General features: G+C 69.6%; 57 protein-coding genes (2 of these 57 cut by a window edge). 24 read left to right on the top strand and 33 right to left on the bottom strand.

The window, feature by feature from the left end:
• Positions 1–488 carry the 5' portion of an EamA family transporter gene (locus BDK63_RS11150; RefSeq protein WP_183331903.1) on the bottom strand. Its footprint begins 445 nt before the window's first position, so only the first 488 of its 933 coding nucleotides appear in the window; its start codon is at positions 486–488; its stop codon lies beyond the left edge, outside the window.
• A 134-nt stretch (positions 489–622) separates the two neighbouring features.
• Here BDK63_RS11150 and BDK63_RS11145 point away from each other — a divergent pair, with 134 nt between their 5' ends.
• Together BDK63_RS11145 and pta are read left to right on the top strand one after the other, a co-directional pair.
• Positions 623–1,807, top strand: a complete 1,185-nt coding sequence (locus tag BDK63_RS11145; RefSeq protein WP_183331901.1) for an acetate/propionate family kinase — start codon at positions 623–625, stop codon at positions 1,805–1,807.
• Positions 1,804–3,978, top strand: a complete 2,175-nt coding sequence (pta, locus tag BDK63_RS11140; RefSeq protein WP_183331899.1) for a phosphate acetyltransferase — start codon at positions 1,804–1,806, stop codon at positions 3,976–3,978. The genes BDK63_RS11145 and pta overlap by 4 nt, the downstream gene beginning before the upstream one ends.
• A 9-nt stretch (positions 3,979–3,987) precedes the next feature.
• On the opposite strand, the gene BDK63_RS11135 is transcribed toward pta, so the two are convergent.
• The 4 genes from BDK63_RS11135 to BDK63_RS11120 form a co-directional block, all read right to left on the bottom strand.
• On the bottom strand, positions 3,988–4,818 hold the full coding sequence (locus BDK63_RS11135) for an ABC transporter permease (RefSeq protein WP_183331897.1): 831 nt from the start codon (positions 4,816–4,818) through the stop codon (positions 3,988–3,990).
• A gap of 18 nt (positions 4,819–4,836) precedes the next feature.
• Positions 4,837–6,093: an ABC transporter permease gene (locus BDK63_RS11130; RefSeq protein ID WP_183331895.1), complete on the bottom strand. Its 1,257-nt coding sequence runs from the start codon at positions 6,091–6,093 to the stop codon at positions 4,837–4,839.
• 88 nt (positions 6,094–6,181) lie between these two features.
• Entirely contained in the window at positions 6,182–7,249 is a 1,068-nt protein-coding gene (locus BDK63_RS11125; protein ID WP_183331893.1) for an ABC transporter substrate-binding protein, read from the bottom strand.
• A gap of 55 nt (positions 7,250–7,304) precedes the next feature.
• A complete protein-coding gene (locus BDK63_RS11120; RefSeq protein WP_183331891.1) occupies positions 7,305–8,420 on the bottom strand; it encodes an ABC transporter ATP-binding protein in 1,116 nt (371 codons plus the stop codon).
• Positions 8,421–8,684: 264 nt separating this feature from the next.
• Here BDK63_RS11120 and BDK63_RS11115 point away from each other — a divergent pair, with 264 nt between their 5' ends.
• Positions 8,685–9,839 (top strand): aminotransferase class V-fold PLP-dependent enzyme, encoded by a 1,155-nt coding sequence (locus BDK63_RS11115; RefSeq protein ID WP_183331889.1) that lies wholly within the window; start codon positions 8,685–8,687, stop codon positions 9,837–9,839.
• Positions 9,840–9,970: 131 nt separating this feature from the next.
• Here the strand turns inward: BDK63_RS11115 and BDK63_RS11110 are convergent, their stop codons facing one another.
• Positions 9,971–10,654 (bottom strand): CBS domain-containing protein, encoded by a 684-nt coding sequence (locus tag BDK63_RS11110; protein WP_183331887.1) that lies wholly within the window; start codon positions 10,652–10,654, stop codon positions 9,971–9,973.
• Positions 10,655–10,807: 153 nt separating this feature from the next.
• Positions 10,808–11,590, bottom strand: coding sequence for a DeoR/GlpR family DNA-binding transcription regulator (locus tag BDK63_RS11105; protein WP_183331885.1), 783 nt, complete (start codon positions 11,588–11,590; stop codon positions 10,808–10,810).
• Between the two features lie 124 nt (positions 11,591–11,714).
• Between BDK63_RS11105 and BDK63_RS11100 the strand changes: the two genes are divergently transcribed.
• From BDK63_RS11100 to cdd, 6 genes are all read left to right on the top strand, one after another.
• Positions 11,715–12,986 (top strand): NupC/NupG family nucleoside CNT transporter, encoded by a 1,272-nt coding sequence (locus BDK63_RS11100; protein WP_183331883.1) that lies wholly within the window; start codon positions 11,715–11,717, stop codon positions 12,984–12,986.
• 85 nt (positions 12,987–13,071) lie between these two features.
• Positions 13,072–13,848 carry a deoxyribose-phosphate aldolase gene (gene deoC, locus BDK63_RS11095; RefSeq protein WP_183331881.1) on the top strand — a complete coding sequence of 259 codons (777 nt, stop codon included), beginning with the start codon at positions 13,072–13,074 and terminating at the stop codon, positions 13,846–13,848.
• Positions 13,848–15,203 carry a thymidine phosphorylase gene (gene deoA, locus BDK63_RS11090; protein WP_183331879.1) on the top strand — a complete coding sequence of 452 codons (1,356 nt, stop codon included), beginning with the start codon at positions 13,848–13,850 and terminating at the stop codon, positions 15,201–15,203. The genes deoC and deoA overlap by 1 nt, the downstream gene beginning before the upstream one ends.
• Entirely contained in the window at positions 15,200–16,441 is a 1,242-nt protein-coding gene (locus BDK63_RS11085) for a phosphopentomutase (protein WP_183331877.1), read from the top strand. Before deoA ends, BDK63_RS11085 begins: the two co-directional genes overlap by 4 nt.
• Complete coding sequence (gene deoD, locus BDK63_RS11080) at positions 16,441–17,175, top strand: purine-nucleoside phosphorylase (protein ID WP_183331875.1); 735 nt, start codon at positions 16,441–16,443, stop codon at positions 17,173–17,175. The genes BDK63_RS11085 and deoD overlap by 1 nt, the downstream gene beginning before the upstream one ends.
• A complete protein-coding gene (gene cdd / locus BDK63_RS11075; RefSeq protein ID WP_183331873.1) occupies positions 17,172–17,609 on the top strand; it encodes a cytidine deaminase in 438 nt (145 codons plus the stop codon). The genes deoD and cdd overlap by 4 nt, the downstream gene beginning before the upstream one ends.
• A gap of 15 nt (positions 17,610–17,624) precedes the next feature.
• Here the strand turns inward: cdd and BDK63_RS11070 are convergent, their stop codons facing one another.
• Positions 17,625–19,166: a hypothetical protein gene (locus BDK63_RS11070; RefSeq protein WP_183331871.1), complete on the bottom strand. Its 1,542-nt coding sequence runs from the start codon at positions 19,164–19,166 to the stop codon at positions 17,625–17,627.
• Entirely contained in the window at positions 19,163–21,508 is a 2,346-nt protein-coding gene (locus tag BDK63_RS11065) for a mechanosensitive ion channel family protein (RefSeq protein WP_246386050.1), read from the bottom strand. Before BDK63_RS11065 ends, BDK63_RS11070 begins: the two co-directional genes overlap by 4 nt.
• Positions 21,509–21,620: 112 nt before the next feature.
• Between BDK63_RS11065 and BDK63_RS11060 the strand changes: the two genes are divergently transcribed.
• Positions 21,621–22,628 (top strand): amidoligase family protein, encoded by a 1,008-nt coding sequence (locus BDK63_RS11060; RefSeq protein ID WP_183331869.1) that lies wholly within the window; start codon positions 21,621–21,623, stop codon positions 22,626–22,628.
• Entirely contained in the window at positions 22,625–23,326 is a 702-nt protein-coding gene (locus tag BDK63_RS11055) for a gamma-glutamyl-gamma-aminobutyrate hydrolase family protein (RefSeq protein WP_183331867.1), read from the top strand. Before BDK63_RS11060 ends, BDK63_RS11055 begins: the two co-directional genes overlap by 4 nt.
• A gap of 77 nt (positions 23,327–23,403) precedes the next feature.
• Here BDK63_RS11055 and BDK63_RS11050 read toward each other — a convergent pair whose 3' ends face one another.
• The 3 genes from BDK63_RS11050 to BDK63_RS11040 form a co-directional block, all read right to left on the bottom strand.
• A complete protein-coding gene (locus BDK63_RS11050; protein ID WP_183331865.1) occupies positions 23,404–23,838 on the bottom strand; it encodes an OsmC family protein in 435 nt (144 codons plus the stop codon).
• 127 nt (positions 23,839–23,965) lie between these two features.
• On the bottom strand, positions 23,966–24,481 hold the full coding sequence (gene tpx / locus BDK63_RS11045; RefSeq protein WP_183331863.1) for a thiol peroxidase: 516 nt from the start codon (positions 24,479–24,481) through the stop codon (positions 23,966–23,968).
• A 72-nt stretch (positions 24,482–24,553) separates the two neighbouring features.
• On the bottom strand, positions 24,554–25,123 hold the full coding sequence (locus BDK63_RS11040) for a DUF1415 domain-containing protein (protein ID WP_183331861.1): 570 nt from the start codon (positions 25,121–25,123) through the stop codon (positions 24,554–24,556).
• A gap of 92 nt (positions 25,124–25,215) precedes the next feature.
• Between BDK63_RS11040 and BDK63_RS11035 the strand changes: the two genes are divergently transcribed.
• Positions 25,216–26,121 carry an aldo/keto reductase gene (locus BDK63_RS11035; protein WP_183331859.1) on the top strand — a complete coding sequence of 302 codons (906 nt, stop codon included), beginning with the start codon at positions 25,216–25,218 and terminating at the stop codon, positions 26,119–26,121.
• Here the strand turns inward: BDK63_RS11035 and nfi are convergent.
• Complete coding sequence (gene nfi / locus BDK63_RS11030) at positions 26,118–26,804, bottom strand: deoxyribonuclease V (RefSeq protein WP_183331857.1); 687 nt, start codon at positions 26,802–26,804, stop codon at positions 26,118–26,120. The genes BDK63_RS11035 and nfi overlap by 4 nt on opposite strands.
• A 22-nt stretch (positions 26,805–26,826) precedes the next feature.
• The gene (gene blaOXA / locus BDK63_RS11025) at positions 26,827–27,633 is read right to left on the bottom strand and encodes a class D beta-lactamase (protein WP_425485957.1); all 807 of its coding nucleotides are present in this window, start codon (positions 27,631–27,633) and stop codon (positions 26,827–26,829) included.
• Positions 27,634–27,750: 117 nt separating this feature from the next.
• Here blaOXA and BDK63_RS11020 point away from each other — a divergent pair, with 117 nt between their 5' ends.
• From BDK63_RS11020 to BDK63_RS11010, 3 genes are all read left to right on the top strand, one after another.
• Entirely contained in the window at positions 27,751–28,656 is a 906-nt protein-coding gene (locus BDK63_RS11020; RefSeq protein WP_183331855.1) for a LysR family transcriptional regulator, read from the top strand.
• A gap of 113 nt (positions 28,657–28,769) precedes the next feature.
• Positions 28,770–30,104 (top strand): exonuclease SbcCD subunit D C-terminal domain-containing protein, encoded by a 1,335-nt coding sequence (locus BDK63_RS11015; protein WP_183331853.1) that lies wholly within the window; start codon positions 28,770–28,772, stop codon positions 30,102–30,104.
• Positions 30,101–33,427 (top strand): AAA family ATPase, encoded by a 3,327-nt coding sequence (locus BDK63_RS11010; RefSeq protein WP_183331851.1) that lies wholly within the window; start codon positions 30,101–30,103, stop codon positions 33,425–33,427. The genes BDK63_RS11015 and BDK63_RS11010 overlap by 4 nt, the downstream gene beginning before the upstream one ends.
• Here the strand turns inward: BDK63_RS11010 and BDK63_RS11005 are convergent.
• The 6 genes from BDK63_RS11005 to BDK63_RS10980 all read right to left on the bottom strand — a co-directional run bounded on the left by BDK63_RS11005 (position 33,417) and on the right by BDK63_RS10980 (position 37,030).
• Entirely contained in the window at positions 33,417–33,764 is a 348-nt protein-coding gene (locus tag BDK63_RS11005; RefSeq protein WP_183331849.1) for a HepT-like ribonuclease domain-containing protein, read from the bottom strand. The two genes, BDK63_RS11010 and BDK63_RS11005, sit on opposite strands and share 11 nt — an antisense overlap.
• Positions 33,757–34,029: a nucleotidyltransferase family protein gene (locus BDK63_RS11000; RefSeq protein WP_183331847.1), complete on the bottom strand. Its 273-nt coding sequence runs from the start codon at positions 34,027–34,029 to the stop codon at positions 33,757–33,759. Before BDK63_RS11000 ends, BDK63_RS11005 begins: the two co-directional genes overlap by 8 nt.
• Before the next feature lie 100 nt (positions 34,030–34,129).
• A complete protein-coding gene (locus BDK63_RS10995; protein WP_183331845.1) occupies positions 34,130–34,480 on the bottom strand; it encodes a DUF3147 family protein in 351 nt (116 codons plus the stop codon).
• 36 nt (positions 34,481–34,516) lie between these two features.
• On the bottom strand, positions 34,517–35,461 hold the full coding sequence (locus tag BDK63_RS10990; RefSeq protein ID WP_183331843.1) for a pirin family protein: 945 nt from the start codon (positions 35,459–35,461) through the stop codon (positions 34,517–34,519).
• Positions 35,462–35,556: 95 nt separating this feature from the next.
• Positions 35,557–36,504, bottom strand: a complete 948-nt coding sequence (locus BDK63_RS10985; RefSeq protein ID WP_183331841.1) for a glutathione S-transferase family protein — start codon at positions 36,502–36,504, stop codon at positions 35,557–35,559.
• 82 nt (positions 36,505–36,586) lie between these two features.
• The gene (locus BDK63_RS10980) at positions 36,587–37,030 is read right to left on the bottom strand and encodes a DoxX family protein (RefSeq protein WP_183331839.1); all 444 of its coding nucleotides are present in this window, start codon (positions 37,028–37,030) and stop codon (positions 36,587–36,589) included.
• A 163-nt stretch (positions 37,031–37,193) separates the two neighbouring features.
• Between BDK63_RS10980 and BDK63_RS10975 the strand changes: the two genes are divergently transcribed.
• Positions 37,194–38,111, top strand: a complete 918-nt coding sequence (locus tag BDK63_RS10975) for a LysR family transcriptional regulator (RefSeq protein WP_183331837.1) — start codon at positions 37,194–37,196, stop codon at positions 38,109–38,111.
• A 25-nt stretch (positions 38,112–38,136) separates the two neighbouring features.
• On the opposite strand, the gene BDK63_RS10970 is transcribed toward BDK63_RS10975, so the two are convergent.
• On the bottom strand, positions 38,137–38,967 hold the full coding sequence (locus tag BDK63_RS10970) for a DODA-type extradiol aromatic ring-opening family dioxygenase (protein WP_183331835.1): 831 nt from the start codon (positions 38,965–38,967) through the stop codon (positions 38,137–38,139).
• 116 nt (positions 38,968–39,083) lie between these two features.
• Between BDK63_RS10970 and BDK63_RS10965 the strand changes: the two genes are divergently transcribed.
• Positions 39,084–39,227 carry a hypothetical protein gene (locus BDK63_RS10965; protein ID WP_246386048.1) on the top strand — a complete coding sequence of 48 codons (144 nt, stop codon included), beginning with the start codon at positions 39,084–39,086 and terminating at the stop codon, positions 39,225–39,227.
• Positions 39,228–39,243: 16 nt separating this feature from the next.
• On the opposite strand, the gene BDK63_RS10960 is transcribed toward BDK63_RS10965, so the two are convergent.
• The 4 genes from BDK63_RS10960 to BDK63_RS10945 all read right to left on the bottom strand — a co-directional run bounded on the left by BDK63_RS10960 (position 39,244) and on the right by BDK63_RS10945 (position 42,628).
• Positions 39,244–39,507, bottom strand: a complete 264-nt coding sequence (locus tag BDK63_RS10960; RefSeq protein ID WP_183331833.1) for a Txe/YoeB family addiction module toxin — start codon at positions 39,505–39,507, stop codon at positions 39,244–39,246.
• Positions 39,504–39,746, bottom strand: a complete 243-nt coding sequence (locus BDK63_RS10955; protein ID WP_183331831.1) for a type II toxin-antitoxin system Phd/YefM family antitoxin — start codon at positions 39,744–39,746, stop codon at positions 39,504–39,506. The genes BDK63_RS10960 and BDK63_RS10955 overlap by 4 nt, the downstream gene beginning before the upstream one ends.
• 301 nt (positions 39,747–40,047) lie before the next feature.
• Complete coding sequence (locus BDK63_RS10950; protein ID WP_183331829.1) at positions 40,048–41,091, bottom strand: nucleoside monophosphate kinase; 1,044 nt, start codon at positions 41,089–41,091, stop codon at positions 40,048–40,050.
• 100 nt (positions 41,092–41,191) lie between these two features.
• The gene (locus BDK63_RS10945; protein ID WP_183331827.1) at positions 41,192–42,628 is read right to left on the bottom strand and encodes a CHAD domain-containing protein; all 1,437 of its coding nucleotides are present in this window, start codon (positions 42,626–42,628) and stop codon (positions 41,192–41,194) included.
• Positions 42,629–42,759: 131 nt separating this feature from the next.
• On the opposite strand from BDK63_RS10945, the gene BDK63_RS10940 reads away from it, so the two are divergent.
• Positions 42,760–43,041, top strand: coding sequence for a DUF503 domain-containing protein (locus tag BDK63_RS10940; RefSeq protein ID WP_183331825.1), 282 nt, complete (start codon positions 42,760–42,762; stop codon positions 43,039–43,041).
• A gap of 35 nt (positions 43,042–43,076) precedes the next feature.
• The gene (locus BDK63_RS10935) at positions 43,077–44,360 is read left to right on the top strand and encodes a diguanylate cyclase (protein WP_183331823.1); all 1,284 of its coding nucleotides are present in this window, start codon (positions 43,077–43,079) and stop codon (positions 44,358–44,360) included.
• On the opposite strand, the gene BDK63_RS10930 is transcribed toward BDK63_RS10935, so the two are convergent.
• Positions 44,357–44,833 (bottom strand): hypothetical protein, encoded by a 477-nt coding sequence (locus BDK63_RS10930; protein WP_183331820.1) that lies wholly within the window; start codon positions 44,831–44,833, stop codon positions 44,357–44,359. The two genes, BDK63_RS10935 and BDK63_RS10930, sit on opposite strands and share 4 nt — an antisense overlap.
• 280 nt (positions 44,834–45,113) lie before the next feature.
• Entirely contained in the window at positions 45,114–46,247 is a 1,134-nt protein-coding gene (locus tag BDK63_RS10925; protein WP_183331818.1) for an alkene reductase, read from the bottom strand.
• Positions 46,248–46,606: 359 nt separating this feature from the next.
• Between BDK63_RS10925 and BDK63_RS10920 the strand changes: the two genes are divergently transcribed.
• The 3 genes from BDK63_RS10920 (at position 46,607) to BDK63_RS10910 (ending at position 47,819) form a co-directional block, all read left to right on the top strand.
• Positions 46,607–47,185: an antibiotic biosynthesis monooxygenase gene (locus BDK63_RS10920; RefSeq protein WP_183331817.1), complete on the top strand. Its 579-nt coding sequence runs from the start codon at positions 46,607–46,609 to the stop codon at positions 47,183–47,185.
• A gap of 71 nt (positions 47,186–47,256) precedes the next feature.
• Entirely contained in the window at positions 47,257–47,502 is a 246-nt protein-coding gene (locus BDK63_RS10915) for a type II toxin-antitoxin system CcdA family antitoxin (protein WP_183331815.1), read from the top strand.
• On the top strand, positions 47,502–47,819 hold the full coding sequence (locus BDK63_RS10910) for a CcdB family protein (RefSeq protein WP_183331813.1): 318 nt from the start codon (positions 47,502–47,504) through the stop codon (positions 47,817–47,819). The genes BDK63_RS10915 and BDK63_RS10910 overlap by 1 nt, the downstream gene beginning before the upstream one ends.
• A gap of 29 nt (positions 47,820–47,848) precedes the next feature.
• Here BDK63_RS10910 and BDK63_RS10905 read toward each other — a convergent pair whose 3' ends face one another.
• The 5 genes from BDK63_RS10905 to BDK63_RS10885 form a co-directional block, all read right to left on the bottom strand.
• On the bottom strand, positions 47,849–48,313 hold the full coding sequence (locus tag BDK63_RS10905; RefSeq protein WP_183331811.1) for a hypothetical protein: 465 nt from the start codon (positions 48,311–48,313) through the stop codon (positions 47,849–47,851).
• Positions 48,310–49,206, bottom strand: coding sequence for a PhzF family phenazine biosynthesis protein (locus BDK63_RS10900; RefSeq protein ID WP_183331809.1), 897 nt, complete (start codon positions 49,204–49,206; stop codon positions 48,310–48,312). The genes BDK63_RS10905 and BDK63_RS10900 overlap by 4 nt, the downstream gene beginning before the upstream one ends.
• Positions 49,199–49,375, bottom strand: coding sequence for a hypothetical protein (locus BDK63_RS10895; RefSeq protein WP_183331934.1), 177 nt, complete (start codon positions 49,373–49,375; stop codon positions 49,199–49,201). Before BDK63_RS10895 ends, BDK63_RS10900 begins: the two co-directional genes overlap by 8 nt.
• 114 nt (positions 49,376–49,489) lie before the next feature.
• A complete protein-coding gene (locus BDK63_RS10890; RefSeq protein ID WP_183331807.1) occupies positions 49,490–50,500 on the bottom strand; it encodes a virulence RhuM family protein/type II toxin-antitoxin system death-on-curing family toxin in 1,011 nt (336 codons plus the stop codon).
• Positions 50,501–50,707: 207 nt separating this feature from the next.
• Entirely contained in the window at positions 50,708–51,826 is a 1,119-nt protein-coding gene (locus tag BDK63_RS10885; RefSeq protein ID WP_183331804.1) for an alkene reductase, read from the bottom strand.
• Between the two features lie 199 nt (positions 51,827–52,025).
• Between BDK63_RS10885 and argE the strand changes: the two genes are divergently transcribed.
• Both argE and BDK63_RS10875 read left to right on the top strand, forming a co-directional pair.
• Positions 52,026–53,177, top strand: coding sequence for an acetylornithine deacetylase (gene argE / locus BDK63_RS10880; RefSeq protein WP_183331802.1), 1,152 nt, complete (start codon positions 52,026–52,028; stop codon positions 53,175–53,177).
• 33 nt (positions 53,178–53,210) lie between these two features.
• The gene (locus BDK63_RS10875; protein ID WP_183331800.1) at positions 53,211–53,936 is read left to right on the top strand and encodes a glutamine amidotransferase; all 726 of its coding nucleotides are present in this window, start codon (positions 53,211–53,213) and stop codon (positions 53,934–53,936) included.
• A gap of 177 nt (positions 53,937–54,113) precedes the next feature.
• Here the strand turns inward: BDK63_RS10875 and BDK63_RS10870 are convergent, their stop codons facing one another.
• On the bottom strand, positions 54,114–54,116 hold the 3' portion of the coding sequence (locus tag BDK63_RS10870) for a DEAD/DEAH box helicase (RefSeq protein WP_183331798.1). It continues 1,707 nt past the right edge of the window; only the last 3 of its 1,710 coding nucleotides appear in the window; its start codon lies off the right edge, out of view; it ends in the stop codon at positions 54,114–54,116.

Here is a 54,116-nt window from a genome sequence, read left to right as displayed (position 1 = left end):
ATGGCATCGGGGCCGGCCAGCCAGGCGGGCACGTCCAGCACCACCACCAGGCCGACCAGGATCACCCCCATGATCAGCGCCGCGCGAAGCGTCGGCCTGGGTCCGCCCAGGGCCCAGGTGAGCAGCGCCAGCTGGATCGGCAGGGTGTTCATCAGCAGCAGCGCCACCACCACCGGGATCCGCGCCACCGCCGAATAGAGGCAGAGGCTCTGCACCGCCACCAGCAGGCCCACCGCGAGCTGCCAGGGCCGCGTGCGCGGCGGCAGCGCCAGCCGCTTGCGCTGCACCGCCACCAGCACGGCCAGGATCGCCAGCGCCACGCCGGAGCGCACCAGGATCGCCAGCAGCAGCCCGGTGCCCTCGTCGAAGGCGACCCGGGCCGCCACGTGGTTGGCGGCGAACAGCGTCGCCAGGCCGCCCATCAGCAGCAGGGCCAGGGGGCGGGGATAGGGCATCGGGGCCGCCGAGGCGGCGCGAGGGGTCGACATGTCACAGCGTCCGTGCAGGATGGGAGGTCGCCGGGGAAGACGGCGCCCGACCATGATCGGCATCAAGGCCGGGAGACGCCACTCGCCCCGCCCCATGGTAGACTAAAGTCCAATCTCTCGACCGAGGAGTGTCGATGAACGACCCGGTGCTGGTGATCAACTGTGGTTCCTCCTCCATCAAGTATGCGCTGGTGTCGGCGGACCCCGACCAGCCCCGGCTGGCCGGCCTGGTCGAGCGCCTGGGCAGCAGCGACGCCCGCCTGGCGGGCATCGACAGCCGCGGCGAGCGCTTCCAGCGGACGCTGGCCGGCGCCGGCCACGTCCAGGCCCTGGAGGCGATCCTCGACAGCCTCGAGGGCCATCGCCCCGTCGCCGTGGGGCACCGGGTCGTCCACGGCGGCGAGCGCTTCACCCGGGCCGCACGGATCGACGATGAGGTGGTGGCGGCCATCGAGGCCACCGCCGCCCTCGCCCCGCTGCACAACCCGGCCAACCTGGAGGGCGTGGCGGCGACCCGCCAGCTGTTCCCCGAGCTGCCCCAGGTGGCCGTCTTCGACACCGCCTTCCACCAGAGCCTGCCGCCGCGCGCCTATCGCTACGCCCTGCCCGAGGCGCTCTACCGCGACCACGGCATCCGCCGCTACGGCTTCCACGGCACCAGCCACGCCTGCGTGAGCGCCCGGGCCGACACCCTCGCGGGCCGCCGCGGCGGCTGGCTGACCGCCCACCTGGGCAACGGCTGCTCCACCGCGGCGGTGTGGGAGGGCAGGAGCCTCGACACCAGCATGGGCCTGACCCCGCTGGAGGGGCTGGTCATGGGCACCCGCAGCGGCGACGTGGACCCCGGGCTGCACGCCCACCTGGTGCGGCAGCTCGACTGGAGCCTCGAAGAGATCGACCGCGTGCTCAACCGGGAGAGCGGCCTGCTGGGCCTCTCCGGGCTGACCAACGACATGCGCGAGCTGGAGGCCGCCGCCGACGAGGGCCATGCCGGCGCCCGGCTGGCCATCGAGGTGTTCTGCTACCGCATCGCCAAGTCCCTGGCCGCCCTCTCCTGCGCCTTGCCCCGGCTCGACGGCATCGTCTTCACCGGCGGCATCGGCGAGAACTCGCCGCGGGTGCGCGAGCGGGTGGTGGGCCACCTCCCCCACTTCGGCCTGGGCCTCGACGGCCCCGTCAATGCCGAGACCGTGCGCGGCCGCGAGGGCCGCATCGACACCCGGACCCCGGACTGTCCCGCCCTGTGGGTGATCCCCACCGACGAGGAGGGCCGCATCGCCGACGAGACCCGCCAGCTGCTGGGAGAGACCGCCCGATGACACCCCGCGAACCCCGCCACGAACCCCAGGTGCTGCTGCTGGTCCCCACCGGTGAGGGCGCCGGCCTCACCTCCGCCTGCCTGGGCCTGATCCAGGCGCTGGACACCATCGGCCTCAAGGCCGGCTTCCTCAAGCCGCTGCGCCAGGACGAGCTCAATGGCCCGGGGCCGGACCGCTCCTGTGCCCTGGTCAGCAGCACCCTCGGGCTGCACCCCCCCGCGCCGATCCCCCAGGCTGAGATGGAGCGCCTGCTGCGCGAGGACCGCCTGGACGTGCTGATGGAGCAGGTGGTCGAGCTCCAGGACCGCGCCCTGTCCACCGCCGGCGACGGCACGCCGGAACTGCTGGTGATGGAGGGACTGGTGCCGACGCGCCACGCCAGCTACGCCACCCAGGTCAACGCCCAGCTGGCCCACGCCCTCAATGCCCGCATCATCCTGGTGGGCAGCGGCGACCTGGCCGAGCCCCGGGCGCTGGCCGAGCAGCTCGACATGCACGCCCGCGCCTTCGGCGGCATCGGCTCGGCCCGCACCCTGGGCTGCATCCTGATGCGCCTGCACAACCTGCCCGGAGGCGGCGATGACAGCGGCCTCGCCGCGGGCACGGCGGTCCCGACGCTGGACGAGCCGCTGCTCGCCGAACTGCGTCGCCACTCGCCGGCGCTGGCCACCGACCGCTTCCACGTCATCGGCATGGTGCCCTATGCCCCGGCACTCTCCGCCCCCAGGGTGCTGGACGTGGCCCGCGCCCTGGGCGCCACCGTGCTCAACGAGGGCGAGCCCGAGCGCCGGGTGCTCTCCACCAGCCTCTGCGCGCGCAGCGCGTCCAATGCCCTGCACATCTTCAAGCCCGGCAGCCTGGTGGTGGCCTCCGGGGATCGCGACGACGTGGTGCTGGCCTCGGCGCTGGCCACCATGAACGGCGTGCCGCTGGCCGGGGTGCTGCTGACCAACGGCTTCCTGCCCGGCGAGAACATGATCGAGATGTGCCGGCCGGCGCTGAAGACCGGGCTGCCGGTGATCAGCGTGGAGACCGACAGCTTCACCACCGCCCAGAATCTCGGCCAGATGGGCAACGACATCCCCATGGACGACCTGGAGCGCGCCGAGCGCGTGGCCAACTTCGTCGCCGCCCATATCGACCTGCAGTGGCTCAAGGACCACCTGAGCCGCGGCTATACCCGGCGCCTGTCGCCCTCGGCCTTCCGCCACCAGCTGGTCAAGCTGGCCCAGCAGGCCGACCGGCGGATCATCCTGCCGGAGGGCGCCGAGCCGCGCACCGTGGAGGCCGCCGCCATCTGCCAGCGCCGCGGCCTGGCCCGCTGCGTGCTGCTCGGCAAGCGCGAGGAGATCGAGGAGGTCGCCCGGCAACGCGGCATCGCGCTGCCGGAGGGGCTCGAGATCATCGACCCGGACCGCATCCGCGAGCGCTACGTGGCGCCCATGGTGGAGCGGCGCACCGGCAAGGTGAACGCGCTGACCGCCGAGGCGCAGCTCCACGACAACGTGGTGCTCGGCACCATGATGCTGCAGCTCGACGAGGTGGACGGCCTGGTCTCCGGCGCCGTCCACACCACCGCCAACACCGTGCGCCCGGCCTTCCAGCTGATCAAGACCGCGCCGGGCTACCGCCAGGTGTCGTCGATCTTCTTCATGCTGCTGCCGGAGCAGGTGGTGGTCTACGGCGACTGCGCGGTGAACCCCGACCCGGACGCCGAGGCCCTGGCGGAGATCGCGATCCAGAGCGCCCGCTCCGCCCAGGCCTTCGGCATCGAGCCGCGGGTGGCGATGATCAGCTACTCCACCGGCGAGTCCGGCAGTGGCGCCGACGTGGAGAAGGTGCGCCAGGCCACCCGCCTGGCCCGGGAGCAGGCCCCGGACCTCTTGATCGACGGCCCGCTGCAGTACGACGCCGCCGCCATCGAGAGCGTGGGGCGCCAGAAGGCCCCGGACTCCCCGGTGGCCGGGCGCGCCACGGTGTTCGTCTTCCCCGACCTCAACACCGGCAACACCACCTACAAGGCGGTGCAGCGCAGCGCCCGGGTGGTCAGCGTCGGCCCCATGCTGCAGGGCCTCAACAAGCCGGTGAACGACCTCTCCCGCGGGGCACTCGTGGACGACATCGTCTACACCATCGCCCTGACCGCCATCCAGGCCGCCCAGCGCGACTGAGCGGGGGGCTTACTCCACGCTGCCCTTGAGCCGTTCGCTGCGCCGGCGAAGCAGCTCCATGGTCACCAGCAGCAGGGTCGATAGCAGGATCAGGATGGTGGCCATGGCGGCGATGGCCGGGCTGATGTTCTCGCGGATGCCGGAGAACATCTGGATCGGCAGGGTGCGCTCGGTGGGGCTGGCGATGAACAGCGCCACCACCACCTCGTCGAAGGAGGTGGCGAAGGCGAAGAGCCCACCGGAGACCACCCCCGGCACGATCTGCGGCAGCACCACGGTGAAGAAGACCCGCAGCGGGCTCGCCCCCAGGCTGGCCCCGGCGCGCACCTGGTTGAAGTCGAAGCCCTGCAGGGTGGCGTTCACGGTGATCACCACGAAGGGCACGCCGAGCACCGTGTGGGCCAGCACCAGGCCGGTGTAGGAGTTGAGCAGTCCCACCTGGGCGAAGAAGAAGTACATGCCCACGGCGACGATCACCAGCGGCACCACCATGGGCGAGATCAGCAGCGCCAGGAGCATCCCCTTGCCGGGGAAATCGGCGCGGTTGAGCCCCACCGCGGCCAGGGTGCCGAGGACCATCGCCAGCAGCGTCGCCAGCGGCGCGACGATCAGGCTGTTCTTGAGCGCCGCCAGCCAGGGGCCGGAGGTATCGAAGATCGCCGCATACCAGCGCAGCGAGACGCCCGGCAGCGGGTAGGTCAGGAAGGAGCCGCTGCTGAACGAGAGCGGGATGATCACCAGCACCGGGGTGATCAGGAACAGCAGCACCAGGCCGCACAGCAGCCGGAACGTCCAGAACCAGAGCCGCTCCACCGGCGAGGCGTAGGGGGGCAGTGCCATGTCGTTCTCCTCCCGGGCTCAGCGCCGGATCAGCTGCCTGCGATTCACCAGGCGGTGGTAGACCAGGTAGAGCAGCAGGGTGACCACCAGCAGGATGCTGCCCAGCGCCGCGGCCATGCCCCAGTTGTTGGTGGTGTTGGTGTAGTAGGCCACGTAGTAGCTGACCATCTGGTCGGCGGGGCCGCCCACCAGCGCCGGGGTGATGTAGTAGCCCAGCGCCATGATGAACACCAGGATGGTCCCCGCCGCCACCCCGGAGACCGTCTGGGGCACATAGACCTGCCAGAAGGCCGCGAAGGGATGGGCGCCGAGCGACACCGCGGCACGCTGGTAGCTGGGCGAGATGCCCTTCATCACGCTGTAGAGCGGCAGCACCATGAAGGGCAGCAGGATATGCACCATGGCGAAGAACACCCCGATGCGGTTGAACACCAGCTGCAGCGGCGACTCGATCAGCCCCAGCGCCATCAGCGACTGGTTGGCCAGGCCGTTGGACTGCAGCAGGATGATCCAGGCCGCGGTGCGCACCAGCAGCGAGGTCCAGAACGGCAGCAGCACCAGGATCATCAGCAGGTTGCTGGTCTTCGCCGGCAGCGTGGCCAGCAGGTAGGCCAGCGGGAAGCCCAGCGCCAGGCAGATCAGGGTCACCCCGCCGGCGATCACCATGGTGCGCTGGAAGACCGCCTGGTAGAGGCGATCCCCGGCGTCGACGCGCTGGATCTCGCCATCCGCGCCGCGCTCCAGGTCCAGGGAGGCGAGCATGTAGCGGTCGGTGGTGGGCGGGGCGGTGCGCTGGATGCCGAGCCAGGTGGCGGTCTCGCCCCAGGCCGCATCGATCTCCGTCAGCGCCGTCGTCCAGTCATCGATGCTCTCCCCCGCCGCCGGCAGCCCCCGCAGGGTACGCATCAGCAGCCCGCGATAGCCGGTGTCCTCGTAGTTGAGGCGCCGGCCGATGCGCCCGAGCCCGCCGCCGCGGCGGGAGTCACGCAGCTCCGCGGCGAAGGCCGCCATGGCGGCCTCGTCGGGCAGGCCGGTGCCGTCCCACTGCTGCAGGGCCGCCGCGGTCTGCGGCATCACCGAGGCCAGCTCGCTGTTGTCGACGCTGCGCCACAGCATGCTGCCGATGGGCACCACGAAGACGATCACCAGGAACAGCGCCAGGGGGGCCACCAGGGCCACCGCCCGGAGCTTGCGCATCCGCTCGGCCCGCCTGAGCTGGGCCCGCAGGTTGCCGGCCGGCCGGGCCGGCGGTGTCGACGCGGCGGATCGGGTCATGGGCGCCTCCCGGACGGATCAGTGCCGGCCGCGCCAGGCGCGGCCGCAGGAAGAGGGGGCAGCGGCTCGCGCCGCTGCCGGGGGTGGATCAGCGCGCCGCCCAGGCGTTGAAGCGCTGCTCGAGCTCCTCGCCGAAGTCGACCCAGAAGCCGGTGTCGATGGCCAGTGCGCCCTCGAGGTTCTCCTCGTGGGTGGGCATGCGCCGCGCCTGCTCCTCGTCCAGCTGGGCGATGGCGTCCGGGTGCACCGGGCCGTAGGGGATCTCGCTGGAGTAGACCGCCTGGGTCTCCGGCTGGCTGGCGAAGGCGATGAAGTCGTAGGCCTCGTCGACGTGGTCGCTGCCGGCGACGATCGCCCAGTAGTCCAGGTCGTAGATGCTCTCGTTCCAGACGATCGCCAGGTTGTTGCCCTCCTCCTGGGCGGCGGCGATGCGGCCGTTGTAGGAGGAGGTCATCACCACATCGCCGGCCACCAGCCACTGGGGCGGCTGGGCGCCGGCCTCCCACCACTGGATGTGCTCCTTGATCTCGTCGAGCTTGGCGAAGGCCCGCTCGACCCCCTCGTCGGTGGCCAGCACCGCGTAGACCTCGTCGGCGGGCACGCCGTCGGCCATCAGCGCGAATTCCAGGGTGTACTTGGCGCCGCGGCGCAGCCCGCGGGTGCCGGGGAACTGCTCGACGTCCCAGAAGTCGGCCCAGGAGGTGGGCGAGGCCTCCAGGGCGTCGGCGTCAAAGGCCAGCACCGTGGACCACACGAAGGTGCCCACGCCGCACTCCTCCACGGCCGAGTCGATCAGGGTGTCGGCGAGCCCCAGGCGTTCCCAGTCGATGGGCTCGAACAGCCCCTCGAAGCAGCCGCGCGCCAGCTCGGGGGACTCCATCTCCACCAGGTCCCAGCTGACGTTGCCGGTCTCGACCATGGCACGGATGCGCGACAGCTCGCCGTTGTAGTCCCCGGGCGTCAGGTCGACGCCGGTCTGCTCGGCGAAGGGGCCGTAGTAGGCCTTCTGCATGGCGTCCCCCGAGGCGCCGCCGAAGGAGATGACGGTCAGCGCCTGGGCGCCGGTCGACAGCGCCAGGCCGGCGGCGAGCAGGCCGCCGACGGCGACACCGCGGGCCAGCCGGCGGGGCGTGAGGGGGGAAGGCTGATGGGTCATGGGACTCTCCCGATGGTGATTGTGGTTGTGGTTCTCGTGGTGCCCGGACGGGCGGTCATTGCGGGCCGGGCATGTCCAGGGCGCGCACATCCTCGTCGCGCCAGCCGACCTCGACGAGGTCGCCCGCCTGCATGCTGCTCTGGAACTCGGCGACCGGCACCCGCGCCACGAACTGGTCGTTGCCGGCCAGCGCCAGGCGGATGCGCAGGTGGTCCCCCAGGTAGATGAACTCGCACACCCGGGCCTGCAGGCGGTTGGCCAGGTCGCGGCTCGCCCCGTCGAGCTTGATGCGCTCCGGGCGGATCGACAGCTGGGTGGCGTCGCCGCTGGCCAGCCCCGGCCCCACCAGCGCCCCGGTGACGTGGTCGTCGCCGAAGCGCACCCGGCACTGCTCGCCCGCCACCGACTCGATGCGCCCCGGCAGGGTGTTGTTCTCGCCGATGAACTGGGCCACGAAGGTGTTGGCGGGGTGCTCGTAGAGGGCCTGGGGGGTATCGATCTGCTGGATGACCCCGTCGTTGAACACCGCCACCCGGTCCGACATGGTCAGCGCCTCGCTCTGGTCGTGGGTGACGAACACCACGGTGAGGCCGAGCTGCTCGTGGAGCTGCTTGATCTCCAGCTGCATGTGCTCGCGCAGCTGCTTGTCCAGGGCGCCGAGGGGCTCGTCCATCAGGATCAGCCGGGGCTCGAACACCAGGGCACGGGCCAGCGCCACCCGCTGCTGCTGGCCGCCGGAGAGCTGGGCGGGTCGCCGCCCGGCAAACTCGCCGAGCTTGATCATGTCGAGGATGCCGGCGACCTTGCGGTCGGCCTCGGCGGCGGGCAGGCGTCGGGTCCTCAGCGGATAGCGGATGTTCTCTTCCACCGTCATGTGGGGGAAGAGGGCGTAGTTCTGGAAGACCATGCCGAAGTTGCGCTTGTGGGGGGGCACGGTATTGAGGCGCTGGTCGCCGAGGTAGATGTCGCCGCCGGTGGGGTTCTCGAACCCGGCGAGCATCATCAGGCAGGTCGTCTTGCCGGAGCCGGAGGGGCCCAGCAGGGTCACGAACTCCCCCTCGTGGATGGCCAGGTTGAGGTCCTTGACCACCAGGGTCTCGCCGTCATAGGTCTTCTGGACGGCATCGAAGCGGATCAGCGGGGCCTGGGTGCGGCTGTTGTTGTCGGGCATCGGGGCTCCCGGCCAAAATTAAGACGTTTGCAGAAAATGTCCAAATTTCAAGCTAGGCGCGATGCTGCGCAGCGTCAAGTCGCTCCACCACGCTGCATAAACGGTGCCACCGACGCACCGGCCGCGGGGATGATCCAGGTCAAGGCCGACGACCGGCGACGGCCCGCCGCGGCTGGCCCGAACCCCCGAATCGGAATATGCTCTGGGGAGGAACGCCCCTTCGCCTGCGCCCTCCCGGGGCGCGGCCACATCACGGAGACTGAAATGCCCGGCTTGCTACCCGATGTCGATCCCGATGGGCTGCTCGAGTACTCGGTGGTCTACACCGACCGCGCCCTGAACCACATGTCGGCTCGCTTCCAGGAAGTGATGCGTGACCTCTCCGCCGGCCTCAAGCGGGTCTACCATGCGCACAGCGCGGTGATCGTGCCGGGCAGCGGCACCTTCGGCATGGAGGCGGTGGCCCGGCAGTTCGCCAAGGAGCGTCGCTGCCTGGTGATCCGCAACGGCTGGTTCAGCTACCGCTGGAGCCAGATCCTCGAGATGGGCAGGATCTCCTCCGACATCAACGTGCTCAAGGCGCGCCGCCTCGACGAGAACCATCCCACCTCGCCCTTCAGGCCGGCGCATCTCGAGGAGGTGATCGAGTCGATCCGCGACCAGCAGCCCGACATCGTCTTCATGCCCCACGTGGAGACCTCCGCCGGGATCATGCTGCCCGACGACTACATCCGCCAGGTGGCCGATGCCATCCACGAGGAGGGCGGACTGCTGGTACTCGACTGCATCGCCTCCGGCTCCATCTGGGTCGACATGCAGGACCTCGGCGTGGACGTGCTGGTCAGCGCGCCCCAGAAGGGCTGGAGCGCCTCCCCCTGCTGCGGCATGGTGATGCTGTCGCGGCTGGCCCGGGAGACCATCGATGAGACCACCAGCTCCAGCTTCTCCTGCGACCTGAAGAAGTGGCTGCAGATCATGGAAGCCTACGAGGGCGGCGGCCACGCCTATCATGCCACCCTGCCCACCGATGGCCTGGTGCGGCTGCGCGACGTGATGGCCGAGATCGAGGCCTATGGCCTGGAGCGGGTCCGTGAGGAGCAGCAGGCGCTGGGCGACGGGGTACGCGAGCTGCTGGCCGAGTACGGCTACCGGAGCGTGGCCGCGCCGGGCTTCGAGGCCCCGGGGGTGGTGGTCTGCTACACCGACGACCCTGAGTTGGTCGGCAAGTTCGCCGAGGCGGGCGTGCAGGTCGCCGGCGGCGTGCCGCTGATGTGCGACGAGGGCGAGGGCTTCCAGACCTTCCGCATCGGCCTGTTCGGCCTGGAGAAGCTGCATGACCGCGAGCGCAGCCTGGCCAACCTGAAGGCGGCGCTGGACCAGGTGGCCGCGGCCCGGCCGGTGCCGGCAGGCGAGGCCTGACCCCCGCTGACCGCCTTGCCCTGGCGGCGAGGCGGTGGCGTCACGGCACCCAGCGACGCAGCGACGCAGCGGGACATAACGCAACGGGGCGGCCCATCGGCCGCCCCGTTGCGTGGGTGTCGATGAACGGATCAGATGCTGCCGACGCCCCGCGGGATGAAACCCAGGTTGTTCTCCACGGCCTTGACGCCAGGCGTGTTCTCGGCGGCCACCTGCACGGCCATCTTCTCCTGCTGGTTCTCCACCAGGCCCCACAGCTGAACACGGCCTTCGGTGACGATGACATTGATGCGGTCGACCAGCACGCCGGTGTTCTCGTCGACCTCCTTGAGGATCGCCTTGCGGATCTCCCGGTCGTCGCTGGTCACGCTGGCCTCGGGCTCGGCCACCGAGAAGCCGCGCAGCAGGTTGGAGCGGCTGACGATGCCGACCAGCTTGCCATCGGTCACCACCGGCACCCGCTTGATGTGGTGCTTCTCGAGCAGGGTGGAGATCTTGTGCAGCGGCATCTCCTCGTCGATGGTGATCGGGTCGCGGGTCATCACCTCATGGGCCAGGCGACCGTGGGACTTCACGTAGTCGGCGGGGTCGTGGCCGGCCACCAGCTTCAGCCACCATGACTTGCGGCGACCGCCGCCGTTCTCGACGCGGCGCATCAGGTCACCTTCGCTGACGATACCCAGCACCTTGTCATCGGCATCCACCACGGGCACGGCGCTGATGCCGTTTTCGAGCAGCAGAGTGGCGATCTCGCGCACCTCGCTGTCGGGCCCCACGGTGATGACATTGCGAGTCATGATGTCTGCAGCTTGCATGGCGCGTCCTCTGGGCGTTGTGAATGGGCGACCCGCATCTGGCGGGCCACCTGCTGGCGTTTCGTTCCTGTGGCAGGCCCCCATCGGGCGCTGCCCTTTATCAGAAGATAGCAATGCCCGCCGCCGCGCGCCTTGAGCCGGCGCAAGGATTCTTCAACGCTCCCCGGCCAGCAGGATCCGGGGGGCGCCGTCCGCGGCACGCCGCGCGCACTGCAGGTCACGCCCCGCCTGCCCGTCGGTGATCACCACGTCGACCTCCGCGAGGTCGGCGAAGCGGGCGGGACGGATGACCCCGAGCTTGGTCTCGTCGGCCACCAGGATGCGCTCCCCGGCTGCGGCGATCGCGGCGCGCTTGGCGGCCACCTCGTGGAAGTGGAAGCAGCTGATCCCCTTGTGGCGATGCACACCCGCCGCCGAGAGGAAGGCCCGATTGATGCCCAGGCGCTGCACCGCCTCGTGCACACCCTCGTCGTCGAAGGAGTGGGAGCTGGCGTGATAGAGCCCGCCCAGCAGCACCAGACGCACCTCGGGCAGGGCGCTGACCGCATTGGCCACGTTGAGCGCATAGGTCACCACCGTGATCTCGCGCCGCCCCGCGAGCAGGCCGACCAGCGGCACCAGGGTGGTGCCGCAGTCGATGAACAGGGTGTCGCCCTCCTCCACGAACTCGCTGGCGCGCTCGCAGAGCCGGTACTTGGCCCGGGCCTGGCGATCCTGCTCGGTCGCCAGGTCGTAGACCGGCGCCTGGCGCGGGTCATCGGCGCGCATCAGGTGCCCGCCCATCAGCACCAGCTGGCCATCGCCGGCCGCCAGGTCACGGCGGATGGTCATCTCGGAGACCTCGCAGAGGGCGGCGGCCTCGGCGAGGCGCAGGCGCCCGCCCCGGGCCAGGGCATCGGCGAGTCGTGCCAGTCGTTGGGCGCTGCGGGGATTCATCGGCATGGGCTCCGGGAGGATCGGGACGGAAAATGTTAGAAAAATAACAGGAAATGTTATAGGTTTCACACCACATCCACTCCGCCGCCCCGCCGGGCGGACGCAGCCGCCAGCAGGTGCCTCCATGACTCTCCTGATGAGCCTGGTCGGCATGGTGACGCTGATCGCCATCGCCCTGATCTTCTCCACCGACCGCCGCGCGATCCGCCTGCGAACCGTGGGTGGCGCCTTCGCCATCCAGGCCGGCATCGGCGCTTTCGTGCTCTACGTGCCCTTCGGCCAGGCGGTGCTGCAGGCCATCTCCTCCGCCGTCAGCCAGGTGGTGCTCTACGCCAACGACGGCATCGACTTCCTGTTCGGCGGCCTGGCCGACGTGGAGAGCGTCGGCTTCGTGTTCGCCATCAAGGTGCTGCCGGTGATCATCTTCTTCTCGTCGCTGATCGCCGTGCTCTACTACCTGGGCATCATGCAGTGGGTCATCCGCCTGCTCGGCGGGGCCCTGCAGAAGGCCCTGGGCACCTCGCGCACCGAATCGCTCTCCGCCACCGCCAACATCTTCGTCGGCCAGACCGAGGCGCCGCTGGTGGTGCGCCCCTTCATCGCCCGCATGACCCCCTCGCAGCTCTTCGCGGTGATGTGCGGCGGCCTGGCCTCGGTGGCCGGCTCGGTGCTGGCGGGCTACGCCGCCCTGGGGATTCCCATGGAGTACCTGGTGGCCGCCTCCTTCATGGCCGCCCCGGGCGGGCTGCTGTTCGCCAAGCTGATCATGCCCGAGACCCGCGAGCCGGTGGACGACGAGGAGCAGGTCCCGGACGTGATCGAGGAGGATGACCGGCCCGCCAACGTGCTCGACGCCGCGGCCAACGGCGCCAGCTCCGGGCTGCGCCTGGCGGCCAACGTGGGCGCCATGCTGCTCGCCTTCATCGGCCTGATCGCGCTGATCAACGGCATGCTCGGCGGCATCGGCGGCTGGATCGGCCTGGAGTCGCTGAGCCTGGAGTGGATCCTCGGCTGGCTGTTCGCCCCGCTGGCCTTCCTGCTCGGCGTGCCCTGGGAGGAGGCGACCCTGGCCGGCTCCTTCATCGGCCAGAAGCTGGTGGTCAACGAGTTCGTCGCCTACATCAACCTCGCCCCCTACCTGGAGGGCGACCAGCTGGTGGCCGCCACCGGCCAGGTGATGACCCCGCATACCATGGCGATCCTGTCGTTCGCGCTGTGCGGCTTCGCCAACCTGTCGTCCATCGCGATCCTGCTGGGCGGCCTGGGCAGCATCGCCCCCAACCGCCGCCCCGAGATCGCCCGCTTCGGCCTCAAGGCAGTGCTGGCCGGTACCCTCTCCAACCTGATGTCGGCCTCGCTGGCCGGCTTCTTCCTCGCCCTGGGGGCGCTGGGCTGAGGCCCCTCACCCGCCGGGGAGCGCCACGCCGCTGCTCCCCGGCCGTTCCCGACGCCAATCCGCTCACCCACTCGATGGTGCCCGCATGACCGACCTGCAACGCGCCGCCCGCCAGGCGCTCTCCCTGATGGACCTGACCAGCCTCAACGACGACGATACCGACGCGCGCATCGAGTCGCTGTGCCGCCGCGTGAAGACCCCCGCCGGCACCCCCGCCGCGGTCTGCGTCTACCCGGCCTTCGTCACCACCGCCCGCCGCACCCTCAAGGCCCTGGAGCTGGAGGGCCGGGTCAAGGTGGCCACGGTCACCAACTTCCCCGACGGGGGCGACGACATCATGGCCGCCGCCCGGGCGACCCGCGAGGCGGTGGCCGCCGGCGCCGACGAGGTGGACGTGGTCTTCCCCTGGCGTGCCCTGCTGGCCGGCGACGAGGAGACCGGCCGCGAGCTGGTCGCCTGCTGCCACCAGGCCGCCGGCGATGCCGTGCTCAAGGTGATCCTCGAGACCGGTGAGCTCGAGGACCCCGCGCTGATCCGCCGGGCCGCCGAGCTGGCCATCGAGGGCGGCGCCGACTTCCTCAAGACCTCCACCGGCAAGGTGGCGGTCAACGCCACCCTGGAAGCCGCCGAGATCCTGCTCGAGGCGATCCGGGCCAGCGGCCGCGACGTGGGCGTCAAGGCCGCCGGCGGCGTGCGTACCGTCGAGGACGCCCAGGCCTACCTGCAGCTGGCCGAGCGGCTGATGGGCGCCGCCTGGATCACCCCCGCGCACTTCCGCTTCGGCGCCTCCGGGCTGCTCGACAGCCTGCTCGAGACCCTGGGCGTGATGACCGCGCCCGCCGGGAGCCAGGGAGGCTACTGATGGCGCCGCATGCCCAGCCCTCTGCGTCGCTGCCTCAGGAGCGGATCCGCGCCAAGCGTGACGGCCATTCGCTGTCGCCCGAGGCGATCGCCGAGCTGGTGGCCGGCATCAGCGACGGCTCGCTCTCCGACGCCCAGGTCGGGGCGCTGGCCATGGCGATCTTCCTCAACGGCATGGACACCGACGAGACGGTGGCCCTCACCGAGGCGATCCGCGACTCCGGCCAGACCCTGGCCTGGGACGACCTGGACCTGCCCGGCCCGCGGCTCGACAAGCACTCCACCGGCGGCGTGGGCGACCTGGTCTCGCTGGTGCTGGGCCCCTGGGTCGCCGCCTGCGGCGGCTTCGTGCCGATGATCTCCGGTCGCGGCCTGGGCCACACCGGCGGCACCCTGGACAAGCTCGAGGCGATCCCCGGCGTCGCCGTCACCCCGGACACCGCCGCCTTCCGCCGCCTGGTCAGGACGGCGGGCGTGGCGATCATCGGCCAGACCGCCGACCTGGCCCCGGCCGACCGGCGCCTCTACGCCATCCGCGACGTCACCGCCACGGTGGAGTCGCTGCCGCTGATCGTCAGCTCGATCCTCGGCAAGAAGCTCGCCTGCGGCCTCGACGCCCTGGTGATGGACGTCAAGACCGGCAGCGGCGCCTTCATGCCCAGCCACGACGCGTCCGTCGAACTCGCCACGACCATCGCCGAGGTGGCCAGCCAAGCCGGCACGCCGACCACCGCCCTGGTCACTGACATGAGCCAGCCGCTGGCGCCCTGCGCCGGCAACGCCATCGAGGTCCACGAGGCGATCCGCCTGCTCACCGGCCAGGTCCGCGATGGCCGGCTGCTGACGGTGACCCGCACGCTTGCCGCCGAGCTGCTGCTGGCCGGGCGCCTGGCCGACTCCCGCGAGGCGGCCCTGGCCCGGCTCGACGCGGCGCTGGCCTCGGGCGCCGCCGCCGAGCGCTTCGCCCGCATGGTCTCGGGCCTGGGCGGGCCCGCCGACCTGCTCGAGCACCCCAACCGCCACCTGCCCGAGGCGCCGGTGAGCCGGGCGGTGTTCGCCGAGCGCCCCGGCCGGGTGCAGGCGATCGACACCCGCGAGCTGGGGCTGGCGGTGGTGACCCTCGGCGGCGGTCGCCGTGTCCCGGACGCGGCCATCGACCCCGCGGTGGGGCTCTGCGACATCGCTGCCATCGGCGAGGCGGTGGACGCCGAACGCCCGCTGGCGCGGATCCGGGCGGCCAGCGAGGCCGAGGCCGAGCGGGCCGAGCGCCGGCTCCGCGCGGCCATCGCCGTGGGCGACGCCCCGGTCACCGTGCCTACACTGATCCATGACACCCTTCGCCGGGAGGCCCCATGACCCGCGCCATCCTGCTCGTGCTCGACTCCTTCGGCATCGGCGCCACCCCCGATGCCGGGCACTTCGGCGATGCCGGCGCCGACACCCTGGGCCATATCGCCGCGGCCTGCGCCCGCGGCGAGTGCGACGCGCGGGGCCGGGCGGGCCCGCTCGCGCTGCCGAACCTGGCCCGGCTGGGGCTCTTCCACGCCCACCACGCCAGCACCGGCGCCTGGGCCGAGGGCGTCGCGGTGCCCACCGAGGTGGTCGGCGCCTGGGGCCACGCCCGGGAGCTCTCCTCCGGCAAGGACACCCCCTCGGGCCACTGGGAGATCGCCGGGGTCCCGGTGCGCTTCGAGTGGGGCTACTTCCTCGACCGCGAGCAGAGCTTCCCGCCCGAGCTGCTCGAGGCCCTGGTCCGCGAGGCCGGATTGCCCGGGGTACTGGGCGACTGCCACGCCTCGGGCACCGAGATCATCGCGCGCCTCGGCGAGGCCCACCTCGCCACCGGCAGGCCCATCGTCTACACCTCCGCCGATTCGGTGTTCCAGATCGCCGCCCATGAGGAGGCCTTCGGCCTGGAGCGGCTCTACGCGGTCTGCGAGACGGCGCGCCGCCTGCTCGAGCCCTGGAACATCGGCCGCGTCATCGCCCGTCCCTTCACCGGGTCGGACGCGGCCGGCTTCACCCGCACCGCCAACCGCCGCGACTACAGCGTCGAGCCGCCCGCCCCCACCGTCCTGCAAAAGCTGCATGACGCCGGGGGCGAGGTGATCGCCATCGGCAAGATCGCCGACATCTATGCCCACTGCGGCATCTCGCGCACGGTGAAGGCCAGCGGCCACGACGCCCTGATGGACGCCACCCTGGCGGCGCTGGAGACGGCCGGCGACCGCAGCCTGGTGATGACCAACTTCGTCGACTTCGACATGGTCCACGGCCACCGCCGTGACGTGGCCGGCTACGCGGCGGCCCTGGAGCACTTCGACACCCGCCTGCCCGAGCTGCTGGCCAGGCTCGGCGAGGACGACCTGCTGATCCTCACCGCCGACCACGGCTGCGACCCTACCTGGGCCGGCACCGACCATACCCGCGAGCACGTCCCGGTGCTGGCGCTGGGGGGCGGGCTCTCCCCCGGCAGCCTGGGGGCGCGCGAGACCTTCGCCGATATCGGCCAGAGCCTGGCCGCCTTCCTGGGCCTTCCGCCCATGGCGGACGGCACCGCTTTCCTCGACCACCCCGCGACAGGAGGCCAGTGATGGCGACTCCCCATATCAACGCCGAGCCGGGCGACTTCGCCGACACCGTGCTGATGCCCGGCGACCCGCTGCGGGCGAAGTACATCGCCGAGACCTACCTGGAGCAGGTGCGCCAGGTGAACACGGTGCGCAACATGTCCGGCTACACCGGCACCTACCGGGGCCGGGCGATCTCGGTGATGGGCCACGGCATGGGCATCCCCTCGGTATCGATCTACGCCAAGGAGCTGATCACCGACTATGGCGTGACACGGCTGATCCGCGTCGGTTCCTGCGGCGCGGTGCGCGACGACGTGGCGGTGCGCGACGTGGTGGTCGGCCTGGGCGCCTGCACCGATTCGGGCGTCAACCGCAGCCGCTTCGCCGGCATGGACTTCGCCGCCATCGCTGACTTCGAGCTGACCCGCCAAGTCGTGGACGCGGCCGCCGACCGCGGCCTGCCGGTGAAGGTGGGCAACCTCTTCTCCGCGGACCTCTTCTACGACCCGCGCCCCGAGACCGCCGAGCTGCTCAGGCGCTACGGCATCGTCGGGGTGGAAATGGAGGCCGCCGGGCTCTACGGCGTCGCCGCGGAATTCGGCGCCCGGGCCGCAACGCTCTGCACGGTCTCGGACCATATCCTCAGGGGCGACTCCCTCTCGAGCGCCGACCGCGAGCGCACCTTCGACGACATGATGCACGTGGCCCTGGAGGCCGTGCTGCGCGACGACGCCAGCCGGGGGGTGACCCCATGAGCCGAACGCCCCTCGACCCGACGCTGGTCGGCGAGCTGGTCGCGGTGCGGGACCGAGCCTACGCGCCCTATTCGCACCATCCGGTGGGCGCGGTGGTGGTCAGCGAAAGCGGCCGCCGCTACGCCGGCGCCAACGTGGAGGTGGCCCACTACAAGGGGATCTGCGCCGAGGCCTCGGCGATCGCCGCCATGGCCAGCGCCGGGGAGCGGCACCTGCGCGAGGTCTGGGTGATCGGCCCCGGCGCGCACCTCTGCACCCCTTGCGGCGACTGCCGGCAGCGCATCCGCGAGTTTGCCGACGACGCCACGCGGATCCGGGTGGTGGATGCCGAGGGGCGGCTGCTCAGGGAGTACACCATGGCCGAGCTGCTCCCGGATGCCTTCGGCCCCGAGAATCTCAGCCCCGGGAACCTGGGCCCCGAGAACCTGGGCTGACCCGGCCGCGCCGGCTCAGGCACCCGGCTCCGCCTCCTGGCCCGGCCCCTCGGCGTGGACCCGCTCCACGTCGACGATCCGCGAGCGGCTCATCACGATCTTCCAGCGCTGCAGGATCGGCGGCCGGTCTCCCTGCGCCTCGCGCAGCACCAGGTTGATCAGGTGGCGCTTCTCCACCGCCTCGCGCACCACCTCCCCGTCCTCGAGCCGATAGACATGGTGGCTGCCCTTGTCCATCAGCCGTGCCAGCACGGAGAGGTCGAGGGTCAGCGTCTCGCGGGTATGGTCGTAGCCGCTCATGAAGCGGGTCGGCGACATCCGCGAGCTGGAGCGGTAGTGCAGCACCACCTCCTCGCGCTGGGCGACGTTGCGCTTGCGCACCCGGCGGATCTCCTCGTCGAGCTTGACGAAACGCTTGTAGTCGAACCACTCCAGCTGCCGGCCCACCAGGGTGTTGCGGGTCGGGTCCAGGTACTGGCGGCGCCACTTGGGGCGCCCCTTCCGCAGCAGGCGCCACAGGGTGTTGCGCAGGTCATCCTTGAACACCTCGCGCAGGGCGTAGATCACCGCCATGGCCAGCACGAACAGCGCGGTGATGTCCGCCAGGGTGTCGCGGGCCTCCAGCAGGCCCAGCGAGACGAACACCATCACCACCGCGGTGGCGAAGGCCTTGACCGCCTTCTGCTCGCCCCCGCCCAGCTCCTGTTGGCGCTGCTTGAGGGTCACCGGATACTCGATCAGCCGGCGCAGCAGGCGCATCTTGTTGGACATGCGCGTCGGGTCCCGGATCACGCGCTCGGAGTTGTACTCGCGGGCCCGGCGGTAGTCGGCCTCGTCCCGGCAGATCGCCAGCAGCCGCGCCCGCACCTCCCGGCAGCGGCCGCCGCGGGGCAGGTGGGCCACCAGCGCCAGCAGGCGCTGCTCGGTGAACCAGGAGAGGTAGTTGTCGATGGTGGCGTAGTAGCGGTGCAGGCTCTCCTCGGCGGGCTGCTGGCGCCGCAGGCGGCGCAGGATGCCGGTGGCCAGCTCGGCCAGCTCCTCGAGCCGCGCCTCCAGGGTCGCCGGCTCCCCCTCGGCGGGGTCGCTGCCCGCCGGGCGCTTCCCGGCGTGTGGCGTCGCCCCGCCATTCTCGCGCGGCTTGTCGGTGCCCTCGCTTCCACTGCCCTTTCCACTCCCCCGGCCATTCCCCTTCTCGCTGCCCTGCTTTTCGGCCCGGCGGGCCTCCCGGGCCGCCTCCAGCAGCGTGCGGGTGGAGCGCTCCAGGGCCACCACGTACTGGTAGGCGTAGAGGCTCAGGCTCAGCCGGTACTGCCCGGCATCCAGCTTGCCGCGCTCCGCCAGGCGGCTGAGCACCAGCGGCAGGTGGTGGCGGTCGCTGTAGTAGGTGCGCTTGACGTGGATCGCCGCGTGGTAGAACTCCTCCTCGGAGATCACGTGGGTGGAGAGCCCCAGCTCTCCGGGCACGAAGAGGAAGAGGTCGAGCCGGTGGGAGGTCTCCTCCTGCAGCGCCCGTGAGACCTTGAGGTGAAAGCTGTCCTGGCGCTCGATGGTGATCACTGCGACGGATCCGGCGAGGCGCCACGGGCGCTGGTGTCACCCCCGGGATCGGCCGCGCCCGCCTCGCCGGGCTCGCGCCCGCTGGCATCGCGGCCGTCGCCGCGCTCGGCGCTACCGTCCAGGCGGCCGCCGCCGCGCCCCTCCATGCTGACGCTGAGGCGCGGCACCCCGAGGTCGATGTGCTGCTCCTCCATGCGCTGGCGCAGCAGCAGGTTGAAGGCGCGGGCCACGTCCCACTGCATCTCCGGGGCGGTGCGGAAGCGCATCCGCAGGATCGGGCAGCCCTCCTCGAAGGCCTGGATGCCCTGCATCTCCAGCGGCGACCAGATGTAGTGGCGCATCATCGGATCCTGGCGCAGCTCGAGGGCCGTCTCCTGCATCAGGCTGATGGCATCGTCGATCTTCATGTCGTGGGGGATGCGGATCTTCATCAGCGCGATGCCGAACTGCCGCGACATGTTGTGGATGGAGTCGATGCGGCTGAAGGTGATGATGTGCACCACCCCGTCCAGGTCGCGCAGGCGCACGGTGCGCAGGGTCAGCCCCTCCACGGTGCCCATGTGGCCATTGATCTGCACGAAGTCGTCCACCGCCAGGGAGTCCTCGATGAGGATGAAGATGCCGGTGATCAGGTCCTGGACCAGGGTCTGGGCGCCGAAGCCGATGGCCAGGCCGATCACACCGGCACCGGCCAGCAGCGGCGTGACGTTGACCCCCAGGTTGGCCAGCCCGACGATGGCGGCGATGATCACGATGGTGGTGAAGATCACGTTGCGGATCATCGGCGTGATGGTCTGGGCCCGCGCCTGGTTGACCCGCCGGCCGCGGGCCCGGGTCGAGCTGGTGAGGGCGCGCTGGATGGCGGTGTCGGCGAAGATCCAGGCCAGCCAGGCGAGCAGCAGCGTCAGGGCGATGGCCAGCAGCGCCTGGCCGATGCGCGCGCTGGCCACCCCCTGCTGGCCGATGCCGACCAGCGAGCCGCTCCATACCTGCAGCGACAGCTCGACGAAGGCCAGCCAGGTGGCCGCATGGGCCAGTACATAGCCGAAGCGCTCCAGGCGCTGGCGGTACTGGCTGCCCCGGCGGCGCTGCTGGACCCGCTTGCGCCGCTCGCTGTGGCGGCGGATCAGCCCGGTCACCACCAGCGCCAGCACCAGCAGCGACGCCGAGATGATCGACCGCGCCAGCGCGGTGCCCACGTCGCCGCCGGTGACGAAGATCGCCAGTAGCGAGCCTCCCACCAGCAGCATGGCCGGCACGTGCCACAGCCGGCCCAGCACGCCGACCACGCTGGCGCTGCCGCCGCTGTCGCGGCGCTCGCGCCAGGGCCGGTTGCGGATGATGTGCTTGACGGGCCGCTTGAAGCGCAGGATGAAGCGGGCGCTGATCAGTGCCGCCAGCATGTTGGCCAGCACCGAGAGCAGGCCGGCCAGCTCGATCCCCACCAGGCTCGACAGGCGCTCGGAATTGAAGGCATCGCCCAGGGCGACCAGCGCACCGATCATGAACAGCGGGCGCAGCGCCCGCTGCTGCAGGATCTGCACGGCGATGAAGCGGTGGCCGCGGGTGAACACCGAGACGAAGGTCTCCACCACCACCGAGAGGGTGCGACCGCACAGCGCCACATAGGCCACCACCAGGGCCATCACCCGACCGGAGCTCTCGGGCACCAGTTGGGCGACGCCCAGCACCAGCGCGAAGGCGAGCGCCCAGGGCAGCATGCGGCGCAGGAAGTGCACCGCCAGCAGCCAGCCGCGAGGCTCCCGGGGGAGGTCCAGGGGCCAGCCGTGGCGCCTGGCCAGCAGGCGTCCCAGGGCGATCAGGATCACCAGCAGCCCGGCCCAGATGCCCAGCAGCACCGTGCCCTCGACCAGGAAGCGCATCAGGTCGGCGTTGCCGGTCTCGCTGACCAGGGTGCTCAGGTCCTCCCAGCCCTCCTCGAGCTGGCGCTCCCACTGGTCGAACGGCGACTGGCCCGCCTCGGCCTGCTCGCCCAGGTCGCTCAGGGTCTCGGCCAGGGCCCCGAGCAGCCCCTGGCGTGGGGCGATCGCTCCCTCCTCCGTGGCCTCGCCGTGCGCCGCCTGGAGGTCGCGCAGGTTCTCCAGCAGCGCGCCGCGCTGCTCGGCATCCTCGAGAGTGGCGATGATGCGCTCCAGGGCATCCTGGAATTCCCGGGGATCATGCGCCTCGCCCTCCTCGGACGTGACCAGGCCGGCCAGCCCGACCTGCTGGGCCTGGGCCGGTGCGGCCAGCAGCAGCCCGACGAACAGCAGCGTCAGTGCCAGCAGCCAGCGCGTCATCGGGCAGCGGGTCAGGGAGTCACGGCAGGGGCTGGGCAACATCGGCTCTCCATTCCGGGGGATCGGGGGCGGGGCGTCGCCGCGAGCCTGCCTGGGGTCCATTCGCTGTGATAGGCTCGGGAAAAACGCCCCATGTCACGCACAGGATGCCGTCATGACGCCGCTACCGCCACCCGAGCCCCGTAATCCCGATGGCGAGATCCGTCGCGTGGGGGTCGAGATCGAGTTCGCCGGCCTGCCACCGCGGGACACCGCCGACCTGGTCCGCGAGCTCTTCGGAGGCGAGGTGGTCGTCAAGAGCCCCCACCGGCTCAAGGTGGAAGGCACCCGCTGGGGCGACTTCGTCATCGAGCTGGACACCCAGTATGCCCACCCCGACGACGCGGTGATCAATGCCGGCCCGAAGGACGACACCGAGTGGGAGCGCCAACGGCACCAGATGCGCGTCGACTTCCACAGCCGCACCCGCGAGCTGATCGGCGACGTGGTCACGGGCCTGGTGCCCACCGAGATCGTCTGCCCACCGGTCCCCTGGAACGAGCTCGACGAGCTCGACGCGCTGTTCGCGGCGCTGCGCCAGCACGGGGCCAAGGGCACCGACGCCAGCCTGCTCTACGGCTTCGGCCTGCACCTCAACCCTGAGGTCCCCAGCCTCGAGACCGAGAGCCTGCTGGACCACCTGCGCGCCTACCTGCTGACCGCCGAGTGGCTGCGCGAGCAGATCGACGTGGACATCACCCGGGAGGTGCTGCCCCACGCCAACCCCTTCCCCAAGCCCTATGCCCTGAAGGTGCTCGCCCCCCGCTATGCGCCGGACCTCGACACCCTGATCGGCGACTACCTGGAGGACAACCCGACCCGCAATCGCGAGCTCGACATGACCCCGCTGTTCGCCCACCTGCGGCCGGACTTTCCCCACGAGCTGTTCCACAACAAGCTGGTCAAGGCCCGCCCGACCTTCCACTACCGGCTGCCCGATGCGCGGCTCTCGGAGCCCGGCTGGGGCTCGGTGACGGAGTGGAACCGCTGGCTCGAGGTGGAGAAGCTGGCCGCGGACAAGGAGCTGTTGGCCAAGCGCAGCGCCGGCTACGTGGCCAAGCACACCCGCTCCCCGCTGGCCCGGCTGTGGCTGCGCATGCGCGGCTGGGTGGGGACCTCGTGAGCGACACCCGTCCGCTGATCGGCATCACCACCTCCGACGACAAGAGCCAGATCGCCTGGCTCTTCGACTGGTTCGCGGTATGGCGCCACGGCGGCCGCCCGCAGCGGCTGTCGCCCTCGCGCCCGCTGCCCGAGCATCTCGACGGCCTGATCATCGGCGGCGGCGACGACATCCAGGCCCATCTCTACAACGCCGAGGTACAGCTCGACGTGCGGGTCGACCCCCAGCGCGACGAGCTCGAGCTCGAGCTGCTGGAGCGCTTCATCCCCACCGGCGCCCCGGTGCTGGGCATCTGCCGCGGCGCCCAGTTGATCAACGTCTACCTGGGCGGCACCCTGGACCCGGACATCTACACCACCCACGAGGGGCTCAAGCGGCGGCGCACGGTGCTGCCGCGCAAGACCGTGGACATCGTCGGCGACAGCCGGCTGCACCGGATCCTGCGGGTCAGCTGGTGCCGCATCAACAGCCTGCACCACCAGGCGGTCCAGCGGGCCGGCCGCGGCATCGAGATCGTCGCCCGGGACCGCGACGGCCTGGTGCAGGGCATCGAGTCCCGGGACCACGACTTCCTGATCGGCGTGCAGTGGCACCCCGAGTGGCTGATCTTCAATCGCCCCCAGCAGCGGCTGATCCGCGCCCTGGTCAAGGCCGCCGCCCGCCACCGCGACCGGCCGGCGGGCGAGCCGACCGCCTGACGCGACGACGGCCACCGTGACGACGGCCGCCCGAGGGTGGCCGTCGTGGCTCATGGCAGGGCCTGGTAGCCCCCCGATCAGCTCTCCAGGGTGGCCTCCAGGGTGATCTCGGCATTGAGCAGCTTGGAGACCGGACAGCCGGCCTTGGCCTGCTCGGCACACTCCTCGAAGGCGGCCCGGTCGGCCCCCGGGATCTTCACCCGGGTCACCAGGTGGATGCTCGGGATATGGAAGCCGCCCGCGGGATCCTCGGCCAGGGTCACGGTGGCCCGGGTATCGATACTCTCGGGCTCCATGCCGGCCTCGCCCAGGATCAGCGACAGCGCCATGGAGTAGCAGCCGGCATGGGCCGCACCGATCAGCTCCTCCGGGTTGGAGCCCGGCTGGCCCTCGAAGCGCTGGCGGAAGTCATAGGGCGTCTCCTTCAGCACGCCGCTCTCGGTGGACACCGTGCCCTTGCCGTTCTTGATGCCGCCCTGCCAGCGGGCGGAAGCCGTCTTGGTAATGCTCATGGGTCACTCTCCTGATGGGTGGCCGTGAAGACATGAATGGCCACCACAGTGTAGACGTCCCGGGAATCTTGCCACCGCCTGCCGGCGCGTCCCGGGGCGGAGATTCGAGATAGGCTCGGCCAGGGCCTCAGGCGGTCGCCTGGGCCTCCAGCGCCTTGAGCGCCGCCTCGTAGTCCGGCTCCTGCTTGATCTCGGGCACCAGCTCGGCATGGATCACCCGGTCGTTCGCGTCGAGCACCACCACCGCCCGGGCACAGAGGCCGCTCATCACGCCGCTGGACAGGGCCACGCCCCAGTCCCGGTGGAACTCGGGGTAGCGGAAGGTGGAGAGCGTCTCGACGTCGTCCAGACCCTCGGCCCCGCAGAAGCGCTTGGCGGCGAATGGCAGGTCGGCGGAGACCACCAGCACCACGGTATCGGCCATGCGGGAGGCCAGCTCGTTGAACTTGCGGGTCGAGGTGGCGCAGGTGGGGGTGTCGATGCTGGGAATGATGTTGAGCACCTTGCGCTTGCCGGCGAAGTCGGCGAGCGTCACATCGGCCATGTCGGTATTGGTCAGGGTCAGGGCGGGAGCCGCCTGGCCCACCCGGGGAAAATCGCCGGCCACATCCACCGGCGCGCCGGCTCGGGTCACCTGGTTCATGCCACGCACTCCTTGTTTGTCAGGGGGAGCATCGAGACTAACGACCCGCCGCACCCCCGGCCATCCCGGATATCAACGCTTGCCGTCACGCAGCGCCGCCAGCGCGCCGGCCAGCATCTCGGTGCCCAGCTCGCGCATGGCCGCGACGTTGCGCTCGGGGATCGCCTCGGGGTCCGGATAGTGCTCAAGCGCCCGCTCGAGGCCCGCCTCGCGCAGCAGGTGCAGCATGGGATACGGCGAGCGGTTGGTGAAGTTGGCGGGATCGTCCAATGCCTCCCCCTCGAAGCAGTAGTCGGGGTGGAAGCTCGCCAGCTGGTAGGTGCCCTCATACCCCTGGTCGGCCAGCAGCGCCTCGGCCACGGCGAGGAAGTCCAGGTAGTCGTCGAAGGCCTCGAGCCCCGGGGTCAGCACCAGCAGGGTGGTCTCGATCTCGGGGCTCTCGTCGAGGCGCTCGCACTCGGCCACCAGGCGGTGCAGGGCACCCTCCCAGTCGCCGGCGTCCACCGCCACGTAGCGGATGGAGTCGCGGGCCACCTCGCGGCCGGCGAAGGGGCAGACGTTGCGGGCGACCACGAAGGTCTCGACCCAGGCGCGGGTGGCGGCCAGGGCCTGATCCCGGGTGGACTCGGCGGATGCGGACATGGGCACTCTCGCGGCAGCAGGGAAGAAGGTCTGGGGAAAGCGGTCTGCTATTGTGGCAGAAACGCGCCCGACACACCGCCCAAGGAGTTCGCATGCCTGCCCCGCTGCCGCCCACCGTCACCCTGCCCGCCACCGCCCATGAGCCTGCGGTCGAGATTCCCGCCATCGGCCAGGGCACCTGGCACATGGGTGAGGGACTCGCCCCGCGCCGCGACGAGGTGCGCGCCCTGCAGCATGGCCTGACCCTGGGGCTCACCCTGATCGATACCGCGGAGATGTACGCCGACGGCGAGGCCGAGGCGGTGGTGGGCGAGGCCCTGGTGGGCCGGCGCGACGAGGCCTTCCTGGTCTCCAAGGTCTACCCCTGGAACGCCGGGCGCGACTCGGCCATCGCCGCCTGCGAGGCGAGCCTGCAACGCCTGGGGACCGATCGCCTCGACCTCTACCTGCTGCACTGGCCCGGCGATATCCCACTGGAGGAGACCCTGGAGGCCTTCGAGCGGCTGCGCGAAGCCGGCAAGATCCGCCGCTTCGGGGTCTCCAACTTCGACGTGGACGAGATGGCGGCCCTCCACGCCCTGCCCGGCGCAGGCGACTGCGCCGTCAACCAGGTGCTCTACCACCTGGGCTCCCGGGGCATCGAGCACGCCCTGCTGCCCTGGCAGCGCGCCCACGGCATCTCCACCATGGCCTACTGTCCGCTGGCCCAGGCGGGGCAGCTGCGCCGGGAGCTGCTGACCCACCCCGAGCTGCTGGAGGTCGCCTCGTCGCTCGGCATCACCCCTACCCAGCTGCTGCTGGCCTGGGCGATCCGCCCCGTCGCCGGACCGGACGGCGAGCGGCGCCGCGACGTGATCGCCATCCCCAAGGCCACCGGGCTCGAGCACGTGGAGCAGAACGCCGCGGCGCTCGCGATCCCGCTGCCCGAGGAGGCCCTGGCCCGCCTCGACGCCGCCTTCCCGGCGCCGGCGCGCAAGACGCCGCTGGATATCGTCTAGCCTCTTCTGGACGCCAGGCGATCGGCCAATCTCGTCGGCTCCGGCAGCTTGGTGCGCCCGAGGCACGCCACCACCCACGCAAGCGCCGTGGCCAGCGACAGCCGATGCCCCGGCGAGACGAAGAGCGGCTTGACGCCCACTCGCGAGCGCAGCACCGCGCCGATCACCTCGTCGTCGGGGCCATCCACCAGCGGCGTCCAGTCGCCCCGCGCGGGGCCCGGCTCGCCGTGGCGCCCGCAGAGCCGCGACTTGGCCACCCCGATGGTCGGCAGGTCGAGCCAGAGCCCGAGATGGCTGGCCACGCCGAGCCGACGCGGATGGGCGATGCCCTGGCCGTCCACCATGGCGAGGTCGGGCGTCACGCTGAGCCTGTCTAAGGCGGCCAGCGCCGCCGGCACCTCCCGAAAGGAGAGCAGCCCCGGGATATAGGGCAACCGCGTAGGCTCGCGGTGCAGCGCCTCCTCGACCACGTCGAACACCCCCGGCGAGCGCGGCGGCCAGGCCAGCACCACCACCGCCGCCCGGGTGATCGCACCCTTCTGCTCGAAACCGATATCCACCCCGGCGATATGACGCACCTCATCCAGGCGATCGTCACGCTCTACCCGCCCGGCCAGCTGCCGCTGCAGGGCGATGGCCTCGCGGGGCGCCAGGTGCCAGTCGTGGAGGGGGGGATTCGGCATGCTCGACTCCTCGGAGTGGGGCTCAGGACGCGGGTGGCAACGCCTCCAGGTCGCGTAGCGCGTCGCGAACGATGGCCTCGCGCTTGGGAATGTCGGCCATGCGGTTGGGGGTATCGATGTTGAGCGCGAAGAACACCGGGCCACTGGGCCACTCGACCCAGCCGACCCACCAGCCCAGCTCGCCGGACCAGCCGGTCTTGCCGCGCAGGATCCAGTCGGGACCGGCCTCGGAGATCATCAGATCCTTGACCAGACGCTGATCGGCCTCCTCGAAAGGCAGGGCATGGCGGTAGAGGCGGTCGAGGAAGTCGATCTGCCCCTCGGCGGAAATCGCCAGGTGGCCGGGCTCGAGCCAGAAATGCTCGAGGTTGTCACCGACTTCGGCGTTACCGTAGCCGATCAGCTCGAGATAGCGGCGCTCGTCCGCCTCGCCGATCTCGCGAGCGAAGCGCTGATAGAGCCAGACCGTCGAGCGGCGCATGGCGGTACGCAGGTCCTGATCGGTATCCCACGCCGGCACGCCGCGCCCCACCCCATCCCAGGCGAAGCGCTGGAATTCATCCTCCACCACGCCGGTGTCCAGGGCAAACAGGGTATGCGGTACCTTGAAGGTGGAAGCCGGCACGAAGGCCGTCCGGGCACGCTCGGCATCGTGCACCCAGGTCTGCACCGTCTCGCCACGCTTATCCACCACCAGCAGGGTACCTTCGGCCTCATGGGTTTCGAAAAGACGCGCCCAGCCGTCATGGGCCTGCCAGTCGTCGGCCACCGCGGCCAGGGGAGACAGCGCCAGCAGCAGGGCAGCTGTCATGAATGATTTTAGGGTCATGGGTTTCTCCGGTGAACATCGTTATGATCGCTGACTCGTCAGCCGCGAAGATTAGCGGCGCCACCGCGCCCCTCACAAACGATCATTTCTAGCACGAGCCATGAACAGGATTTGGCCATGAGACGCCCTCACCTGCCCCTCAATGCCCTGCGCGCCTTCGAGGCCTCGGCCCGTCTGCTGAGCTTTACCCGCGCCGGTGACGAGCTCAATGTGACCCAGGCCGCGGTCAGTCATCAGGTCAAGCGGCTGGAGCAGCAGCTGGGTGTAGCGCTCTTCAAGCGCCTGCCGCGGGGCCTGATGGTCACCGCCGAGGGCGAAGCGCTGCTCCCGGTGCTGCGCGATGCCTTCGACCGCATGGCCGAGATGCTGGAGCGGCTGGAAAACGGCCAGGTGCGGGACATCCTGATGGTGGGGGCGGTGGGCACCTTCGCCGTGGGCTGGCTGCTGCCACGGCTGGGCGCCTTCCAGGCGCGTTTCCCGCTGCTCGAGGTTCGTCTGTCGACCCACAACAACCGGGTCGACATGGCCGCCGAAGGGCTGGACTACGCCATCCGCTTCGGTGATGGCGCCTGGCATGGCTGCGAATCCGAGCGACTGTTCGAGGCGCCGCTCTCGCCCCTCTGCACGGCACGACTCGCCGAGTCGATGAGCCGTCCCGCCAGCCTGCTCCAGCATACGCTGCTGCGCTCCTATCGGGATAACGAGTGGCCCAGCTGGTTCGCCGCCGCGGGCATCCAGCGGCCCCCGCCGCTACTGCGCGGGATCACCTTCGACTCCTCGCTGGCGATGATGGAGGCCGCCACCCAGGGAGCCGGGGTGGCGCTGGCACCGCCGCGGATGTTCGAACGCCAGCTCGCCGCGGGCAGCATCGTCCAGCCGTTCGCCACCACGACCTCGCTGGGCAGCTACTGGCTGACCCGGCAGGTATCGCGACCGGTGACCCCGGCGATGGCGGCATTTCGCGACTGGCTCCATGAGGCCGTGTGGCAGGCCTACGGCATCGCCGGCGAGACGCCTCCCTAGGTCGGGTCCGGCAACATCACCGGGGCATAGCACTCACCGTGGTTTGCAAATCCCTCACGCTGGAATAGCCTCGTGGCTTTGCCTTGCATGCCGGGAAGGGAGCCCCGCCGATCATGTTGACCCTGATCCATACCGCCGACTGGCACCTGGGCCAGACGTTCCACGGCCAGGAGCGCCACGCCGAGCACCGCGCCTTCCTCGCCTGGCTGCTCGATACGCTCGCGGAACGCCGGGCCGACGCCCTGCTGGTGGCCGGCGATATCTTCGACGTCATCAATCCCTCGCTTGCCGCCCAGGAGCTGCTCTACGACTTCATCGTCTCCGCCCACGAGCGGCTGCCGCGGCTGGATATCGTGCTGATCGCCGGCAACCACGACAGCGGCAACCGCATCGAGCTGCCCGCCCCGCTGATGCGCCGCCTGCGCACCCACGCCCTGGGGCGGGTGAGCTGGCTCGACGACGGCCGCCTGGACGCCGAGCGCCTGCTGGTGCCGCTCACCGACGAGGCGGGCGAGACCCGCGCCTGGTGCCTGGCGCTGCCCTTCCTGCGCCCTGCCGAGGTCACCGGCGCGGCGCTGGCAGCCCATGACGCCGAGAACGAGCCCGGCGACACGCCGCCAGGCGACCAGGCTCCCAACGACTATGTGGCCGGCATCACGCGGGTGCATCGCCAGCTGATCGCTGCCGCCGAGGCGCGTCGCGAACCGGGCCAGGCGCTGGTGGCCATGAGCCACGCCCACCTCCACGGTGCGGCGGTCTCCGAGGCCAGCGAGCGGCCCATCGTGATCGGCGGCGAGGAGTCCATTTCCGCCGCCCTGTTCCCGCCGACGATCGCCTACGTGGCGCTGGGCCACCTGCACCGCGCCCAGCAGGTGGGCGAGGCGCGCATCCGCTACAGCGGCAGCCCCCTGCCGCTGGACTTCAGCGAGGTGGCCTACCCCCACCAGGTGGTAGCGGTGACCTTCGACGGCGAGGCGCTGGCCGCGACAGAGGCGATTCCCGTGCCGCGCCCGGTGGCCATGCACCGCATCGGCCCCGCCCCCCTCGAGGCGGTGCTGGCCGAGCTCGAGGCCCTGGAGGATGACCCGGCGCTGCCAAGCCAAGCTCGTGGGCGGGAGCTTCCTAGAGAGCGCTGGCCCTGGCTGGAGGTGCGCGTGGAACTCGATGCGCCCCTTCCCGACCTGCGCGCCCGGGTGGAGACCGCGCTAAAGGACAAGGCGCTTCGCCTGCTGCGCCTGGAGCGCCGCCTGCCGAAGGGGGAGGACGACGCGACCCCGGCGCGGGTGGATCTGGAGACCCTGGGCCCGCGCAAGCTCTTCGAGCGCGCCTGGGAGGAGCGCTGGAAGGAACCGCCGGGCGATGACGTGCTGGCCGACTTCGACCGCCTGCGCCAGGAGGTGCTGGACGCCGACGACACCGAGACGAGCGCACGGGAGGCGAACCCATGAAGATCCTCGCCCTGCGCCTGGAGAACCTGGCCTCGCTGCCGGGGCCCCTCGAGCTCGACTTCACCGCGCCGCCGCTTGCTGACGCCGGCCTGTTCGCCATCACCGGTCCCACCGGGGCGGGCAAGAGCACCCTGCTCGACGCCCTGTGTCTCGCGCTCTACGGCAGCACCCCGCGGCTGCGCCAGGCGCCGAGCCGCGACAGCCAGATCGATGACACCGCGGACTCGCGACTCACCACCAGCGATGCCCGCACCCTGCTGCGCCGCGGCACCGCCAGCGGCTACGCCGAGGTGGACTTCCTGGGCCGCGACGGGCGCCGCTATCGCTCCCGCTGGGCGGTGCGCCGCGCCCGGGAGAAGGCCACCGGCCGCCTGCAGGCGGCGGAGCAATCGCTCACCGACCTCGACGACGAGCGCCTTCTCACCGCCCAGAAGCGCGAGTTCGAGCGCCTGCTGCCGGAGCGCCTGGGGCTCACCTTCGACCAGTTCACCCGCGCCGTGCTGCTCGCCCAGAGCGAATTCGCCGCCTTCCTGCAGGCCGACGACAACGCCCGCAGCGACCTGCTCGAGCGCCTCACCGGCACCGCCGAGTACTCCGAGATCTCCATGGCCGCCTACCGCCGCGCCAACGAGGCGAAGAAGGCCGTGGACGCTCTGGAGACCCGGCTCGCCGATGACCTGCCCGCCGAGCCGGAGGCCCGCGCCGAGCTCGATCGTGCCGCCACGGCCACCCAGCAAGCCCTCACTCACCTGCAGACCCAGGCCGAGTCGCTCAAGACGCGACGCCGCTGGCACGACGAGGATGCCCGCCTGCACGCGGACTACGTCGAGGGCATGGCGCGGCACCAGGCCGCCGAGGCCGACTGGCAGACCCTCGCCGATCGGCGCGCCGACCGCGACCGGCGCCGGCTGATCGCCCCCCGCCGCCAGGAACTCACCCGCCAGGCCAGCCTGCCGGGGCACATTCATGAGGCCGAGGCCAACCGCGACGCCACCCGCCAGGCGCTGGCCAGGGCGCAGCAGGCGGCCCGGGACGCTGCCGACGACCACGACCGCGCCGGCAAGCGCCTGGAGGCGGCCAGCGAGGCACGCCGCGAGGCCGAACCGAGGCTGCGCGAGGCCCGCGAGCACCAGCATGCCCTGGCCCAGCGCCAGCGCGAGCTGGCCGAGTGCGAGGCCCAGCTCACCCGTTCCCGGGCGCAGGCCGCCAAGCTGGGTGACGACCACCGGCGCGAGCAGGCGGCCCAGGAGAAGCGCCATGAGCAGCAGCGCCGGTGGCAGTCGGACCTGGCCGAGCTGGTCGGTGAGCACTCACAGCTTCACGCCGCGCGCCAGGCCATCCAGCAGGCCCACGACCGGGCCGCCGCCCGCCAGCTCGACCTGGGCGAGCTGCAGGCCGCCTGGCGCGAGGCTCGCCAGGCCGAACAGGCCCACCGGCAGCTCGAGACGCGCCTCGCCGAGGCCAATGAGCGCCTGGCGACCCTGGCCCACGACGGCCAGGCCGCCCGACGGCAGCTGGAGGCGTGCAAGGCCCGCCACGACAGCCTCGGCGCCTTCATCGCCCGGGCCCGCGCCGCCCGGAGCGAGAGCGTGGCGATGCTGCGCGACGACCTGCAGGAGGGCGAGCCCTGCCCGGTGTGCGGGGGCCTCGACCACCCCTGGCGCCGGCAGCCGCCGGCCAGCCCCGAGGCGGCCCAGCTCGCCGCCCAGCAGGCCGAGGAGGAGCGTGAACTCGACGCCGCCCACCGGGCCCATGAACAGGCGCTGAATGCCCACCAGGCGCTGCAGGCGCAGTACAAGCTCGCCCGGGACACCCGCAAGCAGCTCGAGGAAGAAGCACCGGCTGCCCGGACGCGGTGGACATCCGCGCGCCAGGCCCTGGAGGCCCACCCGCTGCACCGGGAGCTGGCCGACGTGGCGGCCGAGGAGCGCGATGGCTGGCTCGGCCAGCAGCGCCAGCGCAGTGCGGAGGCGCGCAGCACCCACCAGGCCCACCTGGAGCGGCTCCAGCGCGCGGAGGCCGAGCTCGCGCCCCTGGAGGAGTCGCTGCGCCAGGGCGAGCTCGCGCTCACTCGCCTGGAAGCCGAGAAGGCCGCCGCCGAGACGCAGCTGGCCGAGCGGGAGGCGCGTCTCCCCGAGCTGCAACGCCAGCATGACGACACCGAGCGTTCGCTGCGCACCCTGCTCGGCGACCACGCCACCGCGGAGGCCTGGCAGCAGCGGCTGGACGACGCCGAAGCCCAGGCTCGCCAGGCCCGGGAGACCGCCCTGGCCCGCCGCCATGACGCCGAACGCGAGCAGCAGCGCCTGGCCCAGCAGCTCGCCCACCGGGAGGAGCAGCTCACCGCCCTGCAGCAGGAACAGGAGCAGCTCGCCCGCTCCCTGGCCGACTGGCGCGCGCAGCACCCGGACCTGGACGACGCCACCCTCGCCCGCCTGCTGGCCCAGGGCGACGACGAGGCCCGCGAGGAGGAGCGCGAGATCGAGGCGGCCGACCAGGCCCGCCAGCACGCCGCCGCCACCCTGGCCGAGCGGCACACCGCCCTGCTGCGCCACCGCCGCGGCCAGGGGCTGATCGATGGGGAGCAGGAGGGCGATGATGGGGAGAAGCACGACGTGGCCCTGCTCGGCGAGACCATGGCCGAGGCCCTCGAGCACCGCCTGGCCGCCCTGGCCGAGGCCCAGGCCGAGCTCAGCCCGCGCCTGGAGGCGGCCCAGCAGGCCCGCGACGAGGCGCTCCACGCCCTGCGCGACGACGATCGCCGGCGCGAGCGTCAGCGGGCCGGCCAGGACGAGCTTGCGGCCGCCCGGGCCGAGTACCGCCGCTGGGGCCGGATCAGCGAGCTGATCGGCTCCGCGGATGGCAAGGTGTTCCGGCGCATCGCCCAGGCCTACAACCTGGAGCAGCTGCTGGAGCACGCCAACACCCACCTGGCGGGGCTCAGCCGCCGCTATCGCCTGGCGCGGGGCGGCTCGCCGCTGGGCCTGCTGGTGGTGGATCAGGACATGGCCGACGAGAGGCGCTCGGTGCACTCGCTCTCCGGCGGCGAGACCTTCCTGGTCTCCCTGGCGCTCGCCCTGGGGCTCGCGTCGATGGCCTCGGGGGAGCTCACCATCGAGTCGCTCTTTATCGACGAGGGGTTCGGCAGCCTCGACCCGCAGTCCCTGGCGCTGGCCATGGAGGCCCTGGACGGCCTGCAGGCGCTGGGGCGCCGGGTGGGGGTGATCTCCCACGTGCAGGAGATGCACGAGCGCATCCCGGTGCAGATCCGGGTGGAGCCGCTGGGCAACGGCACCAGCCGCGCGTGCATCGTCAGCGGCTGAGGGACTCGAGCCTCTCTAGAAGCTCGGGGATGTGGGACTGGATGATGCTCCAGACGGTGTCGTCATCGATGCCGAGATAGGCATGAATGATACGGTTCCGAGTGGCGATGATCATGCGCCAGGGAATCTCGGGATTCGCTGCCCGGACCTCTTCGGGGATTCGGGTCGCGGCCTCCCCGATCAGCTCGAGATTTCGCAGGGTGGCATCGTAGGTCAGATCGTGCTCGATGAAGTCTTCCTGAGTCAGCCCTTCAGTGTAGGCCAGCACTTTCTCGGCAAAACCGATCATGTCATCGATGTAGAAACGCCATTCGCGACGGGGTCGACGCTCAGACATGCATGGCCTCACGCTCGATATAGGGGCGGAGCTCGGGGCGAAGCGCCTTGTCGGTCACCAGATCCACGGGGCGCCCCAGAAGGTCCTCCAGGTAGAACTGGAGCCCGAAATAGCGATCTGCCGTCGCCGGACCATCGAAGACCACCAGGATATCGACATCACTGGTCTCTTTAGCCTCATCGCGCGCCATGGAGCCGAACAGCGCCAGGTCGTGAACGCCAAACTCGCGCACCATATCAGGGAGGTGACGCTGCAGCAGCTGCATGGTGTCTGACCGGTTGCTCATTTCCCTCTCCAGTCACTCGTCTGGTTCGATGTACCGATAGGTAACAAATTAGCATACCACCAGCCTGCCACGCCGCTCCTCACAGCTCGACGCCGTAGAAGTGCAGCACCGTCACCATCAGCCAGTAGCAGAGCGCGGTGATGGCGATGGAGACGGCGAGGCCGAGATAGAAGTTGACCCCCTTCGCCAGCAGCAGGGGCAGCGCGATGAACAGCGCCAGGGAAGGCAGCACCAGCCAGAACACGCTGCCGGCAAGCGCGCTCACCCTGCCGCCATCGCCCGTGTCGATGTAGAGCCAGAGCATGGCCAGCACGGAGGTCAGCGGCACCGACGCCAGCACGGCCCCGATAAAGGAGCTGCGCTTGGAGATCTCCGCGATCAGCACCACCAGCACGGCGGTGATGGCCACCTTTGTCACGTAGTAGAGCAACGCCTGTTACCTCCTTGGCCAAGAAAATCGGGGGGACTACACCTTCCAGGGCAGCGGCGGCGGCATCAGCCGCTCGTCGTCGCTGAAGCCGGCCACGCGGCCGAAGCGTTCGCCGCCGGCCTCCCATTCGCGCTGGGCCTCGGCGATCTCCGCCTTGCCGTGGCCGACGAAGTTCCACCAGATCAGCACCTCCTCGCCCAGCGGCTCGCCGCCGATCAGCAGCACCCTGGCCCCTGCCGGCAGCGCCAGCGTCACGCTGTCACGCCCACGGCCCAGGTAGGCCAACTCATCCACGGCCAGGGCCTCCCCTTTCAGGGTCGGCTCGCCCTCCAGGGGCAGCAGGGCGTACTCGAACCCGGGCCGAAGCGGCAGGTCCAGCTCGGCCTCCTGCGCGGCGGCGAGATCCAGCGCCATCAGGGGCGAGAAGGTGAGCGTGGGCGCCTGGCGACCGGCAAGGTCGCCGACCAGCAGCGTCAGGGTGACGCCCGCCTCCTGCCAGACCGGCAGGTCCGGGTAGTGGTCGAAGCGCGGCTCGGCATGACGATGGGCGTGCGGCAAGGCGATCCACAGCTGGGCCGCGTGGAGCTGCGGGTCCTCCGGCAGCGACTGCTCGGTGTGGCTGATGCCGCGGCCGGCGGTCATCAGGTTGACCTGCCCCGGGCGGATCACCTGCTCGCTGCCCAGGCTGTCGCGATGCAGCACCTCGCCGGCGATCATCCAGGTGAAGGTCTGCAGGCCGATATGCGGATGCGGCCCCACCTGCATGCCGCGACTGTCGCCCTTGAACACTGCGGGCCCCGCGTGGTCGAGGAAGCACCAGGCCCCCACCAGGCGGCGCTGCCGCGAGGGTAGCACCCGGTGGATGGGGATGCCGCCCACCTCGGCCTTGCGTGCCGGCACATGCTGCACCTGGCGCCGGCCCTCCACCACCGGGCAGTCAAGGGACGACGACGCCGTGGCGTCCTTGATCATGTCACTCATGGCGCTCTCCTCAGCGGTCAACGGGCTCATGGCCTCACCATAGCCCGCCGCGGGCCTCGCGTCCGCCGGGATTTCCCGTCTCAGTTATCCAGGGCTCAGAGCCGGTCCGGGCCCACGGGCACGATGCCGCCGGGGTTCAACGCCCTGATCGAGTAGTAGCCCGCCTTGATGTGCTCGAGGTTGACCGTCTCGGCGATGCCCTCCAGCGCCAGCAGGCGGTGCAGGTAGGCGTGCAGGGCCGGCATGGCGGCAAGGGTGTTGCGGTTGCACTTGAAGAGCCCGTGGTAGGCGGCATCGAAGCGCACCAGGGTCACGAACAACCGGATGTCGGTCTCGGTCAGCTCATCACCGAACAGGTAGGAGCGCCCGTCGCCGAGGCGCGCCTCCAGCGCATCGAGCCTGGCGAAGACCTTGCCGAAGGCCTCCTCATAGGCCTGCTGGCTGGAGGCGAAGCCGGCCTGGTAGACGCCGTTGTTGAGGTCGGTGTAGAGCTCCCGATTGAGCGTCTCGATCTCGGCGGCCAGGTGGTCAGGGTAGAGGTCCGGCCCCTGGTCGACGAGGTCCGAGAAGGCGCCGTTGAGCATGCGCAGGATATCGGCCGACTCGTTGTTGACGAGGGTGCCGGTCTGCCTGTCCCACAGCACCGGCACCGTGGCACGGCCACAGACCTCGGGGTCGGCCCGGGTGTAGAGCTCGTGAAGGTAGCGGGCGCCGTGGAGGGGGTCCTCGTCGGCGCCCGGGAAGCCGCCGAACTGCCACCCCTGGTCGGTCAGCCGCGGGTTCACCACGCTCACGCCGATCATCTCCTCGAGCCCCTTGAGCCGACGCGCCATCAGGACGCGGGAGGCCCAGGGGCAGATATAGGCGACGTAGAGGTGATAGCGCCCGGGCTCGGCCTTGAAGCCGCCCCTGCCGCTGGGGCCGGGGGCGCCGTCCGGGGTGATCCAGTGGCGGAAGACCGAGGCCTGGCGAATGAAGCGCCCCTCGTCGTCCTTCGCCTGGACCGGCTGCCAGTTCTCCTGCCAGATGCCGTTGACCAGCATGGGGTTTCCTCCTGTTCGTGGGGCACCCTCCGCCGTGGGAGGGTGCCGGATCGGGTTCGTCGCCTCGCTGCCGGGCTCGGGATCAGACGCGCCGTGCCAGCAGGCCATCCAGCGACAGCCGGCCAGCGCCCTGGAACGTCAGGGCCACGGTGGCAGCCAGCAGGGCGAGGGCGAATTCGTAGCCGTTGTTGGCGAGGAACAGGCCGTTGCCGAGGTGAACGCTGACGATGGCCACCAGCATGGTGAAGGCGGAGACCAGCGCCGCGGGGCGGGTCAGCAGGCCGAGCATCAGCGCCAGGCCGCCGAAGAACTCGGCACCGCCGGCCAGCAGGGCCATCAGCAGGCCGGGGGCCAGGCCAATGCTTTCCAGCCACTGGGCGGTACCCGCCAGGCCATAGCCCCCGAACCAGCCGAACAGTTTCTGGGCGCCGTGGGCGGTGAGGATCAGGCCAACGGGGATGCGCAGGGCCAGGGCGCCGTAGCCGCCGGTGGTGTCGAACAGGGATTTAACGAGTTGGGTCTTCATGGAGTCGTCCTCATCGGGGTGTCGGGGTACGCCGAGCGCCGGGTGGCCTCGAGCGATGTGGCAACTTTACTATCGCCGCTGAAGGGGGAATAACCGCACCATCATTGCATTACTATCAACAAATCATGGATAGTCAGAAAATGCCCACCGCCAGGAGCCGGCCATGGACCGCCTCGATGCCATGCGCGCCTTCGTCACCGTGGTGGCCGAGGGGAGCTTCACCCGGGCGGCCGAGCGCCTGGCGCTCTCCCCGCAGCTGGTCAGCAAGTATGTCTCGCAGCTGGAGCAGCACCTGGGCGTGCGCCTGCTCAACCGCACCACCCGTCGGCTCCACCTGACCGAGGCAGGGACCGCCTATCGCCAGCGCGCCCAGCAGGTGCTGGCCGAGATCGACGACATGGAGAGCGAGCTCGGCGAGCTGCAGACGCAGGCCCGCGGGCGGCTGCATATCAGTGCCCCGGTGTCGTTCGCCATCCGCCACCTGGCGCCACTGATCAACGACTTCCAGCGGGCCCACCCCGCCGTGGATATCGACCTGCAGCTCAACGACCGCAAGGTGGATATCGTCGAGGAGGGGTTCGATATCGCGCTGCGCATCGGCCGACTGAAGAGCTCATCGCTGATCGCCAGGCGCATTGCCCCCGTGCGCCTGGTGCTGTGCGCCTCGCCGGAGTACCTGGCGCGGCATGGCACGCCCGAGCATCCCCGGGACCTCGCCGGGCACCGCTTCCTGCGTTACCGCTACATGGAGGAGAGCCAGGAGCCGCTGTTGCAGTGGCTGCCACGCGGCGGTGGTGTAGGCGGAGGCGGAAGAGAGGGCGGCGAGCTGACCAGCAACAATGGCGATGTGCTGGTGGAGGCCGCCATGGGCGGGGCCGGCATCGCGCTGCAGCCGACCTTCCTCTCGGGCAGCGCCATCCAGCAGGGCAGGCTGAGCGTGGTGCTCCCCGAGCATGAGCCAGAGCCGCTCGGGCTCTATGCGGTGTATGCCCACCGCCAGCTGCTGGCCAGTAAGGTGCGCCACTTCGTGGACTTCCTGGAGGGGTACTTCGGCGACCCACCCTACTGGGACCACTTCTGACGGGGATGCCCGCGGCATGCCGCCGTCAGCCGAAGCGGAAGGCCGACAGCCGGGTCTCGAGCACCTGCTGCGAATAGACCTTGCGCCCGCGGCCCTGCCCCGCCGCGCCGGCGGCCACCATCAGCGGAATCAGGTGCTCCTCCTGGCCGGGGGGATGGCACTGGTGCGCGTGGGGCGCCCTGGCCCAGTCGCGCAGCGCCGCCTGGCGCTGCGCCGGCGCCGCCTCCACGGCCTCGGTCAGCCAGGCATCGAAGGCTTCCGAAGGGGCGGTGAAGGCCGGATCACCATAGCCACGCATGTTGTGGAAGCTCATGCCGCTGCCGACGATCAGCACGCCCTCGTGGCGCAGCGCCTCCAGCGCTTCGCCGGCGGCCAGGTGGGCCGCGGGGTCGAGGTCATGGCGCAGCGACAGCTGCACCACCGGAATCGCCGCTTCGGGAAACATCAGCTTCAGCGGGATGAACATGCCGTGGTCGAAGCCCCGCGCCGGGTCCCGCTGGCTCGCCAGCCCGGCGGCGGAGAGCAGCGTCTCGACCCGCTCGGCCAGCAAGGGCGAGCCGGGGGCGGGATAGTCGAGCCGATAGGTGTGGTCGGGAAAGCCGTGGTAGTCGTAGATCAGCTCGGGCCGCTCACCGGCGGTGATGCGGAAGTCATCGGCGAGCCAGTGGCCCGACACCATCAGGATCGCCCGCGGACGGCTCGGCAGGGTATCCGCGATGCCCTTCAGGAAGTCGGCCATCCCGTCCCAGATACCGGGCGGATTCCACTCCATGAAGAAGCAGGGGCCCGCGCCGTGGGGGATGAACAGGACCGGCTGGGCAGGTGAGTCAGGGGAGTGGGGGGAAGCGCGCTGCATGGTCTGGCTCCTCGGCCTCTGGCCAATCGTGGGGAGTGGGAATGACTATTGTAAGATGCATTCATGGTGACCTGCGTCCCCGATGACCTCCTCCCACCGACACCCGGAGCCCGCCCATGCCTCGCGCCCTCGACATTTCTGCCGCCGACGGCACCATCGACGCCCACCTCTTCACGCCCGCGGGCGCTCCCTCATATGACGCCGCCGCCGATGCCCTGCACCACAGACGGCTGGCCATGCTGCTGGAGGAGACCCTGTAGCGTTACCCGCTCGGCTCTATTCGTAGTGGCTCCAGAGCCGTAGCACTTTCACGACTCGTTCATCATCAAGCACCTGGTACACCAGACGGTGCTGGATATTGATGCGTCGCGAATAGGCCCCCGCGAGGTCGCCTACCAGCTTTTCAAACGGTGGCGGCTTGCGGTATGGGTCCTCTGCAATCAGTGCCAGCAGCTCCTGGGCTTTGGGTTTGAGGCCACTGGAAGCGAGCTTCCTTGCATCCTTCTGGGCTTGCCTGGTGTAGACCAGCTTCCATGTCACCAGTCCAGCTCCTCGTCGCATTCGTCCACTGGGGTGGCCATCCCTTCTCGAATCGACTCGCGCATGCCGGGCACAGAGAGCAGGTAGAGCGTTTCCTGGATGGCCGCCCAATCTTCCTCGGAGACCAGGACTGCACGGTTCCGCTTGCCCATGATGACGATTGGCTGGTGGGACTCGGCGGTCTCGTCAATCAACCGATAGAGATTGCTGCGCGCCTCGGTTGCGGTGATTCCAGTCATGACGCACCTCATGTTTGCTCAATTATTGATCAAGTGTACGCCATTACGTACGTCAAGACGATCGAAATGCGTGACAGGTGATGGACCTCACACCCTCAGTCCAAGACGCTCGAAGGCCGGTGCCAGGGTCTCGACCAGCCCTTCCAGTTCGCCGAGGGTCGGGGCGCCAGCCCCGGTGCTGCTGCGCTCGACCCAGGATGAGCGGGAGTAGCCGGGAGCCGTGCCGGCAGGGCGCCTCGGGAGATGCTCGAGGCGCTATTCCTCTCTTCCCGTCAGGAGGGAGGTAGTGAATATCGGCGACTCACTCGCCTTTCGGATAGGGCCTCAGGCCAAGCAGGATCTCGGCCTTCTCGGTAAGCGGCTGGTCCATCAGGTGCTGGTCGGTGTAGGCGGCGAGCTGATCGCGCAGCAGCGCATACACCGCTTCGCGGTCCTGGCTGGTGTCGATCTCGACGCACTTTCCCTTGCTCTTGAACAGCTCGACGGTGGGCAGCGTCTCGGCCTTGAAGGTATCGAACCTGAGCTTCATGGCCTCGACATTGTCATCGGCACGGTCGGAGTATCGGGCACGGCCCATGATGCGCTGCTCGAGCACGTCGAAGGGGCATTCGAAGTAAAGCATGGTGGGAAGTTCCGCCTCCCGGCCGAAGACCTCGTACCACGCCTCCAGGTTGGACAGCGAACGGGGAAAGCCATCGATCAGGAAGTTTCGCTTGCCGGTAGTACGGGTCGTCCGCTCCATGGCGTCCTTGAGCAGGCGCACCACGATTTCATTGGGCACCAACTTGCCGGCGGCGATGTATTCCTTGATGACCTCGGTGGTGGGGCCCCCGGCCTGCTGCTCTGCACGCAGCAGGTCCCCGGTGGAGAGGTGCGTCCAGCCCAGTTGAAGCGCCGCGAGCTCGCACATGGTGCCCTTGCCGGCACCGGGGCCACCGAGCACATAAACGACATTGGGAGCCGGGCAGGGTTCTCTCGGGTCACAGTGATGGATCACCACCCTGGGAGCCGGGGCGACCCCCATCTTGTATACGTTCCATTCGCGATCCGTGGGCGGAAGCTCATCATCGCAGGTCAGTTCGTAGGCGAGATGCCCATCCAGCCGACAGATACGCCAGGAGGCATAGCTGTTGGAGTAGGAAATCGCAGGGCTTCTGGCTGCCTTGCCGTCGGCCCGATCCCAGGCCATCTTGCCGTTCCAGTAGCCGGGGGTGGAAACCACACCCGATTCGGATTTTGTGGGTGGGGCCTTGGACGGGACATAGAGGCCATCGACCTCGGGCAGGCCGGATCCGGAGACGTCGATGAACAGGGTGTTGGGTACAAGTTCTGCGTTTTCGGTCATGGAATTCTCATGTTCGTTCAATGGAGGGATGGGGAAAACAACAACAGCAGGGCAATGACCCTATGCCAGGACTGCCCTCTGACGCACACCCCGGGAGCGATCAGTATGCCAGAGGCGCCAGCGCCATGACCTTCCTGCGCAGGGCCCACTTTTCCTTCTCGAGAGCGGCACGCCAGGCAGCGCACTCCTGCTGCCGTTCCCTGGTGATTCCGGCGCGGTGGGCGAAGGCCTCGATCCAGACCTGTCGGGTACACAGATCCTGGAAATCACCCAGCAGGGTCTGGCGGCGTTTCAGTCCGGCCAGGAAGTCGCAGTGCCGCTTCGGCTGCATCTCGGCAAGGTAGCGGATACGCTTGACGCTCTTGCGCAGGTCGTGGAAGGCCTCGTCACCGCTCTTGCGGGAGAGCGTGGTCAGATCACGGTCGTGACGTGCGATACGCTCAGCCAGCACCTTCTCGATGCGCTTCGGCGAGAGCTGGCCAAGCGCTTGCCGAAACTCCTCGGCGTCGAGGAAGCGCTGCCAGGCGAGCATCTCCTCGGCGTAGCCGGGATCCCCGAGCTGCTGGCGCAGGCGCTCGTGCTGCTCGCGGTTGCGGGCATGCAACCAGCGCTGCAGGGACCGGAGGGTGCGTGGCGATAGGGGGGGTGGGGCCCTGTCCAGGCTTTCCAGGAAGACGTCCAGGTCGCGCAGGTCGCTGGTGGCCTGGGCGCGCTGCTTGAGCCGCTTCAGCCGCTTCTTGAGGCCGGAAATCTCGTCATTTTCGGGCGCTTTCTTGCCTGGAGTCTTCCCTTTGGTGGCGGGCTTCCGGGCGGTGGCCAGCACGGATTCGCCGATCGCCCGGCTGCGGCGCAGGTTCACGCGGTACTGGTGCAGGAACTCGGGATCGACGCCGGCGATCACCCCGGGCTCCAGTGCCCTGACCATCCGGTACTGATGCGAGAGCAGTTCGAGAATGCGATGACCGACATCGGCCTTGACCAGGTCGGGCGGCTCGGGCTCCTGGCGCTGGAAGAGCGCATGGCTGGCCTCCTCCGGGATCAGACTGGCCACCAGCCTGGCCCCGTGGTGCGGCAGGCCCAGCCAGGGCGTCGTCACCGGCAGGGTGAGATGCAGCGCGCCACCGGTGGGCAGCGACGTCGGCGCCTCGGTGCAGAGCCAGTAGGCCAGCTCCAGCAACGCCGGGTTGTGACCGATCACCAGCACCCTCTCGGTCTCGTCCGGCAGCGCCTTCAACCAGGCGAGCAGCACCTGGCCATCGAAGGTGTAGAGGGCCTCGTCGACGAAGGCCCGCTCGTTCAGGGAGAGCTCGTTCAGGGAGAGCTCGGGCAGTTGCGCGGCGATCTCGTCGAGGGTCTCCCGGGTGCGCGTGGCGCCGCTGACGTGGACCTCGCCCTCCAGGGCCTGCCACTGCTGCAGGGGAAGTGCCATGGCGGCCGCCTCGCGCCTGCCCCGCTTGCGCAATGGTCGATCATGGTCGGCCATGTCGTCGCTGCCCTGCTTCGCCTTGGCGTGTCGCATCAAGAAGAGGTGCCGCATGTGTTCGCTCCGAGCCGCAGGGTGTGGAACCAAGCTTAGGCCAATTCGACCCGCCTCTCCTCAGCGGCATCGGCCTCGTGGTATAGCTCGGGCAGGCAATATCGGACATCACACGCTCGCAAGGAGCCCCAATGCATATCGGCATCCTCACCCTGCACATCTCGCTGCCCGGCTGTCAGTCGCTGAAGGAGAAGCGCCAGCGCATGGGCGGCCTGCATGAACGCTTCGGGCGCAACCCGGCAGTGGCGGTCTGCGAGAGCGGCGAGCTCGACCGCCTGGAGGCCAGCGAGTGGACCTTCGTGGCGGTGGCCACCAGTATCCCCAGGGTGGAGGCCCTGCTCGCCGAGATCGAGGAGAAGATCCAGCGCACCGTGGACGGGCGGGTGATGGAGGCCACCCGTGAGATACTATAGTGACGTCGATACCTCGACCCGAGGCCACGCTGGCGATGATGCGATCACCAAGGAATAGTGAAGCAACCCTCTGGACCGCCCTGTTCGAGGCGACCTGGGACGGCATGGTGATACTCAGAATCGATGGCAGCATCTACCGGGCCAACCGCAGCTATGCCGAGATGCTGGGCTATTCGCTCGAGGAGATGGGCTCCCTGCACGTGTGGGATCTGGATGCCCGTTTCAGCAAGGAGGAGCTCAAGGACATGCTCCGAGCCGTCGACAGCGACGGGGCGCACTTCGAAACGCAGCAGCGCCGCAAGGATGGCACCATCATCGATGTCGAGCTCGGTAACAACGGTGCGACCTACGACGGCGACAAGCTGATCTTCTGCATCGTGAGAGATATCACGGCACGCAAGGCGACCGAGGAGAAGCTGCGGCAGAGCGAAGCGCTGCTGCGGGGCATCGCCTCCCAGGTGCCGGGCGCACTCTACCAGTACCGCATGGCACCGGATGGCTCACGCAGCTTCCCCTACTTCAGCGAGGGCATCGTCGCGCTGGGTGGCCTGCCGCTCGAGGCGATTTCCGGGCCGGAGACGGATCCTGCCATGTCGCGGATCCTTCCCGAGGATGCCCAACGCGTGGAGGCCCAGACCCGGCACAGCGCCGCCACCATGGCCAATGTCCATGTGGAGTTCCGAGCCCTTCACGCCGACGGATCGATTCACTGGATCGAGTGTCGTTCGACCCCCCAGAAGGAAGCCGACGGCGGCATCCTCTGGACCGGTATCCTGCTGGACATCACCCAGCGCAAGCTGGCGGAAGAGCGCGTGCAGGCCATGGCCATCACCGACGGCCTCACCGGCATCACCAACCGCCAGGAGCTGGGCCGGCTGCTGGAGAAGGAGATGGCGCGTGCCGCCCGGTATGCCTCGCCGCTCTCGCTCATCATGTACGACCTCGATCATTTCAAGCGCATCAATGACCGCTTCGGCCACAACACCGGTGACGACGTGTTGAAGACCGTTGCCAGCCTGGTCAATGCCAACCTGCGCAGCAGCGACATGCACGGCCGATGGGGCGGGGAGGAGTTCATGGTGCTATTGCCACAGACCGGTCTCGACGCGGCCAGCCAGGTGGCCGAGAAACTGCGGCATGAGATCGCCAGTCACCGTTTCGACAGGCTCGGCACCGTCACCGCCAGCTTCGGCGTGGTGGAGCTTGCCGGCCGGGAGAGCTCCCGGTCACTGGTTCAACGGGTGGACGAAGCCCTCTACCGGGCCAAGGCGCTCGGCCGGAACCGGGTCGAAGCCGAGCCCGCCCCCCAGCAACCCTAGGAACGCCCCTCGCCGTCCAGTCCCCACGTCCTGGCCCGGCGATAGAGCGCCACCAGGTACCTGCCGCCCAGCATCATGCCGAGGCCCGCCAGCACCACGACCAGGGCGTCGTAAGCGACGGCGCCCGCGCCCGTGTAGGCCGCCACCAGCATGCCGACGTGACGCACCACCAGGTACACGCCGATCAGGAAGGTGCCGGCGCGTACCAGGTCCTCGTCCGCGATGCGAGCGCCGGCGTCGGCCTCGACGCCGCCATGCAGCCTCTCCGCCAGGCGGCCGGCGAAGCACCACAGCAGCACGCCGCCGAGCATCGGTACCCCCACCGTCGCCACATAGATCAGCAGCAACTTCCCGACCCCGGGCTCGGCGGCATTGGGTCCCAGTAGCGCCAGCGCCGGCACCACCGCAAACAGCGTCTTCAGGAAGAGATAGAGACCCAGCAGGCGGATCAGCAGGATGGAGAAGGGCTTCATGGCGGCTCCTTGTGGCTCCAGGTAAACGCACCTTATGTCAATTTCGGCTCGAACTTAAAATAAGCGACCTCGCTATTTTAGCTTCCAACACCTTTCGATCGCGTGCACCGCGCCACGACATGTCGACGTCATCGACATGTCGGCCGGACGTGTCGAAAAAATCGCGTTTCTTGAACATGTCCCGGCGATACGTCGATACCGTGAACACGACGATGCCCTCCCCATCAGCAGCAAGCCCGGCACGCGGGCCGGGCTTGCTGATTCAAGGGCGGACGCCGGCTCAACCGAGCCGGTCGTGGCCGTTGTCGAGGAAGGGGTAGTCGGTGTAGCCCTTCTCGTCGCCGCCGTAGAAGGTGCTGTGGTCGGGCTCGTTGAGTTCGGCGCCCACCCGGAAGCGCTCAGGCAGGTCGGGGTTGGCAATGAAGGGGCGGCCGAAGGCGATGGCGTCGGCGCTGTTCTCGTCCAGGCGGGCCTGGGCACGCTCGGCGTCGTAGCCGCCGCAGTAGATCAGGCCACCGCTGAAGCAGCGGCGCATCTCTTCCCGGAAACCTTCCGGGTAGGTGATGTCGGCACCCGCGAAGCCGGGCTCGTTGAAATGGAGATAGGCCAGGCCGCGGCGGTCGAGCTCGCCGGCCAGGTAGAAGGCCATTGCCTCGGGCTCGTCATCGGTGAGGCCGAAGAGCTCGAGGAAAGGCGTCAGGCGGATGCCGACCCGCTTGGCACCGAACACCTCGACCACGGCATCGACCACCTCCAGCGGGAAGCGGGCGCGGTTCTCGATGGAGCCGCCGTAGCGGTCCGTGCGCTTGTTGGTGCCGGTGGCGAGGAACTGGTTGAGCAGGTAGACGTTGGCCGCGTGCACCTCGACCATGTCGAAGCCCGCCCGCCTGGCGCGGATGGCGGCCTGGCGGTAGTCCTCGACGATGCCGGGGATCTCCTCGGTCGCAAGCGCCCGCGGCGTGCTGGTGGGGTGAGGCCCCGCGCTGCCGTCCTCGAACTCCACGAAGCACTCGGCGCCCTCGCCCTTGAGGGCACTGGGCGCCACGGGCGGCTGGCCGTCGGGCTGCACCATCTCGTGGGAGACACGCCCCACGTGCCACAGCTGCAGGGCGATGCGCCCGCCCTTGGCATGTACCGCCTCGACGACCGCCTTCCAGCCGGCTTCCTGCGCGTCGGTCCAGATGCCCGGCGTGTAGACGTAGCCGCGGGCGGTGGGCGAGATATTGGTGGCCTCGCTGATGATCAGCCCGGCGCTGGCGCGCTGGCCGTAGTACACCTGCTGAAGCGGGCCGGGCACGCTGTCCGGCGTGCGCGAGCGGGTCAGCGGCGCCATGATCACCCGGTTGGGCAGGCTGAGGCCGCCGAGCTTGAGCGGGGTGCAGAGCCCCGGGCTGGGGGAGGATGTGTCCGACATCGAGTCGTCTCCTGCTGCGGATCGATTTATAAGCATGTTAACGATCTTCGCCGGTCAGCAATAGCATCGGCCGGATAGCCTGGCGCTATCGTGGTCACCTCATCGCCACCCCTTCGTCGCGGCCGCTTCATCACGGCCCCTGCCTGGGACCGTTTGCTGCCGAGCCATGGCCTGGCAGAGCAGCAGGAGAGATTTCACCTGCATCGTAGCCGTTATCACTGAAAAAGCGTTGCATGAGGGTATATTCAACTATTCCAGGCCGCATAGCTGGTATACTCCTTGCACTTGATTCACGAGGGCCTACCCGGCCCGACTGAACCAGGCGCCCTACCCGGGCGCGACGCACAAGGAGATACACGATGTCCCCTGCCCCCGTGACGCTGATGGTGGCGCGCCGCGTGGCCCGCGGCCGCTATCGCGACTTCACCGCCTGGCTGGAGGAGGGCCGCGACCTGGCCAGCGACTTCAGCGGCTACCTGGGCTCCGGCGTGCTGGCACCGCCGCCGGGCGACGACGAGTACCAGCTCATCTTCCGCTTCCGCGATGCCGATACCCTGTCGGCCTGGGAGCACTCCGCCTCGCGCCGCGCCTGGCTGGCCCGCGGCGAGGGCCTCTTCGTCGCCCCGCACGAGCACCGCGCCACCGGCCTGGACGGCTGGTTCCAGGACGCCACCGGCCAGGCGCCGCCGCGCTGGAAGCAGGCCATCGCCATCTGGCTCGCCTTCTTCCCGGTGTCGCTGCTCTTTCAGGCGCTGTTCGGGGGCCTGCTGGCGGGGCTGCCGCTGCTTCCCAAGGTGCTGGTCAGCACCCTGGCGCTCACCCCGGTGATGGTGTTCCTGTTCATCCCGCTCTCCATGCGCCTGCTCGGCCCCTGGCTGCGCGGCGAGGTCTCCATCCTGGCGCGCCTGGGCCGGCGGATGCACCAGCGCGGGGCGTGAGGCGCCGCCACACTTGCCGAACACGCCTAGTGCGCACACAATATGCGCATGCCCGCTTCGAGGCCATTGACATGACCCAGCCCTACGACACTCAAGCCCCCAAGAGGGCCACCAACGTCAGCATCAACAGCGACCTGCTCCAGCAGGCGCGGCGCCTGGGCATCAACCTCTCTGCCACTTTCGAGAGCGCGCTGTCGGACAAGGTACGTGCGGAGCAGCGCGAACGTTGGCAACGGGAAAACTCCGACGCCATCCGCGCCTACAACCAGTTCGCGGAGGAACACGGTACCTTCGGTGATGGCGAGCGGACGTTCTGATGGCGCAGTTCCACGCCTACGAGAACCGCAACCCTGCCTCGCGCGAACGCTACCCCTACCTTCTCGATATACAGAGCGATCTGCTCGGCGAGCTGCGCACGACCGTCGTCGTGCCACTCTGCCCAGCCGGCATGGCCGAAAGCCTGCGAATTTCCTACCTGAACCCCGGCCTCGAGATCGACGGCGAACGCTATATCGCCTTGACGCAGGAGCTCGCCGGGATGGAAAGGAAGCGCCTCGGTAAAGCGGCACATGATCTCGGCCTCTATCGCGACCAGATCATGGCCGCCGTCGATTTCCTGGTGACAGGCATCTGAACCGGCCAGCGGGCTTCACCATGGCCGGCCTACCGGCCCACCCCCAGATACTTCACCCTGCGGTAGAGCGCAACGAGAGAGCCTCCGCCCAGCATCATGCAAAGGCCCGCAACCACCACGACCAGCGTGTCATAGGCCACGGCACCGGAAGCCGAGTACGCCCCCACCAGCATGCCGATATGCCGCACCACCAGATAGGTACCGATCAGGAAGGTACCGGCACGCACCAGCTCATCATCCTTGATCCGAGTCCCTACCTCGTCACCCTCACCCCCAGCGCCATGCAGCCGCTCCGCCAGGCGGCCGGCAAAGCACCACAGCAATACGCCGCCCACCATGGGTGCCGCCACCGTGGCGACCAGCCCCGGCAGCAGCTCGGCTGACCAGAACTCTCCCACTTGAGGGCCCAGCAGCGCCGGCAGCACCGCGAACAGCGTCTTCAGGAAGAGGTAGAGACCCAGCAGCCGGATCAGCAGGATGGAGAAGGGCTTCATGGGGCCTCCCGGGAAACCGTCAGCCCGCCTGGCAGGTGCAGCGCCCCGCTTCCCACGATCACGGCCTCTCCCGCGATGCGGACTGAAAGATCATCTTCGGTACTCTCAGCCTCTGCAAGGATACGGCTTGGGCGCCCCATCTCGATCCCTTGTTCGATCTGCCAGCGCCACCGGCCAACTCCCCTGTTCTGTGCCAGGTACCCAGCCAAGGCCGCCGCCGCACTGCCAGTTGCCGGGTCTTCGCGTACGCCACCCGGAGTGGAAAACATCCGGGCCCTCACGGCGCGTGATGCACCAGTCTCCTTACCGGTCACATAGAGATAGACCTGATCGTGGCCGCTGGGTGACACCCAGTCCGCCCAAGGGCCCGGCGATGGTCGTGCCAGCTCGAGGGCCTCAAGCGACGCAAGCTCGATCAGATGATAGGGCAGACCGCAGGAGGCGAGCACCGGCTCGCTTAGGACCTTATGCGCCTCAAGCCCCAGCAGTTCAGCGGCAGCGGTCCGATTCAGGGAGCTCGGCAGGCTGCTGAACGGCGCCGCCGTGGTAAATCGAGCCAGTTCGTTCTCGAACTCCACGACAATAGGGCCCACGCCGGCCGTAAGCACCAGTGGGCATCCCCGCTCGGCCATGCCTCGCTCCACCAGCAGGTGAGCGGTGCCTATCGCCGGATGACCCGCAAAGGGAAGTTCCGCGGTAGGGGTAAAGATGCGGATGGGATAACGCTGCCGGCCGGTTGACTGGCCGACGAACACCGTCTCGGAAAGATTCAGCTCGTTGGCGATAGCCTGCATCGTGCAGGCATCCAGCCCCTCTGCCTGGGGAAATACCGCCAGCGGGTTGCCGGCAAAAGCTCGGTCGGTGAAGACATCGAGCAGGAAGTAGTTAGTCATGCAGCCCCGCCCGAGACCTGATGAATACGTTACTGGAGCGCTGCCTCCCACCCTGCAGCCGCCCCAGAGTAATGACCTCGCGGAAAACTCGGCTGCTCGCCACCACGCCCAAGCAGGCCTCCTTCAAGGAATAGTCGATCAGCTCGGTGCGGGTATCGGTCTCGTTCATCGGTCATCCTTGTCCTGACGGTGGGCAATCAGGAGCCTGGCGGCTCGGTAACACTTCACAACATATGGGGTTCTACCGGGCAAAGCCAGTATCGGCTACTGGGGCCCGCTCGCTTCAGGCTGTACCCTCCGGTGCGGCCAGCATGTTCATGATCAGCCGGATCATGGTCTCCTTGTTGGCCGGGTCGGACTCCGCGATCAGCAGGGTCAACGCCGCCAGCCCCACGTCGTTGACCACCACCTCACCGTGCGTATTGAGCAGGCGATCGTTGCGGTAGAGGAAGTCCACAAAGAGGTAGGCGGCACTGCGCTTGTTGCCATCGGCGAAGGGATGGTTCTTGACCACGAAATAGAGCAGGTGCCCCGCCTTGGCCTCCACAGAGGGATAGGCCGGCTCACCGAAGATCGTTAGATCCAGGTTGCCCAGCAGCGAATCGAGGCCGTCGCCGCGTTCCTGGGCAAACAGTTCGGTGGCCTCGCCCTTGGCGACCAGCTCGGACTTCAGCGCGGCCAGCGCCGCGCGGGCCTCGGCAAGGGTCGGCAGCCGGCCGCCTGCCTGGGCGCGGGGTTCTGTCAACAGGCCTTCATCGTAGCGCTGCAGCAGCAGGAAGGTCTGGGCATAGCGGGTGACGATATCGACGAGGCCCCGACCGCTGTTGGCATCCAGCGCCGTGCTGCCGGCCGTCTTGCGCACCAGGGCCATCGCGGCCTCCAGCTCGCGGGCGTTCTCCTCGAAGCGCTGCCGGCTCAGGGTCCAGCCCTGGGTGAGGTGCTCGCGCAGCACGCGGGTGGCCCACTGACGGAACTGCACGGCGCGGCGCGAGTTGACGCGATAGCCAACCGAGATGATGGCATCGAGGTTGTAGAGATCAATTTGGCGAAGCACCTGCCTCCCCCCCTCAACCTGAACTGTTGCATTTTTTGCAACAGTTGACTCTCGGTCCAGCTCTCCATTCCGGTAGATGTTACGCAAGTGACGGGAAATCACAGACTTATCACGACCGAATACGTCGCTGAGCTGCTGCAGACTTAACCAGACCGTCTCATGCTCGGTATCCAGCCGCACCTCGACCTGCTGATTGGCCTCTTGAGAGATGACAATGGGTGCCTGGCTACTGGTGTTCATATCCTGCTCCCTGATGCTGCGGCCTACCCCTGCCTGAACTTGCCGATGACAGCCCCGGCTGGCGGTCCCTGGCAATGCGTTTTGTGGATGCTACGCCGCGGTGTTGATGTGCGCCAATCACCGACGATGCCCCGCACCACCCTCCCCATCACGCCACAAGCCCGGCACGCGGGCCGGGCTTGCTGCTTCCAGAGGCTTGACGCCGACTCAGCCGAGTCGGTCGTGGCCGTTGTCGAGGAAGGGGTAGTCGGTGTAGCCGACCTCGGCGCCGCCGTAGAAGGTGCTATGGTCGGGCTCGTTGAGGACGGCCTTGAGGCGAAAGCGCTCGGGCAGGTCGGGGTTGGCGATGAAGGGGCGACCGAAGGCCACGGCGTCGGCGGTGTTGTCGTCCAGACGGGTCTGAGCGCGCTCGGCGTCGTAGTTGCCGCAGTAGATCAGGCGGCCGCTGAAGCGCTGGCGCATCTCTTCACGGAAGCCCTCCGGATAGGTGATGTCAGCCCCCGCGAAGTCGGGCTCGTTGAAGTGGAGGTAGGCCAGGCCGCGGCGGTCGAGCTCGCCGGCCAGGTAGAAGGCCATTGCTTCCGGCTCATCGTCGGTCAGGCCGAAGAGCTCGAGGAAGGGGGTCAGGCGGATGCCCACCCGCGCGGGGCCGAACACCTCGGCGACCGCATCGACCACCTCCAGCGGGAAGCGCGCGCGGTTCTCGAGCGAACCGCCGTACCGGTCGGTGCGCAGGTTGGTGCCGGTGGCGAGGAACTGGTTGAGCAGGTAGGCGTTCGCCGCGTGCTCCTCGACCATGTCGAAGCCCGCCCGCTTGGCGCGAATTGCGGCCTGGCGGTAGTCCTCGACGATGGCGGGGATCTCCTCGGTCTCGAGCGCCCGCGGCGTGCTGGTGGGGTGCGGCCCCGCCGTGCCGTCCTCGAACTCGACGAAGCACTCCGCACCCTCGCCCTTCAGGGCGCTCGGTGCCACGGGCGGCTGGCCGTCGGGCTGCACCAGCTCGTGGGAGACGCGACCGACGTGCCATAGCTGCAGGGCGATGCGGCCGCCCTTGGCGTGAACGGCCTCGACGACCCCCTTCCAGCCGGCTTCCTGCTCGTCGGTCCAGATGCCCGGCGTGTAGGCGTAGCCGCGGGCCGTAGGCGAGATGTTGGTGGCCTCGCTGATGATCAGCCCGGCGCTGGCGCGCTGGCCGTAGTAGACCTGCTGCAGCGTGCCGGGCACGCTGTCCGGCGTGCGCGAGCGGGTCAGCGGCGCCATGATCACGCGGTTGGGCAGGCTGAGGCTGCCCAACTGAAGCGGGGTGAAGAGAGATGTATCCGGCATCGAGACGCCTCCTGCTGAAAGATGAATGCCATATGACAGGCCACGGATGGCGGTCAGTGCCCGACATCGTAAGCCTGTTAATGACTGCTGTCAGAAAAGCTGACACATCGGCCAGATAGCCTGGGGCTATGACGCGCACGCCACCGGCCTGCCCCGCGGGCGTGATAGGATTTCCCCCATCGATACCAAGGAGCGCGCCATGACCGCCGCCGAGATGCTCGACCGCCTGGTGGGCTTTCCCACCGTCTCCCGGGACTCCAACCTCGACCTGATCGCCTTCGTGGAGGGCTTCCTCGACGAGCACGGCGTGCCGCACTGGCGGGTGGAGAGCGACGATGGCAGGAAGGCCAACCTGCTGGCGCGGATCGGCCCTGAGGTGCCCGGCGGCGTGGTGCTCTCCGGCCATACCGACGTGGTGCCGGTGGACGGCCAGCCCTGGTCCACCGACCCCTTCGCCCTGGCGGACAAGGGCGATGGCCGCCTCTACGGCCGCGGCACCTGCGACATGAAGGGCTTCATCGCCTGCGCCCTGGCCGAGGTGCCGCGCTGGGTCGCGCTCGACCTGGAAGCGCCCATCTGGCTGGCGCTCTCCTACGACGAGGAGGTCGGCTGCATCGGCGCGCCGCGCATGATCGAGCGGCTCATGGCCGATCACCCGCTGCCCGCCGCGGTGATCGTCGGCGAGCCGACCCTGATGCATCCGGTGGTGGCCCACAAGGGCGCCACCAACCTGCGCACCACCGTCACCGGCCGCGCCAGCCACTCCAGCCAGGTCAACCAGGGGGTCTCGGCGATCCACGTGGCGGCCCGGCTGGTCACCTCCATCGAGGAGGTGATGGCCGAGCTCAAGGCGGAGGGGCGCGTGGACGAGGCCTTCAACGTGGTCCACTCGAGCCTTCACGTCGGGAAGATCGCCGGCGGCACGGCGATCAACATCATGGCCCGGGAGTGCACCTTCGAGTGGGAGATCCGCCACCTTCCGTCGGACCGCTTCTCGGACCTGCTGGGGCGGGTCAACACCCGGGCCGCCGAACTCGAGGCCGAGATGCAGCGCCGCGCCCCCGAGGCGAGCATCGTCACCGAGGCGCTCAACGTGACGGTGCCGGCGCTGGCCGACGACAACAACGCCGAGGTGCTGGCGCTGTGCCATGCCCTGCTCGGCGAGCGCCCCGCCGGGGCGGTGGCCTACGCCACCGAGGCGGGGCAGTTCCAGCGCCAGGGGCTGCCCACGGTGATCTGCGGGCCGGGCAGCATCGCCCAGGCCCACCAGCCCGACGAATACATCGAGCACGAGCAGCTGGAGGCCGGCGCCCGCTTCATGGTCGCGCTGGGCCGGCGGCTGGCGCGCTGAAGGCCCGAACGGCCCCACCCGGAGAGACACCCCATGCCCCGACTGCTGATCGTCAAGACCGGCGACGCCTTCCCCGAGGTGGTAGAGGCCCACGGCGACTTCGAGGCGCTGTTCCAGCAGGCGCTGGCCCGCGCCGGCGTCAGTGCCGCGGTATTCGACGCGCGCCACGAGCCGCTGCCCGACCTCGCGGAGATCGACGGCCTCACTATCACCGGCTCACATTCCATGGTGAGCAACGCCGAGCCCTGGAGCGAGGCCCTGAAGCCGTGGCTGGTGGAGGCCCGCCGGCGCAACCTGCCGATGCTCGGCGTCTGCTACGGCCACCAGCTGATGGCCGCGGCCTTCGGCGGGGTCAGTGACTACCACCCGGCGGGGCGCGAGTCCGGCACCCACGCGGTGACGCTCACCGAGGCCGGCCTGGCGGATGCGCTGCTCGGTCAGCTGCCCGAGCGCTTCCCCGCCCAGCTGACCCACGCCCAGTCGGTGCTCGAGGCGCCCGGAGACGCCGTGGTGCTGGCCCGCAACGCCCACGATGCCCACCAGGCGCTGCGCTATGGTCCTCGCCAGTGGAGCGTGCAATTCCACCCGGAATTCACCCCGGCGGTGATGCGCGCCTACCTGGCCCGCCAGGTGGCGGCGCTGCGCGATCAGGGCCAGGACCCGGACGCGTTGCTCGCGGGCATCACCGCCACGCCGGAGGCGAGCTCGCTGCTGGTGCGCTTCGCCGAGGCGGTGGCCAGGGAGGCCGGCACCGCCTGAGCGGCGCGCCCCGCCATGCGACCGGGCCCGGCACAGGGCCCGCTCGAGGATCCGCTTCCAAGGGGCCGCTTCCAAGGGACCGAAGCCCCAAACAACAGCGCCCCGCACCGTTTCCGGTGCGGGGCGCTGTGCGGTCAGGCCGGCGGCGCGAGCCGCCGGGCCGTCAGCGGCGGGTCGTCA

Origin of the sequence: Halomonas campaniensis (assembly GCF_014193375.1) — a bacterium.
In the GTDB taxonomy this organism is placed as follows: Bacteria; Pseudomonadota; Gammaproteobacteria; order Pseudomonadales; family Halomonadaceae; genus Halomonas; species Halomonas campaniensis.
Note: the sequence above shows the minus strand (reverse complement) of the source record. Positions and strands in the feature narration are given on the sequence as shown.

What these genes read in the sequence shown, in the direction of transcription:
- BDK63_RS11145 (WP_183331901.1), top strand. Translation starts at nt 623, where the DNA reads ATGAACGACCCGGTGCTGGTGATCAACTGTGGTTCCTCCTCCATCAAG.
- pta (WP_183331899.1), top strand. Translation starts at nt 1,804, where the DNA reads ATGACACCCCGCGAACCCCGCCACGAACCCCAGGTGCTGCTGCTGGTC.
- BDK63_RS11135 (WP_183331897.1), bottom strand. Translation starts at nt 4,818, where the DNA reads ATGGCACTGCCCCCCTACGCCTCGCCGGTGGAGCGGCTCTGGTTCTGG.
- BDK63_RS11130 (WP_183331895.1), bottom strand. Translation starts at nt 6,093, where the DNA reads ATGACCCGATCCGCCGCGTCGACACCGCCGGCCCGGCCGGCCGGCAAC.
- BDK63_RS11125 (WP_183331893.1), bottom strand. Translation starts at nt 7,249, where the DNA reads ATGACCCATCAGCCTTCCCCCCTCACGCCCCGCCGGCTGGCCCGCGGT.
- BDK63_RS11120 (WP_183331891.1), bottom strand. Translation starts at nt 8,420, where the DNA reads ATGCCCGACAACAACAGCCGCACCCAGGCCCCGCTGATCCGCTTCGAT.
- BDK63_RS11115 (WP_183331889.1), top strand. Translation starts at nt 8,685, where the DNA reads ATGCCCGGCTTGCTACCCGATGTCGATCCCGATGGGCTGCTCGAGTAC.
- BDK63_RS11110 (WP_183331887.1), bottom strand. Translation starts at nt 10,654, where the DNA reads ATGCAAGCTGCAGACATCATGACTCGCAATGTCATCACCGTGGGGCCC.
- BDK63_RS11105 (WP_183331885.1), bottom strand. Translation starts at nt 11,590, where the DNA reads ATGAATCCCCGCAGCGCCCAACGACTGGCACGACTCGCCGATGCCCTG.
- BDK63_RS11100 (WP_183331883.1), top strand. Translation starts at nt 11,715, where the DNA reads ATGACTCTCCTGATGAGCCTGGTCGGCATGGTGACGCTGATCGCCATC.
- deoC (WP_183331881.1), top strand. Translation starts at nt 13,072, where the DNA reads ATGACCGACCTGCAACGCGCCGCCCGCCAGGCGCTCTCCCTGATGGAC.
- deoA (WP_183331879.1), top strand. Translation starts at nt 13,848, where the DNA reads ATGGCGCCGCATGCCCAGCCCTCTGCGTCGCTGCCTCAGGAGCGGATC.
- BDK63_RS11085 (WP_183331877.1), top strand. Translation starts at nt 15,200, where the DNA reads ATGACCCGCGCCATCCTGCTCGTGCTCGACTCCTTCGGCATCGGCGCC.
- deoD (WP_183331875.1), top strand. Translation starts at nt 16,441, where the DNA reads ATGGCGACTCCCCATATCAACGCCGAGCCGGGCGACTTCGCCGACACC.
- cdd (WP_183331873.1), top strand. Translation starts at nt 17,172, where the DNA reads ATGAGCCGAACGCCCCTCGACCCGACGCTGGTCGGCGAGCTGGTCGCG.
- BDK63_RS11065 (WP_246386050.1), bottom strand. Translation starts at nt 21,508, where the DNA reads ATGTTGCCCAGCCCCTGCCGTGACTCCCTGACCCGCTGCCCGATGACG.
- BDK63_RS11060 (WP_183331869.1), top strand. Translation starts at nt 21,621, where the DNA reads ATGACGCCGCTACCGCCACCCGAGCCCCGTAATCCCGATGGCGAGATC.
- BDK63_RS11050 (WP_183331865.1), bottom strand. Translation starts at nt 23,838, where the DNA reads ATGAGCATTACCAAGACGGCTTCCGCCCGCTGGCAGGGCGGCATCAAG.
- tpx (WP_183331863.1), bottom strand. Translation starts at nt 24,481, where the DNA reads ATGAACCAGGTGACCCGAGCCGGCGCGCCGGTGGATGTGGCCGGCGAT.
- BDK63_RS11040 (WP_183331861.1), bottom strand. Translation starts at nt 25,123, where the DNA reads ATGTCCGCATCCGCCGAGTCCACCCGGGATCAGGCCCTGGCCGCCACC.
- BDK63_RS11035 (WP_183331859.1), top strand. Translation starts at nt 25,216, where the DNA reads ATGCCTGCCCCGCTGCCGCCCACCGTCACCCTGCCCGCCACCGCCCAT.
- nfi (WP_183331857.1), bottom strand. Translation starts at nt 26,804, where the DNA reads ATGCCGAATCCCCCCCTCCACGACTGGCACCTGGCGCCCCGCGAGGCC.
- blaOXA (WP_425485957.1), bottom strand. Translation starts at nt 27,633, where the DNA reads ATGACCCTAAAATCATTCATGACAGCTGCCCTGCTGCTGGCGCTGTCT.
- BDK63_RS11020 (WP_183331855.1), top strand. Translation starts at nt 27,751, where the DNA reads ATGAGACGCCCTCACCTGCCCCTCAATGCCCTGCGCGCCTTCGAGGCC.
- BDK63_RS11015 (WP_183331853.1), top strand. Translation starts at nt 28,770, where the DNA reads ATGTTGACCCTGATCCATACCGCCGACTGGCACCTGGGCCAGACGTTC.
- BDK63_RS11010 (WP_183331851.1), top strand. Translation starts at nt 30,101, where the DNA reads ATGAAGATCCTCGCCCTGCGCCTGGAGAACCTGGCCTCGCTGCCGGGG.
- BDK63_RS11005 (WP_183331849.1), bottom strand. Translation starts at nt 33,764, where the DNA reads ATGTCTGAGCGTCGACCCCGTCGCGAATGGCGTTTCTACATCGATGAC.
- BDK63_RS11000 (WP_183331847.1), bottom strand. Translation starts at nt 34,029, where the DNA reads ATGCAGCTGCTGCAGCGTCACCTCCCTGATATGGTGCGCGAGTTTGGC.
- BDK63_RS10990 (WP_183331843.1), bottom strand. Translation starts at nt 35,461, where the DNA reads ATGAGTGACATGATCAAGGACGCCACGGCGTCGTCGTCCCTTGACTGC.
- BDK63_RS10985 (WP_183331841.1), bottom strand. Translation starts at nt 36,504, where the DNA reads ATGCTGGTCAACGGCATCTGGCAGGAGAACTGGCAGCCGGTCCAGGCG.
- BDK63_RS10980 (WP_183331839.1), bottom strand. Translation starts at nt 37,030, where the DNA reads ATGAAGACCCAACTCGTTAAATCCCTGTTCGACACCACCGGCGGCTAC.
- BDK63_RS10975 (WP_183331837.1), top strand. Translation starts at nt 37,194, where the DNA reads ATGGACCGCCTCGATGCCATGCGCGCCTTCGTCACCGTGGTGGCCGAG.
- BDK63_RS10970 (WP_183331835.1), bottom strand. Translation starts at nt 38,967, where the DNA reads ATGCAGCGCGCTTCCCCCCACTCCCCTGACTCACCTGCCCAGCCGGTC.
- BDK63_RS10965 (WP_246386048.1), top strand. Translation starts at nt 39,084, where the DNA reads ATGCCTCGCGCCCTCGACATTTCTGCCGCCGACGGCACCATCGACGCC.
- BDK63_RS10955 (WP_183331831.1), bottom strand. Translation starts at nt 39,746, where the DNA reads ATGACTGGAATCACCGCAACCGAGGCGCGCAGCAATCTCTATCGGTTG.
- BDK63_RS10950 (WP_183331829.1), bottom strand. Translation starts at nt 41,091, where the DNA reads ATGACCGAAAACGCAGAACTTGTACCCAACACCCTGTTCATCGACGTC.
- BDK63_RS10945 (WP_183331827.1), bottom strand. Translation starts at nt 42,628, where the DNA reads ATGCGGCACCTCTTCTTGATGCGACACGCCAAGGCGAAGCAGGGCAGC.
- BDK63_RS10940 (WP_183331825.1), top strand. Translation starts at nt 42,760, where the DNA reads ATGCATATCGGCATCCTCACCCTGCACATCTCGCTGCCCGGCTGTCAG.
- BDK63_RS10935 (WP_183331823.1), top strand. Translation starts at nt 43,077, where the DNA reads ATGATGCGATCACCAAGGAATAGTGAAGCAACCCTCTGGACCGCCCTG.
- BDK63_RS10930 (WP_183331820.1), bottom strand. Translation starts at nt 44,833, where the DNA reads ATGAAGCCCTTCTCCATCCTGCTGATCCGCCTGCTGGGTCTCTATCTC.
- BDK63_RS10925 (WP_183331818.1), bottom strand. Translation starts at nt 46,247, where the DNA reads ATGTCGGACACATCCTCCCCCAGCCCGGGGCTCTGCACCCCGCTCAAG.
- BDK63_RS10920 (WP_183331817.1), top strand. Translation starts at nt 46,607, where the DNA reads ATGTCCCCTGCCCCCGTGACGCTGATGGTGGCGCGCCGCGTGGCCCGC.
- BDK63_RS10915 (WP_183331815.1), top strand. Translation starts at nt 47,257, where the DNA reads ATGACCCAGCCCTACGACACTCAAGCCCCCAAGAGGGCCACCAACGTC.
- BDK63_RS10910 (WP_183331813.1), top strand. Translation starts at nt 47,502, where the DNA reads ATGGCGCAGTTCCACGCCTACGAGAACCGCAACCCTGCCTCGCGCGAA.
- BDK63_RS10905 (WP_183331811.1), bottom strand. Translation starts at nt 48,313, where the DNA reads ATGAAGCCCTTCTCCATCCTGCTGATCCGGCTGCTGGGTCTCTACCTC.
- BDK63_RS10900 (WP_183331809.1), bottom strand. Translation starts at nt 49,206, where the DNA reads ATGACTAACTACTTCCTGCTCGATGTCTTCACCGACCGAGCTTTTGCC.
- BDK63_RS10895 (WP_183331934.1), bottom strand. Translation starts at nt 49,375, where the DNA reads ATGAACGAGACCGATACCCGCACCGAGCTGATCGACTATTCCTTGAAG.
- BDK63_RS10890 (WP_183331807.1), bottom strand. Translation starts at nt 50,500, where the DNA reads ATGAACACCAGTAGCCAGGCACCCATTGTCATCTCTCAAGAGGCCAAT.
- BDK63_RS10885 (WP_183331804.1), bottom strand. Translation starts at nt 51,826, where the DNA reads ATGCCGGATACATCTCTCTTCACCCCGCTTCAGTTGGGCAGCCTCAGC.
- argE (WP_183331802.1), top strand. Translation starts at nt 52,026, where the DNA reads ATGACCGCCGCCGAGATGCTCGACCGCCTGGTGGGCTTTCCCACCGTC.
- BDK63_RS10875 (WP_183331800.1), top strand. Translation starts at nt 53,211, where the DNA reads ATGCCCCGACTGCTGATCGTCAAGACCGGCGACGCCTTCCCCGAGGTG.